We start from the raw sequence: 55,860 nt of genomic DNA on the forward strand, positions 1-55,860 counted from the left end.
ACCGTGCTGGCCACGGCCGAGGAGAGGCACGCGGGCACCGCCAGCGGCGTCAACAACGCCGTGGCCCGGACCGGGAGCCTGCTCGCCGTCGCCGCCGTCCCGCCGCTGGTCGGGCTGGTGGGCGACGCGTTCAAGAACCCGCCGGTGTTCAACGCCGGGTTCCATCTGGCGATGCTGATCAGCGCCGTGATGATGGTGGTGGCGGCGCTGATCACGTTCTTCTCCATCAGGACGAACGTCCTGGCGGTCAAGGACTAGTCAGAAGGCGAACGCCTGGCTGCGGACGCTGTTGTCGAAGTTCGACAGCAGCAGGTCGGGCTCGCCGACCGAGCGGAGGTCGGGCAGCCTGGTCAGCAGCTCGCGGAACATCGTACGCATCTCCTGCCTGGCCAGGTTGGCGCCGAGGCAGAAGTGCGGCCCTGGGCCGCCGAAGCCGACGTGCGGCTTGGTCTCGCGGGTGATGTCGAACGTGTCGGCGTCGGGGAAGACCGACTCGTCCCGGTTGGCCGACCCGTAGAAGAGGACGACCTTGTCGCCCTTCTTCAGCTCCAGCCCGCGCAGCGAGCAGTCCTCGGTGACCGTGCGCCGGAACTGCATGATCGGCGACACGTACCGGACCATCTCCTCGATCGCGCCGTTGATGTGCGTGTCGAAGTCGCCCGTCAGCAGCTCGCGCTGCGCCGGGTTGTCGGTGAGGAGCTTGACGCCGTGGGCCATCGTGTTGCGGGCCGTCTCGTTGCCCGCGACCAGCAGCAGCGAGAAGAACGAGCCGAGCTCCTTGTCGGTCAGCTTCTCCCCGTCGGGGTTGGCGTTGACCAGCAGGGAGACCAGGTCGCCCTTGGGGTCGGCGACGCGCTCGTGGCCGAGCTTGATGACCATGCGCTGCAGGGCGAGCAGGGCCAGCATGTTCTGGCCGGCCATCTGGACGCTGCGGGCCAGGCTGGGGCGCACGCCGGTGTAGGCGGTGGAGATGTCGACGTGCTGGTGGACCTTCTCGCGCAGCTCCTGCGGGATGTCCAGCATGTCGCAGATGACGTGGATGGGCAGCCGGGCGGCCACCTGGGTGACGAAGTCGCTCGGCCCGTCCCTGACGACGTCGTCCACGATGCGGGCGCAGGCGGCCTCGATGTCGCTCTGCAGGCCGGCCAGCATCTTCGGGCTGAACGAGCGGGTGACGATCCGGCGCAGGCGGGCGTGGCGCGGGTCGTCCATGTTGACCATCGACTCCCCGAACACCTGCTTCACCCAGCCCGGCGGCTCCGGGTTGGTGACGGCGGGCTCGCTGGAGAAGAGCTTGGCGTTGCGGCTGGCCTCGACCACGTCCGCGTGCCGTACGAGGGCGTAGAAACCCTTGCCCGAGCGGAGGAACGGCACCTTCTTCTCGGGGAAGAACACCGGATGCTCCAACTGCCGGAGCCGGGCGAACGCCTCATTACGCTCTTTTGGCGGCTTGCGCCAGAAATCCAGATCCGCGAGATCGATGTCCACGCGTCTATCCTGGCACGTTCCCACGATCTCGTGGATCGCCAAGCGATGTGCATCCGGCTCTCCTGGGCCGTTCTCGCGCTGTTCAGGCACGGTTCGACCTGTGTGGACATTACTTCCGTTATGAACCTTCTCCTCGCCGCCTGCCTGGTTCTCCCGCTCGCCTCCGGTACGACTCCCGCCGCGGCCCGGTCGTGCGGCGGGCACCCTCTCGACTTCGACGGCGACGGACGGCCCGACCTCGCCGTGGCCGCGCCCTACGACGACTCCCGGGCCGGGTCGGTGACCGTGATGTACGGGTCCGGGAAGAAGGTGAAGCTCACCCAGAACGGCGCCGAACCCGGTGACTCGTTCGGATCCGCGCTGGCCGTGGGCGACTTCAACGGGGACAAGTGCGCCGACCTGGCCGTCGGGGTGTCGGAGGAGTTCGTGGGGGCGCGGGTGCCGGGCGCGGACGGGAACGGGGTCGTCCAGATCTTCAACGGCTCGGTCGACGGGCTGGTCCCGGGCAAGGAGCTGGCACTGGCCAAGCCGTCGAGCGACCGGTTCGGGGCGGCACTGGCGGCCGGTGACCTCGACGGGGACGGCAAGGACGAGCTGGTCGTCGGCGCGCCCAGCCACCGGTCGGGCGGGGCGGTGACGGTGTACTGGATGAAGGGGCGCAAGCCGTACCAGATCACCCAGAAGACGTCATGGGTGCGGCAGGCGGCGAACGTCACCGACCAGTGGGGCGCCGCGCTGGCGACCGGCGACTTCGACGGGGACGGCAAGGACGAGCTGGTCATCGGCGCGCCCGCCGACAGCGTCAAGCTGGACGGGCAGGGCTCGGTGACCATCGTCGACGTACGGGCAAAGCGGGCGCGGCAGCTCACCCAGAGCAGCCCCGGCATCAAGGGGGCCTCCGAGAAGTGGGACTCGTTCGGGGCCTCGCTGGCCACGGGCGACTTCAACGGGGACGGACGGGCCGACCTGGCCATCGGGGTGCCGGGTGAGGGGCTCAGCGCGAACCAGCGGGCCATGGACTACGGCGACGGCACCGTGGACGTCCTGTACGGGACGCGGAGCGGGCTGACCACCCACAAGAGCGAGGCGTGGTCGCAGAACACGCTCAAGGGGGTGCCCCGGTACTACGACCGGTTCGGGGCGTCGCTGGCCGCCGGGGACTTCAACGGGGACGGGTACGACGAGCTGGCCATCGGCGTGCCCGGGGAGAAGGCGGTCCAGGTGCTGGCCGGGCGCAGCTCCGGCGGGCTCACCCGGGTGGGGAACCTGCTGATCAAGGGCGAGGGGCGGGACTTCGGCGCCGCCCTGGCCGCGCTGCCGCTGAACGAGCGCTACCGGGCGCTGGGGGCGCGGCGGCCGCTGTACGGGCTCGTGGTGGCGGCGCCGGACCAGGGGCTGGTCATGTACGCTCCCGGGTCCCGCAAGGCGGGGCTGAGGCTGGGCAAGGTCCGCCGGCTCAGCAAGGGCACGGGGCTGTACGGGTACACCTTCGGCTGAGCCGCTCCCCCGCCGCACTTCGGCTGAGGTCCTCTTGGGGAGCGGGGGAACGGTCGAGGCAGGCGGAAGGGCTGGGCAGGAGGCCGTCGGCGGGGTGCCGTGGTGGCGTGGATGCGCCGACGCGGTGCGACGAGGGGATGGTCAGGGGGTGGGTGGGTTGGTGGGGAGGATGATGCGGAAGAGGGCGCCCTTGCCGGGTGAGCCTTCCGCCATCACGATGCCCCCGTGCGCCTCCACCAGCGTGGCCGCGATCGACAGCCCCAGTCCCGAACCGCCCGCGCTCCGCGCCGGGTCCGCGCGGTAGAAGCGTTCGAAGACGCGTTCGGCGACCTCCGGAGGGAAGCCGGGCCCCTCGTCGGCCACCTCCACCACGGCCTGGTCACCCTCCATCCCAACCCGCACCTGGAAGGGCGTGCCAGGCGGCGTGTGGGTGAGGGCGTTCGTGACGAGGTTGTTGAGGACCTGCCCGAGCCGCGACTCGTCCCCCGTCACGATCACATCCCCCTCGCCGCCGAACAGCCGCACCAGCTCGATCCTGCGGTCCGGCGCCAGCGTCTGGGCGTCGATGACGGTGGTGGCGGCCAGGCTGAGCAGGTCCACGGGCCGCCGTGCCAGCGCCCGCCGCTGGTCGAGGCGGGCCAGCAGGAGCATGTCCTCCACCAGCAGTCCCATCCGGGCCGCCTGCCCCTCGATGCGGCTCAGCAGCCGTACGGCCTCCGCCAGGTCCTTCTCCTCCCCCAGCCGGAACAGCTCGGCGAACCCTCTGATCGACGTCAGCGGCGTGCGCAGTTCGTGGGAGGCGTCGGCCATGAACCTGCGCATCAGCTCCTCGGAGCGCCGGGCGGCCGTGGCGGACTGGCGGGCCGACTCGGCGGCCGCCTCGCGCTCGCGCGCCGCCGACTCGATCTGCGCGAGCATGCTGTTGAGCGAACGGCCCAGCTTGCCGACCTCGGTGGTGCCCGCCCACATGGGCACGCGGCGCGACAGGTCGCCGCCCGCGATGTCCCTGGCCGTACGGGCGATCTCGCGGAGCGGGCGCAGGCTGCGGCGTACCAGCCAGTAGCAGGCGAACCCGAGCCCCACCAGCGTGCCGCCGCCGGCGACCCCCACGATCAGGGCGAGCTGGGAGACCGTGGCGTCCACGTCGCCGAGGTTGACGGCGATCACCCGGGTCTCGCCGTCCCGGACCGGCACGGCGACGACGCGCCAGGTCGGCCCGCCGGCGGCGAGCGACTCGACGGTGAAGGGGTGGCCGTCGAGGGCGATGACCGTGCGGAGGTCGAGCCTGGGCAGGGCGGGTGTGTGGTCCTCGGTGGACTCGCTGATCGTCCTGATCGGGGCGCCGGTGGAGTCGAGGATCACCGCGTAGAACAGGCCGAAGAAGCGCTGCGGGCGCGTGCCGGAGCGGGGCGGCTCGGGCTGCTGCTCGGGCGGCGGGGGCGGCTCGCGCAGCGGGCGGCTGGCCGCGACCAGCTGCTGGTCCACGCGTTCGACGAGGTAGCCGCGCAGCAGCCGTACGGCGAACAGGCCCGTCAGGGTGATGGCGAGGGTGACCAGCAGGAGGGTCGCCGAGACCAGCCGCAGCCACAGCGGGGCCCTGGCCAGGTGTTTACGCGCCGCCGCGCCCTTGGCGCGGAGGTGGTGGGCAAGGGAGACGGCGTCGCTCATATGCGGGGCGGGCGCAGGATGTAGCCCACCCCGCGCAGCGTGTGCAGGTATTTGCGATCCCCCGTGTCCACCTTCCGCCGCAGGTAGGAGACGTACGACTCGACCAGCCCCACGTCGGTGCGCCAGTCGCCGTTCCAGACGTGGTCGAGGATCTGCGTCTTCGACAGCACCCGGCCCACGTTGAGCATGAAGTACCGCAGCAGCCTGAACTCCGTCGGCGACAGCTTCACCGGGATGCCGTCGCGCCACACCTCGTGGCTCTCCTCGTCCAGCTCCAGGTCGGCCACCCGCATCCGGTTCGGCGGCGGGACGCCGCGCCGGGTCCTGCGCAGGACCGCCCGGATCCTGGCGATGACCTCCTCCAGGCTGAACGGCTTGGTCACGTAGTCCTCGCCCAGGCCCAGCCCCGCGAGCCGGTCCTCCGGCGTGTCCTTGGCGGTCACGAACAGCACCGGAACCCGGCGGCCGCGGGACCGCAGCCTGCCCGCGACCGCCAGGCCGTCCAGGTCGGGCAGCATGACGTCGAGCATCACCAGGTCGGGTGAGCTCTCCTCCGCCACCCGCAACGCCTCCATGCCGTCGGCCGCGGTCAGCACCTCGAAGCCGGCCATGCGCAGGCTGGCCGAGAACAACTCCCTGATGTTGGGCTCGTCGTCGACCACCAGCAGCCGGGCTTCGGGCTCACGCGTCATCGCGGGCCTCCTCCGAGGTTCCCCTGCGTGATCGACGTGGCGGTCACCGAGCCGTCGCCGCCCTGCTGGCCGCGTACCACCACCGAGGTGCCGGCCTGGAGGTCGGCCACCTTCCCCGGCTTGGAGATCTGAACGGTGGTCCGGTCGTCGGTGGTGACCGTGACGGTGGAGCCGTCCATGGTCTTCACGTAGACCTTGCCCCCTTCGACCTTCTCCACGGTGCCGATGGTGCCTCCCCCGCCGCCCATCCGCTGGCCTCCACCGTAGCCGGGCGGCTGGCCGGATCCGCCGCGCTGCTGGCCGAACCCCCCTTGTTGCTGGCCGTACCCGCCGCCCATGGGACGCTGCTGCGCCCCGGCGGCGGGCCCGGCCGACGAGCCGAACAGGTTGGAGGCCTGAATGCCGATGAGGATACCGGCCACCAGCACGACGCCGGCGGCCAGCGCCAGCGTGAGCTTGGAGGTGCCCTTCCGCGGCTGGACGGCGAGCTCCTCCCCCAGGTCGTCGGGGTACGGCGAGGAGTCGAGCTGGGCCATGTCATTCTCCTTATTCGTGGCGCAAGGCCTGGATGGGCCTCAGCTTGGCCGCCCGGTTGGCGGGATAACTGCCGAAGAACAGCCCGATCCCCACCGACACGCCCAGGGCGAGCGCCACCGACGACGGCACCAGGACCGGCTCGATGCCGGCCACGGTGAACCTGGTCCCGATGAACGCCACCAGCACCCCGGACAGTCCGCCGACCAGGCTCAGCAACGTGGCCTCCAGCAGGAACTGGCCCAGGATCGCGCTCCTGGGCGCGCCGATCGCCTTGCGGATGCCGATCTCGCGGGTGCGTTCCGTGACGGTCACCAGCATGATGTTGGTGATGCCGATGCCGCCCACCAGCAGCGAGATCGCGGCCACGGCGCCCAGCAGCACGGTGAAGGTGCCGGTCGCCGCGCTGACGGTCTCCTGCAGCGTGGCCTGGTTGAGGATGCGGTAGTCGGCGTTGTCGTTCGTGATGCCGTGCCGCTGGTTGAGGATGGCCGTGACCTCGGCCTGCGCCGCCGTCGTGGTCTCCGCCCCGGACGCCTGCACGACGATCGAGTTGAGCGAGCCGAACCCGCTCAGGCTCTGCTGTACGGCGGGCAGCGGCGCGATGGCCACGTCGTCGGCGTCCTGCATGCCGGTGGACCCGGCCTCCTTCAGCACGCCGACGACCGTGAACGGCACGCCCGACACGCTGACCTGCTTGCCGATGGGATCGACAGTGCCGAACAGCTCCTCCACGACGGTCTGGCCGAGCACCACGACCTTCCTGGCCGCCAGCACGTCGTCGTTGAAGAAGTACGTGCCCTTCGCGACGGGCTTGTTGACGGCCTCGAAGTAGCTGGGGTAGGTGCCGACGAACTGCGAGATCGCGTGGCTGGCGGCCCCGTACGTGGCGGTCGAGGAGGAGGCGGTCACGACCGGCGAGACGCTGCTGACGGAGGGCGCCAGGGTCTTGTCGGTCAGCGCCTTGGCGTCGGCCAGGCTGAGCTGCCTGGCCTGGGTGCGCGGACCGGTGTTCGCGCCGCCGCCGGGTGCCCGCACGGCGCCCCCGCCACCTCCTCCGCCTCCGCCGCCTCCTCCCGAGAACTGCGGGGAGATGGTCAGGGTGTTGGCGCCGAGGCGCTGGATGTTGCGCGTGATGCTCTGCGAGGAGCCCTCGCCGACGGCGACCAGCATGATGACCGCGGCGACGCCGATGAGGATGCCGAGCGTGGTCAGCGAGCTGCGCATCTTGTTGGCCAGCAGGCCGCGCAGCGCGAAGCGGAGGATCTCGAGCTGGTTCACCTGGCCGCCGCCTTGCCCTTTTCCGAATCCTTCTCCGGCATCCGCGGGGGTGGGCCGTCGACCGGACCCTGGCGGCGGTCCTCCACGATCTCGCCGTCCACCAGCCTGATCACCCGCTTGGCGTGCGCGGCCACGTCGTTCTCGTGCGTGATGATCACGATCGTGCGGCCCGAGTCGCTGAGCCGGTCCAGGATCTCCAGGACGTCGCTCGTGGAGGCGGTGTCGAGGTTGCCGGTCGGCTCGTCGGCCAGCAGCAGCGCGGGCACGGTGACCAGGGCCCTGGCCACGGCCACGCGCTGCTGCTGGCCGCCGGAGAGCTGGTTCGGCTCGTGGTGCACGCGGTCGGTCAGCCCGACCTGGTCCAGCGCCGCCAGGGCCCGCCTGCGCCGCTCGGCCTGGCCGATGCCGCCGTACACCAGTGGCAGCTCGACGTTGGCCAGCGCGCTCATGCGCGGGATCAGGTTGAACGACTGGAACACGAACCCGACCCTGCGGTTGCGCAGGATGGCGAGCTGGTGCTCGTCCAGCTGTCCCACGTCGGCGCCGTCGATCAGGTACGTGCCGGCGGTGGGGACGTCGAGGCAGCCGAGGATGTTCATGAGCGTCGACTTGCCGGAGCCGGAGGCGCCCATGATGGCGACGTAGTCGCCGCGCTCGACGTCCAGGCTGATGCCGCGCAGGGCGCGGACCTTCGCGTCGCCCTCGCCGTACTCTTTGATCAGGTCCTTCACCTGCAGGACAGGCGGGACCTCCGGGGGCGTCATCGCCCGCCGCCCGGACCGCCGCCGCCACCGGGCACCCCGCCGCCGCCGGGGAAGCCGCCACCGCCGCCGAAGCGCAGGCCGCCGCCCGTGGTGCCGGTCGTCGTGGTCGCCGGGGGCACGATCTGGTCGCCCTCGGACACGCCCGACTTGATCTCGGTCAGCGTCGTGCCCTGCACGCCGACCTCCACCGGGGTCCTGGTCTGCGTGCCGTTCCTGAGGAGGGTGACCGTGGTCTGGCCGCCGCTGGTGGAGACCGCCGTCGAGGGGACGGTGACGACGTTCTCGGCCTGGCCGACCACGACCTCGACCGTGGCCGTCTGGCCCAGCCGCACCTGGCTCGGGACCTTCGTGAACGTCACCGTGACCGGATATTGCACGACATTGTTGCTGGTGGAGGCGACCGGATCGATCTGGGTGACCTTGCCGGTCGCGGTCACCCCCGGCAGGGCGTCGAACGTGACCGTGGCCTCCTGGCCCTTCTTGAGCTTGCCGACGTCGGACTCGGTGAAGGTGCCCACGAGCTGCAGCTTGCCGACGTCGGCCAGCTCGATGAAGCCGCCGGAGCCCTGGGCGGCGCCGGAGCCCGAGGACTGGCTCGCGCCCTGGCCGGAGCTCGAGTTCGAACCCGAGCTCGACCCCGAGCTCGACCCGGAGCTGCTGCCGCCGACCGAGCCGTTCACCGCCGTGATCGTGCCCTTGAACGGCGCCTTCAGCACGGTGGCCGCGACCGTGCGCTGGGCCTCCCGGTAGGCGTTGCGGGCCTTGATATAGGCGGCGTAGAGCTGGGCCGTCGAGGTCCCGTCGTCGACGGCCTCGTCGTACGTGGCCTTGGCCGCCGACAGGCTGTCCTGCGCGGCGTCGTCGTCGACCCTGGCCAGGATGTCGCCCTTGCTCACCTTGTCGCCGGCCTTGACATAGACCTTCTCGACCGTGCCCGTCGTACCGAACGACAGCGCCCGGGACTGGGCGCTCGCGACCGCGCCCGACGCGGACACCGAGGCCACCACGGAGCCGCGGCTCGCGGTCACGGTCCTGACGGCCGTCTGCCCGGCCGCCTGTCCCGTGCCAAGCTGGGCGTACGCGAACGCGGCCCCGCCCAGCAGGAGCACCACCAGCGCTCCGTTGGTCATCAGCGCTCTGCGCCTTCTCGACACCTTCACAGGCGGTGACCCTTGCACACCAGGCTGCGCCGGAGCCGCGAGCAAGCTGAACGTTCGCTGACAACCTGGACCTCTCCCAAGGCACACAGGTAACTCTTAGGCTGCTCGCAGCCTGGCGCGAGGCGGCTCCGCCAGGATGGGCCGCCATGAGACCGACTTTCGCGCTGGGCGGCCTCGCCCTCGCCGTGCTCGTGGCCGGGTCCGGCCTGGCACTGGCGCTGCGCGACGACACCCCGCCCGCCGTCCAGGTACGGCTCGCCTCCGCGCAGCGCGGCCAGGTCACGGCCACGGTCAGCGCGGCGGGCAACACCGTGGACGGCTCGCGCAGGGACCTGGCGTTCGGCTCTTCGGGGACGCTGACCAAGGTGTACGTCAAAGTCGGGACCAAGGTGAAGAAGGGCCAGGTGCTGGCCAGGATCGACGGGCGGACGGCGCGGGAGGCGTACACGGCGGCCAAGGCCGATCTCGCCGCGGCCGAGGAGTCGCTGGACGAGGCCCAGGACAAGGCCGCGTCCCCGACCGGAGCCACCTCCCCGACCAGAGCCACGCCCGCGACCTGCACACCGTCCGGGAACGGCGCCACACCGGCCGCGTCCCCCACCGGCTCGGCGACCCCCACCGGCAGGGGAACCCCCGCCGGCTCGGCGACGCCCACCGGAGGCGCGACGCCCACGCCCACGGGGTCGAGCGGCAACACGGTGAACGGCGACGCCGTGACCGGGAACGCTGTGACCGGGAACGCCGTGAACGGCAACGCGGTCGGCCGCAGCGGGACCGACGGCACCGGGACTGGTGGCACCGGGGCGAACGGCGCGCTCGGGCCGACGGCGCCCACCGCCCAGGGCGTTTCCGCGCACAACGTGAACCCGGCGACCGGCTCCACCCCGCGCCCCACCAGCACGCCGACCTCCGGGCCCACGGACCCCGGCCCCACCGACCCCGGGCCCGAGCCGCAGCCCACGGTCACAGTCACCGTGACCGCCACGGTGACGGCCACCGTGACGGCGACCGTCACCGCCACCCCGACCGGCGGCACCCCGGGCGGGGGCTCCGACCAGTCCGGGAGCCGCCCGACCTCGGACACCACCCCGTCCGCCACGAGCTCCGGCAAGCCGTCCACCGGCGCGAAGCCGTCGGCGAGCGGCCGCCCCACGGCCAGCGGCAAGCCGTCGGCGCGACCGAGCACAGGAGCGACCAACGGGGCCCGGCCGAACGCGCAGTCCTCCTGCAACCGCAGCACGGGCTCGACGGGCCAAAGCCAAGGTCAGAGCCAGGCTCAGAGCCAAGGCCAGGGTCAGGGCACCAGCGAGGAGCAGGCGTCCGCGAACGTCGACCGCGCGCAGGCCGCGCTCGAACAGGCAGCCGACGCCGTACGGGCCACCCGCATCGTGGCCCCGGCGGCGGGCACGGTCCTGTCGCTGGCGGGCGCGGCCGGTGACCAGGCGGGCACCGGCACCTTCGTCAGCCTCGGCGACCTCGACGAGCTGCAGGTCCAGGCCATGGTCACCGAGTCCGACGTGAACCGGCTCAAGCTCGGGCAGAAGGCCCGGATCACCCTGGCCACCCGGAACGGCGAAAAGTACGAGGGGACGGTCACGGCCATCGCGCCGACCGCGACAGTGAGCGGCCAGCTCGTCCGCTACTCGGTCACCCTCGCCTTCGACGAGCCGCCGACCGGGCTCATGCTCGGGCAGACCTCCTCGGTCACGGTCACCACGGACACGGCCGAGAACGCGATCTACGTGCCCGCCTCCGCGGTGCGCAGCAGGTCGGACGGGGCCCAGGTGGTCACGGTCCGGACGGATGGCCGTGACTCGGCGACGGTGGTGCGGACGGGCGTCCGCGGCGACCAGTACGTGGAGGTGACCTCAGGACTGCAGGAAAGCGACGAAGTGGTCATGTCAGGCGCCACGAACGGCGAGTTCCCGGACGGGAGCTGGCCCGGCGCGTGACCCCCTGGACCGGCCCGGCATCCTCCTCTCCCGCCGGGTCCCGGGCAGGGCCGCACGTGCGGCGTGCCGCCCCGGCCCGGCGCGCCCCCGGCAGGCGCCACCCAGCGCCTCCGGCGGGCGCGGCCCCCACCCCGCCACACACGGAGCGGCGCCGCCGGGCACGACCGCCGGGCACGGCGCGCTTGGTCGGCGCGGCGGGCGCGCCAGGCGGTGGGGAGCCGAGGCCCCTGGTGGGCGCGGCGGGGTGCCAGACGCGGGCGAGCCGAGGCCCCGGCGGGGTGCCGGGGTTGAGCGGATTTTCAGCGGGCTCCCAGCGAACGTTCAGCCAACGCGTGGTGCGCTCGCCCGGCCGGCGGCCGCCGCGCCGGTCGTCGCCGGGATGGTGAGGCGGTGGGCGGTCTTGGCCTTGGCGCCCCGACGCGAAATGTAGTCCAATGTCCGGAAATCGACGGAAAGCTCGTCCCGGGTCAGCCGCGCCATCAGATAGCCACGCCGCTGGTCGATGAAGGAGATGTGCGGGTTCTCCTGCAGCGCCTCCGCGATCCACGTCCGGTCCCGGTACCCGTCCCCGTCGCTGGCGATCGACGAGGCGATCAGCTCCCTGGCCACCACCGGTGAGTCCGGGTCGTCGAAGTCGGTCTTGAGCTCGGCCAGGTGGTGCATGTGCGCGTCCCCCGTCAGCACCACCGGGTTCTCGGTGCCCGCCAGCGATCCCAGCAGCCGGGTCCGCTCGGCGGCGTACCCGTCCCACGAGTCCAGGTTCACCTCACGCCCCGGCCCGACCTTGTAGTCGCGCTGCGCCATCATGATCTGCTGCCCCAGCAGGTTCCAGCGGGTGGTGGAGCCGTGCAGCCCGCTCTCCAGCCAGCGCCACTGGTCGGCCCCGAGCAGCGTCCGCCCCGACGCCAGCCGGTCGTCGCAGCCCGCCCGCACGCCGTCCAGGCACGCCTGGTCGTCGCGGAACTGCCGGGTGTCCAGCAGGTGGAAGCGGGCCAGCGTCCCCCAGGAGATCCGCCTGTTCACCCTGAGCACCGCCCCCTGGAGGCTGGCGCGGCGCAGCGGCATGTTCTCGTAGTACGCCCGGAACGCATGCGCCCTGCGACTGGCGAAATCGGGCGCCTCCGTGCTGGAGACGTCCCCGGCCCAGTTGTTCTCCACCTCGTGGTCGTCGAACGCCACCAGCCACGGCGCCACCGCGTGCGCGGCCTGCAGGTCGTGGTCGCTCTTGTACTGGGCGTGCCGCAGCCGGTAGTCGGCGAGCGTCTCGCACTTGCCGGGCGTGTGGGTGCGTACGCGGCCGGCCAGCGCCGTGTAGCCGCTGGGGCCGTACTCGTACATGTAGTCGCCGAGGAACACCACCAGCTCGGGCTCCTGCTCGGCCAGGCGGCGGTAGGCGGTGTAGTAGCCGTGCTCGTAGTGCGCGCACGCCGCGACGGCGAAGTTGAGCGGCGTCTCACCGGCGGGGGTCGTCCTGGTGCGGGCCGCCGGGGAGAGCCTGCCCTCGCTTCTGAAGCGGTAGAAGTACTCGCGCCCCGGATCCAGCCCGTCCAGCTCGACGTGCACGCTGTGGGCGTCGCGCGACCGGGCGGTGGCCGTACCGGAGCGAACGATCTTGGAGAAGCGCTCGTCGGTCGAGACCTGCCAGTCCACGTCCACGTCGCGGGCGGGCATGCCGCCGCGGCCGTCGCCGGCCAGCGGGTCGGCGGCCAGCCTGGTCCACAGGACGAAGCCGTCGACCGACGGGTCGCCGGAGGCCACGCCCAGCGTGAACGGGTCGGATTTGAGGGTTCTGGCCGCTGCCGCCGGAGTGGCGGTCTGCGGGAGGAGGAGTCCGGCTGTCGCCGCTGTCAGGAAGGCTCTGCGGTCCACGTTCACAGGTATGTCCGCCCGCGTTGACCCGGCCGTGACAGCCGAGTCAAGCGCGGGTGAACAGCATCAGTCGTCCTGTTCGCGAGGTTTCACCTCGGCTGTTGCCCTCACTGAGCGTTCATCCGATAGCTCCGTGAACGCCGGCCAGTGTTCCGCGGAGCGTGGATGCGTCGGTGAAATGCACGCCGGTCATGCCCGCGCGCTCGGCGCCCTCGATGTTCTCCTCGCGGTCGTCGATGAAGACGATCTCGGACGGGTCGGCGCCCAGCGCGCGGGCCATCTCGTCGTAGATCTCCCGGTCGGGTTTGACCAGGCCCATCCGGCCGCTGTAGAAGCGGCGGCCGATCTCGGCGATCCAGGGCAGCTCGTCCACGCCGTCGCCGACGCAGACGGGCGCGTTGGACAGCAGCGCCACGTCACGCCCCGCGCCGATCAGCTCGCCGAGCAGGGCGATCGTGCCCTCGTTCGGGTACGCCCAGCTCGCCACGTCCATGGCGACCAGGCGGGCGACCTCGACCTGGGTGACGGGCCGGTCCAGCACGGCCGCCCAGTAGTCGAGCGGGCTCAGGCTCCCCCGGTCGAACTCCAGGCGGTGCTCCCAGTAGCCCCGCCTGAACGCCTCCGGGTCCGCGTCGACCGCCCGCGCCATGGCCTCGTTGTCGGACTCGGGCTGGGGCAGGCACAGGACACCGCCGTAGTCGAACACAATCCACGTCATGCCAGGAATGGTCGCAGATGCGGGTCCAGCGCCGGGCAACCTAGGTACTTCTCGGCGGTGTGAAAGTCGATCCAGTCCAGGTTGACCAGCTCTTCGGCGTCGATGCCGGTGAAGCTGACGGCCAGGTTGGGCGGGATTGCGGCGATGTCGTCCTTGTCGGCGATGTTCACCCAGCGCCTGACGCCCGCGGGACGTTCGCCGCGGCCGTTGATGGGAGCGGGCAGGAGCCGCTCGAAGACGACGTTGCGCATGCCGAGCGGGCTGCCCAGGGTGATCAGGAGGTCGACGTGGAGGTCGGGGTTAGCCCAGAGCGTCTCGTACGTGACGACGCTGCCGAGCGAGTGGGCGATCACCACCTTCGGGCGGTTCCGCCTGATCGCGTCGGCCACGCTCTGCCGGCACTTCTCGCGCCTGCCCGCGTCCGTGAGGTACGCCGCCACCTCCGGCGCGAACAGCTTGGCGAACGCCGCCGACCGCCCGTCGAGCCGGTCCAGCAGCCAGCCGGTGAACGACTTGAGCGCCCCCGTCACGTGCTCGCCCACGCCCAGGTTCTTCGCCCAGTCGACGAGCACCTGCTGGACCTGGCCGTCCATCGCCGCGCCGGCCCTGGCCTCCTCGTCGCCGCCCTTGCCGCTGTGTAAGTGGTGCGAGAAGTAGGCGACCTCGCTGAAGTAGGGTCGCGCCTCGCCCCCGAGCGCCACGTGCAGATATCGGTCCCACTTGGCCCGCATGGCCTCGGCCGCCCCGGCCGCGGACCGGCCCGCTTCGAGGTAGTAGTTGTACTTGCCGATCCCGTGGACCCCGACGATCGCGGTCACTGCGCCTCCCCCACCCGGCGATCTTTACGCGCGATAGTGGCACACGGCGCTTGCAGTCCGCCATCGAGAGGGCGCTTTACGCACCTCGCCGCCACACGGCCGTGCCCTGCCCCGGGATGTGGAATCCCGCCTGCCGTCCGCGGCGTTCTGTCCATAGTGCCGGAAATGCCGTTGCGCCCGGCCCGTGTCGCCCATTTACTGTTGAGTCTGGAGAGAGAACAGGAGTCCCGCGCATGCCCGGCCCGCTGACCGTCAACGACTCGGTCGTCATTCCCGACGTCGAGCTCGTCTGGCGTTTCTCACGTTCGTCGGGCCCCGGCGGCCAGGGCGTCAACACCACCGACAGCCGCGTGGAGCTCGTCTTCGACGTGGCCGCCAGCACGGCGCTACCGCCCGCGCTGAAGGCCAGGGCGCTCGACCGGCTGGGCGCGCCGACGATCACGATCGCCGCCTCCGAGTACCGCTCCCAGCTCCGCAACCGGGAGGCCGCGGCGCAGCGCCTGGCCCAGCGCCTGCGCGAGGCCATCGCCCCGCCGCCGAAGCGCCGCCGCCCGACCAAGCCCAGCCGCGGCTCCGTCGAACGCCGCATCGCCGCGAAGAAGCAGCGCTCCGACCTGAAGCGCCTGCGCCGCGAACCCTAGCCGAGCTGAGTGCTCTGGCCGATCAGCCGGGGCAGGTCCGTGATGGTGTCCGACAGGTAGTCCGCCACCGGCTCGGGGACCAGGTGCCGGGACGTGATCTCCGAGCGGTCCAGCCGCACCCGCTCCACCTCGTACAGCCCCCGCGACGGATCCTCGAACTCGGGCCCGTGCCGCAGCCCCGGATCCATCGACACCAGGCGGCACCCGTAGACGTGCTGCGTCTTGAGCTCGCCCTGCCACGGGTATGACAGCGTGACCAGGGGCGTCACCGCCGAGACGGTCGCGCCCAGCTCCTCGAGCAGTTCCCGGTGCAAAGTGTGTTCCAGCGTGTCGTCACCCGGCTCGACATGCCCTCCGGGGATGCTCCAATAGACGTCACGCCCCGGAACCGTACGACGGAAGAGCACCAGCCGCTCGTCATGGTCGAGCAGGACACCGCGGACACTGGGTCGCATACGACCACCCTATTTGACCGGTATGTCCTTCCGGTAGCCTAACCTACGGTACCGTAACCTGAAGGAGAAGATCTTTTATGGCGATGACTCAGACGGAGCTGCTGCACGAGCTGGAGCCCGTGGTCGCCGGGGAGCTCGACCGCCACGAGAAGGTGGCCAAGGAGTGGTTCCCGCACGAGTACATCCCGTGGAGCGAGGGCCGCGACTTCGACGGCATCTACGGGGGCGAGGCCTGGCGGGAGGACGACTCCAAGATCCCCGAGGCGGCCCGCGTCTCGCTCATCGTCAACCTCCTGACCGAGGACAACCTCCCCAGCTACCACCACGAGATCGCCACCACCTTCGGCCGCGACGGCGCCTGGGGCACCTGGGTGCAGCGCTGGACGGCCGAGGAGGGCCGCCACGGCACCGCGATCCGCGACTACCTCACGGTCACCCGCGCCGTCGACCCCGTGGCGCTCGAGCGCGCGCGCATGCACCACATGGAGAACGGCTTCACCTCCGAGTACGGCACCATGCTCCAGCAGCTCGCGTACGTCTCCTTCCAGGAGCTGGCCACCCGCATCGCGCACCGCAACACCGGCAGGGCCTCCGGCGACGAGGGCTGCGAGCGCCTGCTCGCCAGGATCGCCGCCGACGAGAACCTGCACATGCTCTTCTACCGCAACCTGCTCAAGGCCGCCTTCGAGCTGGACCCCAGCCAGACCATGCGCGCGGTGACCGACGTCGTCACCACGTTCCAGATGCCGGGCACGGGCATCGACGGGTTCGCCCGCAAGGCCATGATCATCGCGAACGAGGGCATCTACGACCTGCGCCTCCACCTGGACGACGTGCTGATGCCGGTGCTGCGGCAGTGGTCGGTGTTCGACAAGACGGGGCTGGACGCCGAGGGCGAGCAGGCCCGCGAGCAGCTGGCCGCGTTCCTGGCCAAGACCGAGACCACAGCCGCCAGGTTCGTCGAGCGCCGCGACGAGCGCCGGGCGCGCGCCGCCGCACGCTGACGCACCCCGAGCGACCCGGCGGGCCACCGCACGCCGAAGCGCCCGCGAGCGGCCCGGCGTGCCGGCGCACGCCGACGCGACACGCGGCGAGGAGCGACGCCGTGGAATGATCCTGCCTCATGGATCTCCCCACCCAGCTGCTCCTCAGCGTCGTCACGTTTCTGACGATCATCGCCCTCGCCACGGCGGCGCAGCGCCTGCTGGGTGTCAGGTTCGGCAGGCTGCGCACGTTCCTGGCGGCGCTGGTCGCCTTCGGGCTGGCGCAGCCGATGCTGGAGCCGATCCTGTACTCGCTCGGCCCCGTCGACCGCGAGCAGCCGCCGGCCGCGGCGGCGATGGGGATCCTGCTGCTCATCGTCATGAGCGTGGTGCTGATCCCCATGGTGATCCTGGTGATCGCCGAGGCGCTGGTGCCCCCGGGCTCGATGCCCGGGCCGCTGGAGCTCATCAGGTCCGTACGCGGCCGCGTCTCGCGGACCAGGCGCTACTCGCAGATCACGAGGATCGCCATCAAGCACGGCCTCGGCCCGTACCTGCGCGGCCGGGGCGAGCGGCTCGACGACCGCCCGGGGAAGGCGCGCCTGGCCAGGTCGCTGCGCGAGGCCCTCGACGAGGGCGGCGCCACGTTCGTCAAGCTCGGCCAGGTGCTGTCCACCCGGCGCGACCTGCTGCCCGCCGAGTTCGTCGAGGAGCTGGGCCGGCTGCAGGACCAGGTCGCCCCGGCGCCGTGGCCGGAGATCGAGCCGCTGCTGGCCGCCGAGCTGGGCGGGCCGGTGGACGAGGTGTTCGCCGAGTTCGACCGGACGCCGCTGGCCGCCGCCTCCATCGGGCAGGTCCACGCCGCCCGCCTGCACTCCGGCGAGAGCGTCGTGGTCAAGGTGCTGCGGCCGGGCATCTGGCCGGTGGTCTCCAAGGACCTCGACATCGTCCGGCGGCTGGCGGCCACGCTGGAGTCCAGGACCCGCTGGGGCCGCTCGCTGGGCCTGCGCGACCTGGCCGAGGGGTTCGCGACGGCGATCCGCGAGGAGCTCGACTTCCGGGTGGAGGCGGCCAACATGGCGGCCGTCACGGCCTCCGGCGGCGGCGGTGTCACCTATCCCGCCCCGATCAGCGCCATGTGCACCGAACGCGTGCTCGTCATGCGGCGCCTGTCCGGCCGGCCCGTCACCGCCGCCGCCCCCGACCAGGGCCCGCGGCTGGCCCGCGACCTGCTCGACTGCCTGCTCAGGCAGATCCTGGTCGAGGGCGTCTTCCACGCCGACCCGCATCCCGGCAACCTCATGCTGCTCGACGACGGCACGCTCGGCCTGCTCGACTTCGGCGCGGTCGGGCGGCTCGACGACTCCGTGCGCTCGGCGCTGCGCCGCTTCCTGCTCGCCATGAACCGGCAGGACCCGCTGGGCGTCACCGACGCGCTGCTCGAGGTCGTGCCCAGGCCGGAGGACATCGACGAGGCCGCGCTGGAGCGGGCGCTCGGCCAGTTCATGGCCAGGCACGTGACGGCCGGCATGGACAGCGCGCAGATGTTCACCAACCTGTTCAGGATCGTCTCGGTGTACGGGCTGTCGATCCCGCCCGAGGTGGCCGCCGTCTTCCGCGCGCTGGCCACGCTGGAGGGCACGCTCGTGCGCCTCTCGCCCGGGTTCGACCTCATCGGCGAGGCGCGGTCGTTCGCCGGCCGCCACCTCGCCGAGCGCATCACCCCGGAGACGATCAAGGAGTCCGTCACGCAGGAGCTGGTCGCGCTGCTGCCGATGCTGCGCCGCCTGCCGCGCCGCGTGGAGCGCATCGCGAGCGCCGCGGAGCACGGCCGGTTCACCATGAACGTGCGGCTGCTGGCCGACGACCGCGACCGCCGCTACGTGACGGGCCTGCTCCACCAGGTGCTGCTGACGGTGCTGGGCGCCACGGCCGGGGTGATGGCGGTCATCCTCCTCGGGATGACCGGCGGCCCGCCGGCGCTGGCGAACACCTCGCTGTTCCAGCTCATCGGCTACAACCTGCTGGTGATCGCCGCCATCCTGGTGCTGCGCGTCCTGGCCCTGATCTTCCGCCGCCCGCGTGCCTCAGACGATCATCCAGCGCGGCGATAGGGCGCCCGGCGTGTCTTGACCCTGAGCTGGTCTTGGACATCCGAGGCATCGGGCAGGTTCCTGGAAACTTCGGAACCGCTCGGGAGCAGAGGGTGAAAATCATCGGGATAGCCGCCAGTCTGCTCGCAGGGTCATTTATCAACAAATTGCTGGACGCTGCGGGCGGGGAACTGCCCACGGGCGTCGACTTCGCGGTGTGGCCGGGGCTGGGCGAGATCCCGCCGTACGAGCACGGGCCGGGGCCGGTCATGGCGCGCGAGCTCATCGCGCTGACCGCCGCGTCCGACGCGGTGCTCCTGACCGCTCCCGAGCACTGCCTGCTGCCGGAGGAGCTGACGTACGCGCTGGACTGGATGTCGGCGCGGGACGGGCTGTCGGGCAAGCACGTGGCGGTGATGAGCGCGAGCGCGCGGGCGTGCGGCGCGATGTGGGCGCAGGCCGAGCTGTACAAGCACCTTCAGGCGGCGGGCGCGGTCGTGATGGGGACCGAGCTGGTGATCTCCCCGGCCTGGCCGCACTTCGACGAGGCCGGCCACCTCATCGACCACGCCCTGCGCGCCCAGGTGCGCGGGGTGATCCACCAGCTCTGCCCCTCCCAGGTCATGGAGCCCGTGCTCTCGCTCTGACCCGGCTCAGCGCGCGCCGGCCGTCCCGCGCTTGCGGGTCCGCTCCGCGCGGACGAGCTGGATCCGGTGGTCCTCGACCTCGCCGCTGTCGGCCCATCCCGTGGGCGAGGCCGTCTCCTGGGCGGCCAGGCGGAGCCGCATCCAGGTGAGGCCGGGGCGGAGCGTCTTCGGCAGGTTCCAGCGCAACTGCGCGGTGGTGGCGTCCTTGGCGACCTTCGCGGTGGCCCGCTCGTCCGCGTCGAAGCGGCCGTCGTGGTCGGCGTCGATCCAGCCGGTGACGTACGCCGGCGAGCCGGCCCGTACGGGCACCGTCAGCGCGCAGGCCCGGCCCCGGACGGCGACCCGCGCCGGCGAGCCGGTCACGGCGTCGTCCTCGTCGGCGCCGACCCCGCGGGGACTCACGCTCACCGCGTCCGGATGGTCGGCGGTCACCGATCGTCCCAGGAACGAGTCGGTGATCGCGTGGGAGGCCGCCCCGTACGAGGCGGGCGCGTCGGAGTCGTCCTCGGCCAGCGTGAGCTTGAACGCGGCCCAGAGCTGCGGGACCGGGCCCCCGCTCCCGTAGCGCACGTCACGGGCGCGCAGCCGGATCGTGAACGCGGTGACGGTGCCGTTCACCCTGGCGGTCCCGCAGGTGTAGACGACGCCGCACGTGGTGGACGCGACGGGGCCGACCGCCTCCGGCTCGATCGAATCCGCCGTGACCCGGTAGCCGGGGAAACCGGCCGCCGCCGAGAAGGCGGGCCTGGCTGGGGTCCCGCCGATCAGGTCGATGGCGGGCCAGTAGTCGTCGCGGTAGTTCCCAGGGGCGCGCGACACGCCGCCCGTGCCGAAGACGTGCAGGTGCGGGTCGCGTACCGGCCGGGAGAACGTGAACGTCAGCGTGACGACCCCGCTCCAGCGGCCGGGCGTGGCCGCGAAGTCCTCGTAGACGTCCATGAAACCCGCCGTCATCTTGGCGTTGGCGGGGACGAGGTACTCGTCGGCGGGCACCGACGCGGCGGCGGGCAGCACCTCGGCCGAGGCCACGCGCGTCCCTCCGATCATCGTCTTGCGCACGGTCACGGTCACGCCGGACGACGTCCGGCCCGAGGCCGTGGCCGGCGAGTTGGTGAAGGACGACGGCGCGTCGCCGGAGCCGGCCCCCGCGCCGCCGGCGAACATCACGCAGGCCAGAACCGTATGAAAAGCCATTCTCGCTCCCCTCAGAACCAAGCCCTTCGAGGTCCGCGCAGGCGGCTCACGAGGCCCCCGGTGACGCGGCGGGCGGCGAAGTCGCAGCCGCACACGAACCGCATGGCCGGTCCGAACGTCGCCGCCGCCGCGAGCCCGACCAGGTGCAGCCCCGCCACGGACGTCTCGAACGCGGGACCGAGCCGCGGCGCCGGGCCCCGCACCGCCACCGCGCGCCGCAGGTCGTCCTGGAGGATCCCGATCCTGGTCACGTCCACCCGGTAGCCGGTCGCCGCGATGACGTGCTCGGTCTCCAGCGTGGTGACCGCCCCGGCGGCGTCCCGCAGCCGCAGCCGGACTCCGTCGCGGTATTCGCCGGCCGTCAGCCGCGTCCCCAAGGTCACCGGCACGGCGCCGTCGAAACGCTCCTTCAGCCACCAGGATCCGGCCGGCCCGAGGGTGTTGCGCACGATGTGGCCGCGGGCCGCCCTCGGCAGGTACCTGACCGCGCCCGGCAGCCGCGACCAGGCCACGGAGGGCCAGCCGCTCCCGAGCGCGGAGCGGGGCGCCAGCACGCGCGAGAGGACCGGGCGCCGCGGGACGGGGACGTCGTTCCAGGCCAGGGCGCCGGTCCGGGCGACGAGCCGGACGGCCGCCCCCGCCTCGGCCAGCAGCGTCGCCGTCTCCAGCGCCGACTGCCCCGCTCCGAGCACGGTCACGTCCCGGCCCGCGAACCCGCTCAGATCGTGGTGGTCGGAGCTGTGCGTGACCGCCTCGGGCGGCAACGCCGCCAGGGCGCGCGGCCGGTGGGCGAACGGCAGGAACCCCAGGGCCAGCACGACGGTCCTGGCCAGCACGGACGCGCCCGACGACAGGGAGAGCGCGAACAGCCCGCCCTCGACGCCGACGGCGCTCACCTCCGTCTCCTCCAGCGCCCGGCCGACCGCGCGCTCGCGGAACCACCTGCCGTAGGCGACGAACCTCTCCACCGGCACCGGCTCCCCGTAGGAGTGCGGGTGGAAGGCGTCGAGGCCGTGCCTGCGGCCCGGGTCGCCGAGATGCGACGCGTCGGGCTCGGATTTCAGCAGCATTCCCGCGGGCATGTGGCGTTCCCACGCCCACATCGGCCTGCCGAACACCCGCGTGTCCAGCCCGGCCGCCAAGGCGTGCGCCGCCACGGAGAGCCCGTACGGGCCGGCGCCCACGATCGCCACGTCGATGACCGGAGTCTCCACCTTTTCCTCCATTCGCCGTCCTATGTCCGTGTCCGGGCCAGCCGGGTGAATCCGCGTTTCACGGCCTGCCCGGCCATGGCCACGAAGGGCCGGGGGTCGTCGGCCGAGAGCCAGGCCAGCTCGTCGGCCGCGCACAGGGCGGGCAGGCTCTTCGGGCCGGCGGTGAGGAGGTCGTAGTTCTCCACCACGTAGGTCCGGCCGTGGCCGGCCCGTCCCCGTACCGCGTGGCGGCCGGACAGGTGCAGGTGCGCGGCCCGTACCAGGTCCAGGCCGCTGCTGTCGCTGAACAGCCGGAACTGGGCGCCGAGCCGGGGGTTGAAGTCCAGCAGGTGGTAGGCGTCCCTGCCGGCGTCGTGGCGGAAGTCGATGTCCAGCACGCCGCGGTAGCCGAGCCGGGCCGCCAGCTCGCGGGCCGTGCCCTCCACGACGGGGTTGGGCAGCCACCGGCCGTAGGTGGTGAGCCCGGCGCCCCTCGGATAGGCGCGCTCCTTGCGTCCGGCTCCGCCGTACAGGCAGCGGGAGTTCTCGTCGAAGTAGCCGTGGAAGAACCAGTCCGAGTGCGGCCCGCCGGGCACGAACCGCTGGAACAGCAGGTCGCGGCCCTCCACGTGCTGGAGCAGCGGGGTGACCTGGCTGGGCCGGCGCACCAGGCTGGTGTTGCGCAGCCCGGTGCCGGCGGGCAGGAGCCACGGCTGCGCCCATTTGGCGACCAGCGGCAGCCCGAAGTCGGTGACGGCCGCCGCGGCGTCGTGCTCGCCGGTGATCAGCCGGGTCTCCGGCTGGACGATCCCGAGCCCGGAGCACAGCTGGGCGAGCAGGCGCTTGTCGGCGAGGGTGCGCGGCAGGCCGGGCACCTGGTCGGGGATGAGGTAGTGCGCGCGCAGCTCGGCCGCGTGCTCCGCGACGGCGATGGCGCCCGCGTCGTCCAGCGCCAGCAGCACGGCCGGGCGGCCGATGCGCTGGGCGACCTGGGTGAGCGCCCGCACGACATCCGGGCCGCCCGGCCATGGATGCCCGCGCGCCAGGTACTTGGAGCGGAAGGTCGGCGAGCCCGTGCCCCCGATGAGCCCGTGCACCTCCACGCCGGCCCTGCCGAGGGAGCGAATGGCGGCCAGGGTCCCGTGGTGAAAGTTATTGACGTCCAGCCGCAGGACAAGTGCTGGGACGGTGCAATCGAGCATGTTCCTTCTCCCTTCGCAAAAAAGCTATAAATCAGGCAAATCGCGAGTGGGATATCCGAATTGCCGAAACATGGGGTATGGAGAAGGAAGGAGAGGCAAGAATCGGGGATGTGCGTTCGTGACAGGAAAGAGCTGTCTGCACTGTTCGCTCGCGATAATCACGGGGTCGGTGGTGTTGGCGTCGATCGGCCTGAGCAGGCCGGCGGCCCCCGCCGCGCCCGCCGCGCTGGGCGTCTTCCTCGCCTCCGACGCGCGCGGTCCCGAGCTCCTGCCCGGCTTCGAGTCGTGGCTGGGGCTCAAGGCGACGGTCGGGCGCACCTATCTCCCCGGCCTGCGCTGGAGGTCCGTCCAGGGCTCCGACGAGGAGATCCTCAACCCCTGGATCCGCTGGCGGGCCGCCCAGCCGGGCCGGATCCTGGCGGTGAACGTACCGATGATCGCTCCGAACGAGTCCGGGATGTCCGACCGCGCCGTGTCGCGGCGGCTGGCCAAAGGAGCGCACGGCGCCTACGACGACCGCTTCAGGAAGCTCGCCGGCAAGCTGGTCTCCTCCGGCGCCGGCGACACGATCATCGTGCTCGGCTGGGAGATGAACGGCATCACCTACTCCAGCCGGTGCGGGCCGAACCCCGAGGCGTGGAAGCGGTACTGGCGGCGCATCGTGACGACCATGCGAGAGACGCCCGGCCAGCGCTTCCGCTTCGACTTCGCCCCCAGCCGCGGGCGCGACGCGATCCCCTGGACGCGCTGCTACCCGGGTGACGACGTGGTGGACATCGTCGGCATGGACAGCTACGACCAGGAGCCCGGGCGCGAGTTCGCCGACTACGTCGAGCAGCCGTACGGGCTGCGGGCGCACGCCGACTTCGCCGCGCGGCACGGCAAGCCCATCTCGTTCCCCGAGTGGGGGCTGTTCCGCAACGGCGACCGCCCCGGCTACGTGGAGGGGATGCTCGACTGGATCAGTACTCACAACGTCGTCTATCACTCGATCTCCGATTACTGTCCCCACGGCGTCTGGCAGTGTTCGTCGAATCCCCGCTCGTCGGGGGTCTTCCGCAGACGGCTGCTGGAGCACGCCTCCCCGGCGCCCGTTCCCACCCCGGCCACCACGCCCAGCGTGTGCCCGGCGAGCCCGTCCAGCGCGCCGTCCACGCCGAACCCATCGGCCAGCGCGGCGGCGGCCACCCCCTCGGCGGCGGCCAGCGCCGGCTGCCCGAGCCTGACCAGCAGTGCCTCGGCCAGCCCCGCGCCGTCCCCGGGCGGGACGAGCGCGCCCACTCCCCCGGTCACGAGTTCGGTGAGCCCGGACACGGCGCAGGCGACCACGGGCCGGCCCGTGGCCATGGCCTCCAGCGCGGTGAGCGGCAGTCCTTCCCAGCGGGAGGGCAGCACCACCACGTCGGCGGCGGCGTACCAGGAGCGGACGTCGGCCACGGCGCCGGCGAAGTGAACGCCGGGCACCGCCCGCGACCGCAGCGCGCGCAGCAGCGGGCCGTCGCCGACGACGGCCAGCCGGGCCCGCCCGTCGCGGGCGGCGACGCGCTCCCAGGCCGCCAGCAGCAGGTCCTGGCCCTTCTGGCGGGTGACCCGGCCCACGCAGACCGCCAACGGGGTGTCCTCGGCGATGCCGTGGCGGGCGCGCGCCTCAGCCCGTTCCCGGGGCCCGGCGGGCCGGAAGCGGCGCAGGTCCACGCCGTTGCGCACCACCACGAGGTCGCCGGGCACGCCGTGCCGCCTGGCCAGCGCCGCTTCGCCCGCGCCCACGCAGATCACCCGGTCGGCCCAGCGCGCGGCCAGCCGTTCCCAGGCCAGCGCCGCGGCGGCGGCGACGCCCCGGGCGGCCAGCCAGGACCAGCCGTGCGGCTGGAAGAGCGTGGGCACCCGGCCCCTGAGCGCGGCCCGGCCCGCCAGCCCGGCCTTGGACGAGTGCAGGTGCACCACGTCGGGGCCGAACTCGCCGACGATCCGCCGCAACCGCGCCGCCTGCACGGCGTCGGAGAGCCCGGGAGCGCGTCTGGCCGTCCAGTCCAGCCGGTGCACGCCCAGCCGGTCCAGCTCCGCCGCCAGCGGGCCCGTCCCGGGGCAGGCGACCGCGACCCGCCAGCCCCGCCGTGCCTGGTCGGCGGCGGCCATGGCCACGTACGCGCCCACACCGCCGTCCACCGGCTGCGTGACGTGCAGGACGCCCGGCGTCAGCGCCATGCCGCGACCCTCTCGGCCAGGCGCGGGCAGCGCCTCTTCAGCAGCTCCCCGCCCGCCCTGCGCACGCCCGCCATCGCGGCATAGGCGGCGGAACGGCTGCCGCGCCCGAGCAGGACCCGCTGGTTGACCAGCGCCTCGCCCTCCCATTTCGCCTTGTGCGGTTCGTCGCCCCGCAGCAGGCTGAGCACGGGCCTGCCCAGCCGGTGCGTCATCGCCAGATTGGTACGTAGCAGCATCGTGATCAGGTCGACCCGGGCCCGCAGCTCCGGGTGGGCCCCGTACAGGTAGCCGCCCACGAAGTCCTTGCCGATCACCGTGAAGTCGCAGGCCAGCAGCCGCCCGTCCACCCGGTACTCCCACAGCGCCGCGTGCTTCTCGGCCACCAGCGCCCGCGCGGCCCCCGCCAGGTGCTCCATGAAGCTCGGCTGCGTGTGCTGGGTGTTGATCGCCCGGCTCTCCCACTGCATGGCGTGCAGCCGCAGCAGCTCGGCCGTCGACGCCCTGACCCGGTCCGGCTCGACCTCCGCCACCGACACGTCCACCGCGTCGAGCTTGCGCAGCGAGGCCCGAACCTTGCGGGCCCGGCGGCTGTTCAGCCCGTCGAGGAACTGCTCGATGGGGCGGCCGGGCAGCTGGAGGCAGGTGGAGGCGGGCAGGGTCCAGGCCCGGCCGTCCCAGGTCTCCGCCAGGCGGCGGATCGCCGCGCCGGGCCGCGCCTCGGGCAGGTCGATGACGTCCCAGCCGGGCTGGGCGAGCAGCCCGGCGCGCAGGTCGCGCAGGCCCGCGTCGCCCTCGGCGTCGTCCACCACGATGTCCGTGAAGTCGGACTGCCCGCCCCCGACCGGGGTCAGCACCCGGCAGCCGAGCCGGTGCTCCAGCCGGAGCGGCGCGGCGGCGACCAGGCGCCCGTCCCGGTACGCCAGGAACACCCGCAGCCGTCCCGGGCTCCCGTAGACCCGCCACCAGGAGCTGAGCCAGCCGTACGACTGGAACGGCGTGGCCGCCGAGCTGCGCGCGTACAGGTCCGCCCACTCGGCCGACAGCGCGGCCAGGCCCGTGCTCTCCGTGACGACCCGCAGCGTGAGCCCCGCGCGCGAGGTCCCCGGGCGGGCGGCCCTCACGCCTGCGCTCCGGTCAGCGCCGCCGGCTCCCGGCGCGGCGAGAGGTGGGCCCACGGCGCGGCCAGCCGGACCAGGCCGGCCACCAGGGCCGCCGCGCAGGCGCCGACGGCCACGCTGAGCAGCGGCATCGGGGACGAGGGACGGAGCGGCGGCGCCGCGGAGGCGAGGGAGACCAGGCGGACGCGGGTGTCGGCGGCATGGCCGTTGGCGTAGGCGATCAGCGCGGCGGCCGCCCGGTTGACGCTGTCGGCGGCCTCCCGCGCGCCGGTCGCCACGGAGGTCAGGCGCACCAGCGGCGCGTCGGGCGAGGCCGCCGCCCACAGGCTGTCCGGCCCGTCCGCGCCGCCGGTGAGGAACCCGGGATGGCTGGAGATCCGCGCGTACGCGGCGGCGAAACCGGCCGCCTGCGCCGGGTCGCCGCCCGCCACCACCACATAGGCCTCGGCGGCGTAGACGGCGTCGCGGGCCAGCGTGTAGACGGCGCCGCCGAGCGCCCCGACCCCCAGGGACAGCGGCAGCCACCATCGCACGATCAGGCCCGTGATGCGGACCCAGGTCCATGTCATCGTCACTCCTCCGTGGGTGCGGCGCCCAGCAGGCGCAGGTAGAGCCGGTCCAGCTGGTCCGCCTGGCGGCGGACGTCGTAGAGCCGGACGGCTTCGGGCGGGGGCATCCTGCGGGGCGGGCCGGCCAGCTCGGCCAGCTCGGCCAGCTCGGCGGCGAGCCGGTGCGGCGCGACGCGCCGGGCTCCCGGGGCCGAGCCGGGCGGCAGATCCTCGACGGCCGGGCAGGTGTCGTACAGGACGGGCAGGCCGGAGGCCAGCGCCTCGACGACGGCCACCCCGAACGTCTCCTCCACCGAGGGCGCGGCCAGCACGTCCATCGCCGACATCAGGGCCCCCACCTCGGGGGACTCCCCCGCGAAGATCACCCTGCGCTCGGCCCCCGTCGCGCGGGCCAGCTCCCGCAGCCGCGACTCGCAGGAGCCGGAGCCGACCAGGAGCAGGACCACGTGTTCGAACGGCGGCAGCGCCCTGATCAGCTCGTCGAAGCGCTTGCTCGGCTCCAGGCGGCCGACGCCGCCGATCACGAACGCGCCGTCGGGCAGGCCGAGCCGCTCCCGGGTGCGCCGGCGCAGGGCGGCGTCGAAGCCGAACGCCGCGCCGTCGACGCCGTTAGGGACCACCACGATGCGCGAGCGGGGGACGCCCCACCTCGACAGCCGGTCGGCCACGGTCGGCGAGACGGCCACGGTGAGGTGCCCGAGCAGCTCGCTCGCCAGGTACAGCGCCCTGATCGGGCGGGTGAGGCGGCGTCCCTCGACGTGCTCGCGCCCGATCGAGTGCTCGGTCGCCACGATCGCCGGGACGTTCGCCAGCCGCGCCGCCAACCGGCCGTACACGCAGGCGCGGTAGAGGTGGGTGTGCACCACGTCGTAGCGGCGCCGGCGCATGAGCCGAGCCAGCCGGCCGACGGCGCGCAGGTCCCGGTTGCCGCGCATGCCGACGTGGTGGACGGGCACGCCGGAGCGCTCGATCGCGTCCGCGACCACGCCGTGCCCGGTGAGCACGGCCACCTCGCACCGGGCCCGCAGGTACGGCAGCAGGGACCGCAGTTGCTGCTCCGCGCCGCCCGCGGCCAGGCCGGTGATGACGTGCAGGACCTTCACCAGCCCCACCGGACCCGGTGGCGGGCCCGCTTGGCCTGCAGCCGCAGCGCGCCGTCCCGGTCGCCCACGTACGTGCGCGGCAGCGCGTACGTCCCCGTGAGCTCGGACTTCCAGATGGCGCAGGCGTAGGAGTAGCCCGCCTGGCTGACGGCGGCCACCTCCCGGGCGTTGACGTGCCCGTACGGGTAGCAGAACCCGTTCACGTGCCCGCCCAGCAGCTCCTCCAGCTCCTCCTTGCTGCCGGCCACCTCCTGGCGCAGCTCCTCGTCGTTCAGCCCGGACAGCGAGTAGTGCCTGGCCGAGTGCGAGCCGACCTCCATGCCCTGGCGCGCGGCCCAGCGCAGGCCCTCGGCGTCCATGAGCCGCTTGCACGGGGAGCCGGCGTCCCAGGCGTTGTGCTCGCCGATCAGGCCGGTGACCGTGAAGACCGTCGCCGTGAACCCGTACCTGCGCAGCACGGGCACGACCTCGCTGAGGAAGTCGCCGTACCCGTCGTCGAAGGTGAGCCCGACCAGGCCGCGCGTGCTGCGGGCGCGCATGAGCTCGAGCATCGAGACGCCGGTCAGGCCGCGCCGGGCGAGCCAGCGCATCTGCCGGGCGAAGCGGTCGGGCGTGACCGTGACGTGCAGCGGGTCGCTGTCGTATTTGTCCACTGAGTGGTACATGAGCACCAACGGCATGGCGGTCATGAGCGACCTCGCATCCTGATCAAATGGGTGATCTTGGTGGTGTCGGTGAGCGTGGCCGTGGCACCCGAGAGGGCCGCCACGACGCAGAAGACGACGGCGATCGCGGCGCCGGTCGAGGCCAGGGCGATCGGCGGCGGCAGGCCCGCCAGCAGCGTCCGCGTGCCCCATCCCGCCCCCGCGGCGAGCGTGGCGGCCGCCAGCAGGCCGCCGAGCGGGGCCAGAGCCGTGCGGAGCGGCAGGGCGACGGCCCGCCGCCGCAGCCCCGCGAGCAGCAGCGCGGCGGCCAGCGTGATCCCCGCCGCGTTCGCCGCGGCGATCCCCGTCACCCCCCACGACGGGCGGGCCAGGACGACCGTCGCGGCCAGCCCGGCGCCCATCGCGAGGACCGGGTACCAGGACGCGCGGGGGCCGCAGAAGTAGACGCGGCACACGACCCCGACCACGGCCTGGCCGAGCAGCCCCAGCGCGTACACACGCATGATCCACGCGGTGGCGGCGGTGTCGGCCTCGGTGAACGCTCCGTGCTGCAGCAGCAGGGCCACGACGTCCGGGGCGCAGACGAGCAGCGCCGCGCCGGCGAGCAGCACGATCGCCGAGGCGGTGACCAGGTCGTCGGCGATCCTGCGCCGCGCCCGCGCGGTCTCGCCCGCGGCCAGGGCGCGGGCGAGCTGCGGGAAGCTCACAGTCGCCACGATCAGCGACAGGACCATCGGCACCTGGGCGATCTTCTGCGCGTAGTTGAGGTGCGAGATCGAGCCCTCGGCCAGCTTCGAGCCGACGAACCGCTCGACGAAGACCTGGCTCTGGCGGGCCAGCGTGAAGACCGCGACCGGCAGGAAGACGCTCATCGGCAGCGGCACGCCGCGCGCGGGCCGGCGGGGCGGCCAGCAGCGCCGGGCGAACGCCGGGGCCTGGACCAGCACCATGCCCGCCCCGCCCGCGGCCACCCCGACCGCCGCCGCGTACGGGCCCTGGTCGCGCAGGGCCCACACGCAGGTGACGATCCCCACGTTGTAGGCCGCGTAGATGGCCGCCGGCGGCGCGAACGCCTGATGGGCGCGCAGCGCCGCGCTCAGGTACCCGGCCAGCCCGAACGTCAGGATCGTCACCGACGCCACGCGCATGCACTCCGCGGCGAGGTCGGCCCGCCGGATGCCGGGGGCGAGCAGGCCGACCAGCCACGGCGCGGCGACGGCGACCAGCGCGGTCAGCGCCAGCAGCGCGAGACACAGGTACGGCAGCGTCGCCGGCACCAGGCCCCTCAGGTCCTCGCCCGCCTCCATCGCCCGGCTGAACAGCGGGACCAGCACGAACGCCATCGCCCCCTCGATCAGCAGAGGCGCGGCGGTCTCCGGGATCGTCCAGGCGACGAGGAACGCGTCCGTGCCGGCGTCGGCGCCGAAGAACCTGCCCAGCAGCAGGTCACGGACGAAGCCGAGCAACGAGCCCAGCCCGGTCAGCAGGACGGTGACGCCGACCGCCCGCACCATGGGTGAGGTGGCCGTCGTCATCGCGCCACGCCCAGGCCGGCCCGCCGCCTGCCCGACCGCCAAAGCGGTGCCTCCTCGGTGACCGGCCGGGCCACGAGCGCCAGGACCAGCCCCAGGACGACGGACGTGACCACGGTCGAAGGGCCGCCGACGTCGCCGTAGAGGAAGTCGATGCCCTGCCAGGCCAGCAGCCCGGCCGCCGCCGGCACGGCCGCGCGCACCGCCCACCAGGCCATGGCCCCGAGGAACGCGCACAGCGCGGCCAGCCCGAGCAGGCCCTGCTCGCTGAGCGTCAGCAGGTACATGTTGTGCGGGGAGAGCAGCGGCAGGCGCCGGAAGCCGTTCACCGGGTCGTCGGCGTCGCTGCCGGACGACAGCTCGATCGGCGCGTAGGCGTCGCGCAGCTCCGCGAACCGGCGCGGCCCGGCCCCGGTCAGCGGGTGGTCCAGCCAGATCCTCGTGGCGGTGAGCCACAGGCTGTAGCGGTCGCTCACGGACTGGTCGGGCTGCGAGACGGCGGAGGTGATGGAGGCCAGCCGCCGTCCCAGCAGGTCCGAGCCTGAGCCCGCGCCCGGGCCGAGGGCCAGCAGGGCCGCCGCCGCCGCGCCGACGAGGATCACCCTGGCCGCCAGCACCCGGCTGTGCACGAAGAGCACGACCAGCGCCGCGCCCAGCAGCGCGAGCCAGGCGCCACGGCTGAGCGACAGGGCGAGTGGCACGCAGAGCAGGGCGGCGCCGCCGAGCGCGGCGGCGCGGCGCCCGCCCCGCCAGGCTAGGCCGGCCGCCAGCAGGATGACCGTCCCGTAGCTGACCACGCTCGCCATGCCCATGACGTCGAGCGCGCCGAACGTGCCGACGGCGCGCACCCGCTCCCCCGCGTACGACGCGCCGGTGCCGGTGAGCGCCTGGACGCAGCCGACCAGGCCCTGCAGGGCGGCCGTTCCGACGATCGATCCGCCCACGATCAGGGTGTCGGTACGGTCCCGGACCGTCACCAGAACGGCCAGCGGGATCAGCACGAACACCTGGAGATACCTGACGTATCCCGGCAGGCTCACCAGGACGTCGGGAGAGCCCAGCACCGCGAGCCCGGCCGCGCCCACGACGGGAACCAGCACCACGGCCCGGACGGGCACCAGGGCACGTGTCGGGTGGCTGGCGAGCGCGACGATGCCCGCGACGGCGACCAGCAGGAGCGAGGCCACGTCGGCGGCGGTCACCTGGACGCCGGAGGACAGGTCCTGGCGGCCCACCGGAAGGCAGGTCAGGAGCACGGTGGCGGCGGCCGCCAGGCTGGGCCGCCGGCAGAGGGCGCGCACGGCTAGCTCCCGCCCGGCCGGAACAGGGACCAGGCCGTCTGCAGCATGATCTTGAGGTCCGCTCGAAGGGTCCACCCGTCGATGTAGTGGTTGTCGAACCGGACGCGGTCCTCGATCGAGGTGTCGCCGCGCAGCCCGTGGATCTGGGCCCAGCCGGTGATGCCGACCGGCATCCGGTGGCGCAGCCCGTAGCCCGGGATCGTCCGGGAGAACTTCTTGACGAAGTGCGGGCGCTCCGGCCTCGGGCCGACGATGCTCATGTCGCCTTTGAGAACGTTCCAGAGCTGAGGAAGCTCGTCGAAGGAGGCCCGGCGCAGCAGCCTGCCCACCGGCCCGATCCGGCTGTCGTGGGCGATGCTCCACAGGGTCTCGGACTCGTGCGCGTCCGCGGGTTTCAGCGTGCGGAGTTTGACCAGTTCGAGCGGCTCGCCCCGGTAGCCCACGCGCCGCTGCCGGAACAGCACCCCGGGGCCGGTCTCCATCCGGACCAGCGCCGCGCAGACCGCGAGGATCGGCGCGCTGACGACGAGGCCGGTCAGCGCGACCGCGATGTCCAGTGCCCGCTTCAGCAGCCAGGACAGGCCGCGCTGCGCTTCTGGGCGCATCCGTACGAGCGGGAAGCCGCGTACGTGCTCGCGCAGCGTCACGAAGTCGATGATGAGCTCGCCCAGGTCGGGCGCGAGGTAGACGTCGCAGCCCAGCGACCTGGCCGCTCTCGCGGTCGACTGCTGGCCCTGCCCCGCGATGACCACCGCGCGCACCCCGTGGGCCTGGACGACGTGGACGACGTCGCCGGGCCCGCCGAGCACGGGGACGCACGCGTCCTCACCGGCCGTCTCGTCCAGGAAGCCCAGCGGGAGCAGGCCGCATTCGGGGTAGGCGAGCAGGTTCCTCGCCAGCTGGTGGCCGTGCGCCCCCGCGCCGACCACCAGGGCGGGCACGGCCTTTCCACGCCGGCGCGCCCTGCGGACCAGAAAATGAAGGACGCTTCTGCCGCACACGGCGAGAAAGGTGAACAGCACCGCGACCAGGGCGACCACGACGAACGGCGCCGTCTCCCTGAAAGCGGCGAGCGCCGCCACGAGCCCCGACCCGGCGAGCCAGAAGCCGCGGTCCAGGCTGGAGGGCAGGACGCGCGGCGCGTAAACCTGGCCGATGCCGTTGACCGCGACGACCAGGATTCCCGCGAGCACGATTCGCGGTATGGCCTGGCCGGCGTTGGCCGCGGCGAACGCCATGCACATGAGATCGATGCAGACCAGGCCAAGTGGTTGGACAGCCTTCCAGAGCCTCGGCCTCCGCTGCCCTCCCCACCGCCCGACCCAGCGGTGGCCCCCAACACTAACAGCCACTACTTCTCCGGAAATAATCTAGTTTGACCGGACCGACGCTGAAATAGCCGACCTAATTCCCCCAAAAAGCCAATAGTCTTCCTTCGGGCAATTTGCCACCCCATAGTTGCGTAGCGAGGTTTTTCCTACGGAATACGCGAACAATCGCCCAACGAAGCCTTGATCGTAGTCGCGCGCCCCGCGGAAATCGAGAACGTGACGGGCTGGAATTCCTCGTGGTCACGCAAGATTTCATTGAGCGAGTGTTGGTGATATGGAGGTGGTTACCGGGTTTAGGGTCGGATTTAGGGAGAGAGTCAGGATTGAGAGGGATGTGCAGGGTGGGTGTCCGGATCCGGGGAGCTCGTTCGTCATGGTGATGACAGCACGACACGAGGAGCGAGATCGATGAAGTACATGATGTTCGTCTGCACCGACGCCGACCCGGACCAGGACTCCACCGGCAGCGAGGACATCGAGACGTGGGTGGCCGACAACGACGCCCGCGGCCGGCGGCTGGACGGCGACGAGCTGGGGCCGGTGTCGGCCGCCACGACGGTCCGCGTCCGGGGCGGCGAACTGCTGGTCTCCGACGGGCCGTTCGCCGAGACCCGGGAGGTGATCGTGGGCTACGACATCCTCGAATGCGCCCATCTCGACGAGGCGATCGAGGTGGCGCGGGCGCACCCGATGGCCCGGCACGGGCGGCTGGAGCTGCGGCCGTTCGCCGGCCGGTGACGAAGGAACGCGCGACCCGGCCCCCCGCGACGGCAGAGCCCGTCGCGGGGGCTGTGGCCGCGGCCGGGGCTGACGCCTACACCCGGATCGTCGCCACCCTGATCCGCGTCACCGGCGACTGGACGCTCGCCGAGGACAGCGCTCAGGAGGCGCTCGCGCAGGCCCTGGAGAGGTGGCCGCGGGACGGCGTGCCGGACAACCCCGGCGGCTGGCTCATGACCGTGGCCCGCAACCGCGCCACCGACGCGCTGCGCCGCGCGTCCGTCGAGCGCCGCAAGCTGCACGAGCTGGCGGAGCTCACCCTCACCGCGCCCACCCTCACCGCACCCACCCTCAGCGACCCGGCCACGGACGACCCCGAGGAGCACGTCGTGGACGACCGCCTGCGGCTGATCTTCACCTGCTGCCACCCCGCGCTGACCCTGGAGTCACGCGTGGCGCTCACACTGCGCACCGTCTGCGGGGTGCCGACCGCCGACATCGCGCGGGCCCTCCTCGTCCCCCACACGACCATGACGCGGCGGCTCACCCGCGCCAAAACGAAGATCGCGGACGCGCGGATCCCGTACCTCGTCCCGAGCGGCCCGGCGCTGGCCGAGCGCCTGCCCGGCGTGCTGGCGGTCCTGTACGTGCTCTTCACCCGCGGCTACGACCCCGACGGCGAGCCGGGCCTCGCCGACGAGGCGGTCCGGCTGGCCCGTCTGCTCCACGAGCTGCTGCCGGACCAGTCCGAGGTCGCCGGCCTGCTGGCGCTGTTCCTGTTCCAGCACTCCCGGCGCGACGCCCGCCGCGACGGCCAGGGCAACCTGCTCACGCTCGACAAGCAGGACCGCGCCCGCTGGGACCGGGCGGCGATCCAGGAGGGGCTGGAGACGCTGGCGGCGGCACCCACCGACGGCCCGTACGTGCTGCAGGCGCGCATCGCCGCCTGCCACGCGACCGCGCCGGACGCCGACGCGACGGACTGGCGGGCCATCGCCCGCTGGTACGACGGCCTCGCGGAGCTCCACCCCTCGCCGGTGATCGCCCTCAACCGCGCCGTGGCCCACGGCTACGCGCACGGCCCGGCGGCGGGGCTGGCGCTGATCGACCAGGTGCTGGCCACCGGCGCGCTGAAGGACTATCCGCTCGCCATCGCCGCCCAGGCCGACCTCACGGCCCGCCTCGGCCACCGCGCCCACGCCGCCGCGCTGTTCCGCCAGGCGGCCGGACTCCTCGGCCCCGGAGCCGAGCGGCGCGCCCTCCTGGAACGCGCCGACGCGCTCGCCTAGCGAACCGCCGGAGAGATGGGACGGCTCACATGAAGTCCTTCTTCAGCAGGCGATCGAGCTTGATGCCCAGGTCGAGCAGCTCCGACCGGATGGCGTTGAACTCCCGCGCGATCTCGGCCCGCACGCTCGCGAACTCGTCGGCGATCTGCGTCGGGATGTGGTCCTCGGCGGGCGCCGCCACGAGGCGGGCGCTGACCTCCCGCCGGATGGCCGCGACCTCGAGATCGACCGCCGCGAACTGCTCGATCGTCTCGGTGCGGGCCGCCGCCGCCTCGGACCGCACGGCCGCGAGCTGCGTCTCCAGCCGCTTGGCGCGGTCGTTGATCTCCTGGAGGAGGTCCTGCTCCCCGCCACCCCCCGGCGTGGCGTCGCCGAGCCGTTCGCACGCCTCGAGCCCGTCGACACGGAGCTTCAAGTCGCGAATCTCCGCCTGTACGTCCACGCGTTTTACCTTTGCGGTCGCTGATGGTGCGACCGCCCCTCGACGACCGCGTTTGGTCACCACATGGTCGCAGCAGGTGAGCGATTTTGGCCAGACCTCGACGAAATAAGGTCCGATTCTTTGCCGGGGCTCCGTAGGCCGGGGCGCTACCGGCGGTCCTCGATCTCCCAGAGGTGGTCGATGACGTGCCAGGCGATGCGGCGCAGCGCGTAGCGGGGCGGCCAGCCGGTCGTCTGGGGCGGCTCCCAGGCGCGGGACAGCACCTCGGCCAGCTCCGCCCGCATCGCGTCCCGGTCTCCGGGCTCCTTGTACGGCCTGTGCCGCACGTCCACCTTCCTGGCGAAGGCGCGCTCGGCTTCCAGCACGTGCCTGACGACCCCCGACAGGTCGCGGCCTCCTCCGCGCGGACCCTTGCGCAGGTCCTCGGGCGAGGCGGCGGCGGTCTCGTCGAACATGTCCCAGGCCGCCCGCAGCAGCGCCACCCCGCGGACCGCCTCAGCGGCCGGCAAGGGCTCCTGGTCCAGGTCAGGAACGGAGTACGGGGCCCCGAAGTCCGTGATGTCGCTGCCCGGCACGCGGGCCACGACCACCGGGTCGCCCGGGGAGAAGTCCAGCCCGGCCCGCGCGGCCACCAGGCCGTAGCGGGGGACGTACTCCATGAGCAGGTCGAGCGCCGCCTCCTCGCCCTTGGCCACCCGGCACCAGCCGGGCCAGTCGAGCGAGCAGGCGAACACCTTCTTCGGGCCGGTCTCCAGGTAAACGCGGGTCATGACATCCAAGAGTGGCACCCGTACCTGTCAGAACAGGTCAGGTTCAGATGAGGTCGATGAGGTCGGCGACCGAGTCGACCACCAGCGAGGGGCGGTAGGGGAAACGGTCGACCTCGTCACGCTGGGTCACGCCCGTGAGGACCAGGATCGTGAACAGGCCCGCCTCCATGCCCGAGACGATGTCGGTGTCCATGCGGTCGCCGATCATGGCGGTCGTCTCGCTGTGGCCCTCGATCTCGTTGAGGGCGCTGCGCATCATGCGGGGGTTGGGCTTGCCGACGAAGTAGGGGGCGACGCCGGTGGCCTTGGTGATGAGGGCGGCCACGGCGCCGCAGGCCGGCAGGGAGCCCTCGGTGGAGGGGCCGATGGGGTCGGGGTTGGTGGCGATGAAGCGGGCGCCGGCCTCGATGAGGCGGATGGCCCGGGTGATCTGCGTGAAGCTGTAGGTGCGGGTCTCACCGAGCACCACATAGTCGGGGTCGAGGTCGGTGAGCACGTAGCCGACCTCGTGCAGCGCCGTCGTCAGGCCCGCCTCGCCGATGACGTACGCCGAGCCGCCCGCGCGCTGGTCGTCGAGGAACTGGGCGGTGGCCAGCGCGGAGGTCCAGATGGACTCGGGGGGCACCACGAGGCCGGCCCCGGCCAGCCGCGCCGACAGGTCGCGCTGGGTGTAGATCGAGTTGTTCGTCAGCACCCTGAACTTCTTGTCCGACTCGCTGAGCCGCTTGATGAATTCGTCCGCACCGGGGACCGGACGCCCCTCGTGGACGAGCACACCGTCCATGTCGGACAACCAGGAGTCGATCCGTTTACGCTGAGTCACCCGGACATCGTACCGAGCGCGCCTTATCGACTTCCTGCCCGGTGGATGAACAATGTTCTTCATGTCCTTCACTGAATCCGCCCGTGACATGCGGGACGAGCTCATCCAGCTCAGGCACTCGTTGCACACCACTCCGGAGCTCGGCCTGCACCTGCCGCGCACGCAGGAGAAGGTTCTGGCCGCGCTGGACGGGCTGCCGCTGGAGGTGAAGACGGGCGCCTCGCTCAGCTCCGTCACCGCCGTGCTGAGGGGCGGCAGGCCGGGCCCGGCCGTGCTGCTGCGCGGGGACATGGACGCGCTGCCCGTGGCCGAGAAGAACGACCTGCCGTACGTCTCCCAGCTCCCCGGCCAGATGCACGCGTGCGGCCACGACCTGCACACCGCGATGCTGGCGGGGGCGGCGCGGCTGCTGAGCGCGCGGCGGGAGGAGCTCGCCGGTGACGTCATCTTCATGTTCCAGCCGGGTGAGGAGGGCCACGACGGCGCCAAGCACATGATCACCGAGGGGGTGCTGGACGCGGCGGGCGCGCGGCCCGTGGCGGCGTACGGGATGCACGTGGTGTCGGCGATGTTGCCGCCGGGGCTGTTCGCGTCGCGGCCGGGGCCGATCATGGCGGCGGCGGACACGTTCCTCGTGACGGTCAAGGGGCGCGGCGGGCACGGCTCCAGCCCGCACCGGTCGCTGGACCCGATCGCGGCGGGCTGCGAGATGGTGACGGCGCTGCAGACCATGGTGACCAGGGGGTTCGACGTGTTCGACCCGGTCGTGGTGACGGTGGGCAGCTTCCACGGCGGGTCCGCCGACAACGTGATCCCTGACGAGGCCAGGTTCGAGGCCACGGTGCGCACCTTCAGCAAGGACAACCGGACGAAGGTCAGGCGCAGGCTGGTGGAGGTCGTGCAGGGCATCGCGGCGGCGCACGGGCTGGAGGTCGAGGCGTCGTTCGGGATGGGCTATCCGGTGACGGTGAACGACGACACCGAGGCCGGGTTCGTGGCCAGGACGGCCGACGAGCTGTTCGGCCCGGGGCGCTATTTCGTGTCGCCGCAGCCCGTGATGGGCTCCGAGGACTTCTCGTACGTGCTGGAGGAGGTGCCGGGCGCGTTCGTGTTCCTGGGAGCGTGCCCGCCGGACCGCGACCCGGCCACGGCGCCCTACAACCACTCCCCCGAGGCGATCTTCGACGACGCCGTCCTGCCCGACGGCGCCGCGCTCTACGCCTCGCTCGCCCACGCCAGGCTGTCGTGACCATGCGGGCGTGGGTCGTGGCCGAGCCGGGGCCGATGGCGACGCGGCCGCTGGAGCTCGTCGAGCGGGACGTGCCCGAGCCGGGCCCTGGCGAGGTGCTGGTACGGGTCGAGGCGTGCGGCGTGTGCCGTACCGACCTGCACCTGGCGGAGGGCGACCTCCTGCCGCGCCGGCCGCGTACCACGCCCGGTCACCAGGTGGTGGGGCGCGTCGAGGGCACGGGCGAGCGGGTGGGCGTGGCCTGGCTGCGCTCCACCTGCGGCACGTGCAGATACTGCCTGCGGGGCGCGGAGAACCTCTGCCCCTCCTCCACCTACACGGGGTGGGACGCCGACGGCGGGTACGCCGAATACCTCACGGCGCCCCGCGACTACGTCTATCCCCTGCCCGACGACGTGCCCGCCGAGCGGCTGGCGCCGCTGCTGTGCGCCGGGATCATCGGCTACCGGGCGCTGTTGCGCTGCGATCTGCCGCCGGGCGGGCGGCTGGGGATCTACGGTTTCGGCGCCTCGGCCCACCTGACCGCGCAGGCCGCCATCGCCCAGGGCGCGGTCGTGCACGCGGTGACCAGATCGGCGGCCTCCAGGGCGCTCGCGCTGGAGCTGGGAGCCGCCTCCGCCGGGGACGAACCCCCGGAGCGGCTTGACTCGGCCATCCTATTTGCACCCGTAGGTACCCTGGTCCCATCAGCGCTCGAAGCGCTCGACCGGGGCGGCACGCTGGCCATCGCAGGGATCCACCTGACCGACGTGCCCGTCCTGAACTACGAAAGGCACCTTTTCCAGGAGCGCACGCTCCGCAGCGTCACGGCCAACACCAGGGCTGACGGGCGTGCCTATCTGGAGCTGGCGCTGGCGCATCCGCCACGCGTGACGACGAGCCTCCATCCGTTCGGAGAGGCCGCCAAGGCGCTCACCGATCTGGCGAATGACCAGGTCAGAGGGGCTGCCGTCTTGGTAATGGAATGACGTTTTACTTGACGGCGCTTAGCTCCACTCCGCACACTGATGAAGGAAAGTTACATTAACCTCACAACCTCTGGAGATTATTGACGCGAGTGAGGCACGATCGTAGTGTCCGGTCAATCCCTACAGAGATCTTCGACAGGTCCGAACACTCCCCGGAGCGGCAAATGAAACGACTGGCAGCGGTAGTCGCGTTGCTGGGCCTTGCCACCGCGACAGCGGCGTGCAGCGGTGGTTCCACCAACAGTTCCGGCGGCTCGGGCGGCGGGGGCGGGCTCTTCACCACGGTCGACGTGCTCAAGCCCGGCCTCGACGCGAGCGGCCCGGCCAACCCATGGGCGCCCAAGGGCAACTCTTTCCTGGGCTACAACGCGATGAAGCTGGGCTGGATCAAGAACCACCTGACCGACCCCAACCAGTTCTACCCTGGCATCGCGGCCAGTTGGGAGATCGCTCCCGACAACTCCTCGATCACCCTCCACATCCAGCCGAACGCCAAGTGGTCCGACGGCACCCCGGTGACGGCCGACGACGTCAAGCTCTCGCTCGGCCTGGCCTCCACCACCGGCAGCACCGCGTTCGCGGTCACGCCGGGCGCGGCGGGCGTGGCGTCCGACGTCCAGGTGGTCGACCAGAAGACCGTCAAGGTCTCCCAGGACATGAAGAACCCGAGCATGAAGTTCGCCCGCGGCATCATGGACAACTGGGTCGTGCCCGCGCACGTCTGGAACAGCCTGCTGCCGGCCGACTTCTGGGACAAGCTGAAGGCCGCCAGGGAAACCGGCGCCGACGCCGACAAGGCCCGCGAGGAGATCCTCGCCATCGGCCAGAAGGTGCTCGCCTTCGCGCCGCCGAAGGACGTCTCCGCCGGCCCGTTCACGCTTGAGCGGGTGAACCCGGGCGAGGCCCTGCTGGTCAAGAACAAGAACTTCTACAACGCCGCGAACGTCGCGCCGGCGCAGGTGAAGCTGCTCAACTACAACGGCAACGAGCAGATCTGGAACTACCTGAGCGCCGGCAAGCTCGACCAGGCAGGCTTCACCGCCATGCCCACCGACGTCATGAACCGGATCAAGCAGGCGCCCGGCTCCAGCGTCATCAGGGGCTTCTCCCCGGTGGCCGTCGGCATGGGCTTCAACCAGTCGAAGAAGCCGTACGACAACGTGCACGTGCGGCGCGGCCTGGCCTACCTGATCGACCGCGACCAGGTGACCAAGGTGGCCTCGCCCGAGGGCGGCACGCCGGCCGTGACGACCTCCGGCATCCACCAGAAGCCCGCCCAGGAGTGGATCGGCTCCGAGCTCGCGAGCCTGGACCCGTACAAGCACGACGTGGCCAAGGCGGAGGCCGAGTTCAAGGAGGCCGGTCTGAAGAAGACGGGCGGCAAGTGGACGCTGGCCGACGGCTCGCCGTGGAAGGTCAGCATGCGCGCGCCCGCGCCGTTCTCCGACTGGATCTCCGCCGAGGAGAACATCAAGAGCCAGCTCATCGCCGGCGGCGTGGACGCCGAGGTCGTGACCGTCGCCGACTACCCCGTCTACCTGGAGGAGCTCGCGGCGGGCAAGTACGACGTCGGCCTGTGGCTGATGGCGCTCGGCCCCGCGCCGTACGACATCTTCCAGCGCCTGTACGGCGTCTCCAACGGCTGGTCCAACGTCGCCGGCAAGGTCGCGCACAGCGCGCCCGGCAAGGGCGGCAACTGGATGGGCAGCGCGGAGGAGATCGACGTCCAGGGCGTCGGCAAGATCAACCCGGGCGAGCTCACGGCCAAGCTCAACGCGGCCACGCCCGAGCAGGCCAAGCCGATCATGGCGCAGCTCGCCAAGACGGCCAACCAGGACCTGCCGGCCATCCAGCTGTGGGACTACGTGAACACGCAGTTCACCAACACCAGCCGCTTCACCGGCTGGCCGGAGCAGGACAGTGACCTGCTGCGCCTGAACGCCGGCGTCTGGATGCAGCTGGGCCTCATCAAGGCGAAGCAGTAGAGAAAGAGCCTATGGTAGTCATCGCACGGCGACTCGCGGGCCACCTGGCCCGCGGGGTCGTCATGATCCTCGTCGTAGCCACGATCAGCTTCTTCATCGTCAGGAGCATTCCCGGCGATCCGGTGGCCGCGAACGTCCAGAAGCTGATCCAGCAGGGCATGGATCCGCAGGCAGCCGAGCAGGCGACGCGCGTGCTGTACGGGTTCCAGCCCAGGGGCACGATGTGGGAGCAGTACACCCAGTACATGTCGGGCCTGCTCCGGTTCGACCTGGGCCAGTCGATCACCCACGCCGGCGCGCCGGTCACCCAGGTGCTGGGCGAGGCGGCCAAGTGGACCGTTCTACCGGTGCTGGCGGGAACGCTGCTCAGCTTCCTGGTCGGCATCCTGCTGGGCGTCTACGCGGCCATCAAGCGCTCGGGCAAGCTCGGCGACGTCCTGGCCATCTCGGGGTCGCTGCTGCACGGCGTCCCGCAGTACGTGCTGGGGCTGCTGCTCAGCGCCGTCTTCGCGACGCTGATCCCGATCCTGCCGGCCGACGGGCCCGTGGACATCCTGTTCGAGCCCGGGTTCAACGCCGCCTACATCGGCTCGCTGGCCCAGCACGCGGTGCTGCCGGTGCTGACGTACGCGCTGGCGTCCTACGGCGGATGGATCCTGGCGATGAAGTCGAGCGTGGTGACGGTGCTCGGCGACGACTTCATCCTGGCGGCGGAGCTGCGCGGGATGAAGCGGTCGATCATCTTCAGGTACATCGCGCGCAACGCGATCCTGCCGCTGTTCACGATCCTCGCGCTGTCGCTCGGGCTGCTGCTCGGCGGCGCGGTGTTCATCGAGCGGATCTTCAACTATCCGGGGCTCGGGCTGTTGCTGCTCGACAGCATCACCATGCGTGACTACGCGCTGATGGGCGGGGCGTTCCTGCTCATCACGGTGTCCATCATCGTGGCGAACATCGTCGCCGACCTGTTCTACTCCGCGATCGACCCGCGGGTCCGCAGTGGGGAGGAGGTGTCGTCATGACCGTTCTGCTGGAGAGCTCCTCGACGAGCGCCGCCATGCGCCGCAACTTCTGGGCGGGCGTCTGGCGGGTGATGAAGCGCAAGCCCAGCCGCATGGTGGGCGTGGTGCTCGTGCTCGGGTTCGTCTTCATGGGCGTGTTCGGGCCGATGTTCTACCCCGCCCAGCTGCCCCTCGACCCGGCCCAGATCACCCGGCCGCCGAGCTGGGAGCACTGGCTCGGCACCGACGACCAGGGCCGTGACGTGGTCGCCCTGGTGGTCACCGGGTCGCGGTACGTGCTGCTGGCCGCGCTGGTGACCGCGGTCATCACCGTGGTCGTGGGCACCGCCATCGGGCTGTTCTCCGGCTTCAAGCGGGGCCGCTGGGACAACGTGCTCATGCGCCTCACCGACATGAAACTGACCATCCCCGGCCTGCCGCTGCTGCTGGTGCTGTCCACGGTGTGGAAGTTCAGCAGCGCGATCCAGATGGGCCTGGTGCTGGGGCTGCTCGGCTGGGGCGGCGTGGCGCGGGCGGTGCGCTCGCAGACGCTGTCGCTGCGCGAGCGGGGGTTCATCGAGGCGGCGCGCGGGCTCGGCCTGCCCACCACCCACATCGTGGGCAAGGAGCTGCTGCCGAGCATGGCGCCGTACATCGCGATGAACATGCTCATCGCGGTCACCGGCGGCGTCTACGCGCAGGTCGGCCTGTTCTTCCTGGGCGTGCTGCCGTACGAGTCGAACAACTGGGGGCAGATGCTCAACACGGCCGTGTTCCGTTCCGGCGCGCTCCAGGTGCCGAGCGCGCTGGGCTTCCTCATCGGGCCGCTGCTGGCGATCCTGTTGCTGACGCTGGCCATCGTGCTCGTGGTGGACGCCATGGACGAGATCTTCAACCCCCGGCTGCGGGAGGAGTAGCAATTGACTCGGAACGCGCCGGGAGTGCGCATCGACGGCCTCACGGTCGTCTACAAGACCCCCGCGGGCGAGCTGCCCGCCGTCAGGGACATCACCCTGACCCTGGAGCCGGGCACGATCACCGGCATCGTCGGCGAGTCCGGCTCGGGCAAGTCGACGATGGCCCTGTCGCTGCTCAACGCCGTCCAGCCGCCCGGCAGGATCGCGGCGGGCAGCGTCGAGATCGACGGGCTCGGCGACGTGGTCGGCCTGAAGGGCGAGCACCTGCGCAAGGCCAGGGGCAAGCACATCGGGTACGTCTTCCAGGCCGCCCAGAACTCCCTGAACCCCCTCAAGACGGTCGGCAAGCAGCTGCTCGACCTGGGCCGCTCGCACGGCGTCGACGACCTTCGCGGCCTCGTGCGCGAGGCCCAGGAGCTGCTGGCCCGGATGGGCCTCGACGGGGCCAGGGTGCTCGACTCGCACCAGCACGAGCTGTCCGGCGGCATGCGCCAGCGGGTCGGCATCATGCTGGCGCTGGTACTCAACGCCCACCTGGTGGTGCTGGACGAGCCGACGACCGCGCTCGACATGATCACGCAGGCGAACATCCTGAAGATCATCCGTGAGGTGCACGCGGAACGCGGCCTCACCACCCTGGTCATCACGCACGACATCGGCGTGGTGGCCGAGGTCGCCGACCGGCTGGCCGTCATGTACGGCGGGCGGCTGGTCGAGCAGGGCCCCACCAGGGAGGTGCTCGGCTCGCCCCGCCACCCGTACACCAAGGGCCTGATCCGGGCCATCCCCCGGCTCGTCGGCGACATCGACGAGGCCAGGGCGCTGCCGGGCCGGCCGCCGACGCTGGCGACCGTGCCCAAGGAGGGGTGCGTGTTCAGGGAGCGCTGCGCGCTGCGCATGGACGTGTGCGACACCGTCGACCCCCTGCCCCGCGTCGATCAAGGCGCCGACGGGTCGAGGGTCGTGGCCTGCCACGCCGTGACCGCGAACGTGAAGGAGCCCGCATGATCACCGGGAACGGCGTCGTCAAGACGTTCAAGCAGCGGGGCAAGATGCTCGGCGCCCGCGAGGTGCGCGCGCTGCGCGGGGTGGACTTCGCGATCCCCAGAGGGGGCGCGGCCTCGTTCATCGGCGAGTCCGGGTGCGGCAAGACCACGCTGGGCCGGATCATCGCCGGGCTGGAGACGTACGACGAGGGCGAGATCCTGATCGACGGCGTCTCCATGTCGCCGCTCAAGCCGAAGCAGCGCCAGCCGCACTTCCGCAAGATCCAGATGATCCACCAGGACCCGTACTCGGCCCTGAACCCGACCAGGACCATCCACCAGACCCTGTACGCCCCGCTGTCCCTGCGGGCCAAGCAGACCGGCCGGTCTCAGTCGTGGATCGAGGAGCGGGCCGGCGAGGTGCTGTCGCTGGTGGGCCTCGACCCGGGCACGGTGCTGGCGCGCTACCCGCACCAGCTGTCCGGCGGCATGCGGCAGCGCGTGGTCATCGCCCGCGCGCTGACCGTCGACCCGGAGATGCTCGTCGCGGACGAGGCCGTCTCGATGATCGACGTGTCGCTGCGGCTGGGCATCCTGGCGCTGCTGAAGGACCTGCGCGAGCGGCTCGGCGTGAGCGTGCTGTTCATCACCCACGACGTGGCCACGGCCCGCTACATCGGCGACGACGGCGAGCTGTACGTCATCTACCGCGGCCAGGTCATCGAGCGCGGGCCGGTGGACACGGTCATCGCCGACCCGGTGCACCCGTACACGCAGTCGCTGCTGTCGGCGATCCCGGTGCTGCACGGGCTGGAGCAGCCCGGCGAGCAGCCGGTGGCGCCGCTGGAGTCGCTGGACGAGAGCCAGTCCGACGAGGGCTGCCTGTTCGCCCGCCGCTGCCCGTTCAGGGGCGAGCGGTGCACGAGCGAGCGCCCGCTGCTGCACGTGTTCTCGCCTCGCGAGAACACCGATAAGCACAGCACCATGGGTTTGAAGGCCGACGAAGTCGGACTCCAAACCGAGGGGGTGCCGCAGGAGCACGCGTGCTTCTACCCCGAGCGCCGCAGCGTGATCGCCCGCCCGCTGAGCGAGGTGTGATGTCCCACGCCGTGCGGACCTTCATGTCCGCCGCAGGGTCAGCGGCCGGATCCGCCGTCGGGTCCGCCGTCGGGTCCGCTGTCGGGTCCGCCGGGCTCGCGGAGGCGGCCGAGGTCGCCGCCGCCGCGCTGACGCTGGACGCCGGCGACGCCGCCGGCCTGGTCGGCTTCCTGTCGCGCCCGCCCGCGGACCGGCGCTGGACCGCGCTGGCCACCGACGGCGGCGTGGTGATGGCGTCCATCTCGGCCACGGACCCGCACGCCGGGCACATCGACCTGCTGGCCGTGCACCCCTCCGCGCAGGGGCAGGGGCGCGGGCGCGCCCTGGTGGGGGCCGCCGAGGACTGGCTGCGCGGCCAGGGCGCGCGGCAGGCGCTCTTCGCCGGCAACCCGCCGTGCTACCTCTGGCCGGGCATCGACGTACGCTACACCGCGGCCGCCTGCCTGGCCGAGAGCCTCGGCTACCACCGGTACGACGTCGCCTGGAACATGACGGCCGACCTGAGCACCGACCTGTCCGTGGAGGACGACCTGCTGCGGCTGGAGCGGTCCGGCGTGCGCGTGCACGCAGCCGGCGCCCCAGTGGGCAACGGTGCGGGTGACGGTGCAGGCGACGGCCCGGGCCGCGAGCACGTCACCGCGTTCGTCCTGGACCACTGGAACGAGCGCTGGGCCTGGGAGGCGGCCCACGCGACCGGCCTGCACTACGCCGAGCGCGACGGTCACGTCCTGGGCTTCGCCGCCTGGGGCGCCCGGCCCGGCTGGTTCGGCCCCATGGGGACCTCGCCGGACGCCCGCGGGCTGGGCGTCGGCCGCGTACTGCTGCGCAGGTGCCTGGCGGACCAGCGGGCCGCCGGGCAGACCAGCGCCCAGATCGGCTGGGTCGGGCCGCTGCGGTTCTACTCGCACGCCGTGGGCGCGCGAGCGGAACGCGTCTTCTGGCTATACCGGCGCGAACTGGCGTGATGTCACTCGTAGGCGCTGTTCCGGCTGCCTGCGGTGTGCCGCTCGACGCGGTCACCGTAGATGAGTCGTCCTTCCGGCCTTCCCGGCGGCGGGCACAGGCCCCGGGGGTCCTCCCCGGCGTCCAGGCAGCGGGTCAGGCTGTCGGAGCCCCACAGATGGTCCATGAACAGGTCGGGGCCCCACCAGCGCAGGTCGTCCGGGTAGAGGGTGCGGGCCACGTGCAGCATGGACAGGCCCGTCAGGACGGGCCTGAACGCCTCGCGGTCGTGCACGTGGAGCTGGACGCCGCGCACGGCGACGCCCGCGTGCTTGTGGAAGGTGGGCGTGAACCACGTCTCCCTGAACCGCACGCCCGGCAGGTCCAGCGCGGCCAGCGCCGGGGCGAACCGCGCGTCCGCGTACGGGGCGCCGACCAGCTCGAACGGCCTGGTCGTGCCGCGGCCCTCGGAGAAGTTCGTCCCCTCGAAGAGGCCCGTGCCGGGGTAGACCAGCGCGGTGTCCGGGGTCGGCATGTTGACCGACGGCATCACCCAGGGCAGGCCCGTCTCGGCGAACGTCATCTCGCGCCGCCAGCCCTCCATCTCGACCACGCGCAGGTCCACGTCGAACCCGAACAGCGTGGCCAGCTCCCCGGCCGTCCTGCCGTGCCGTACCGGCAGCGGGAAACGGCCCACGAAGCTCGCGAACGCCGGGTCGAGCAGCGGTCCTTCCTGGACGGTCCCGCCGAGCGGGTTGGGCCGGTCCAGGACCACGAACCTCAGCCCCAGCCGGGCGGCCGACGCCAGCAGGTCGTACATCGTCCAGACGTAGGTGTAGAACCGCGTGCCCACGTCGGCGATGTCGAACACCAGCGTGTCCACGCCCGACCCCGCGATCGTCCGATCGAGCTCCCGGCCCTCGAGCTTGTGGGTGTTGAAGACCGGCAGGCCGGTCCTCTCGTCCACGGTGTCGGCCTCGCTGCCGTCCGCCTGGGCGGTGCCGCGCATGCCGTGCTCGGGGCCGAACAGGGCCGTCAGGTTCACTCCTGCGGCCAGCAGCGCGTCCGCGGTGGGGGTGAGATCGGGCAGGACTCCGGTGGGGTTCGTGATCAGGCCGAGCCGGGTTCCGCCCGCGAGGGCGGTATCCACGGCCAGCCGTTCGGCTCCAGTGCGTACGTGTGGCATGAAAGCCATTGTCTGAAAGATATTTACAAGTGTGAAGGAGAGGGTGGAAATTAGCGTCATGATTGATCCGCTACCCGAGCTGTCCACCGAGCAGAGCGATCCCCGCTACAGCCAGATCGACCGGCTGCCTACCGAGCAGATCGCCCGGCTCATGAACCAGGCCGACGCCGCCGTGCCCGCCGCCGTCGCGGTGGCCATCCCGGCGATCTCGGCCGCCATCGACGCGATCTCCGCCAGGATGGTGGAGGGCGGCCGGCTGCTGTACGTCGGCGCCGGCACGTCGGGGCGGCTGGCCGTGCTCGACGCCAGCGAGTGCCCGCCCACGTTCGGCACCGATCCGTCGCTGGTGCAGGGCATCATCGCCGGCGGGCCCGAGGCGCTCACCCGTTCGGTCGAGGGAGCGGAGGACGACGCCGAGGCGGGCGCGGCCGCGTTGAAGGACCTGGAGGTGGGACCGCTCGACTCGGTGGTGGGCGTGTCCGCCAGCGGCCGGGCTCCCTTCGTCCTGGGCGCGCTGGCTGAGGCGGCCTCCCGGGGCGCGCTCACCGTCGGCCTGTCGTGCAACGACGGCGCGCCGCTGTCGGCCGCCGCCGAGCACGCGATCGAGGTGGTCGTGGGACCCGAGGTGGTGACCGGCTCGACCAGGCTCAAGGCGGGCACGGCCCAGAAGCTCGTGCTCAACATGATCTCGACGATCTCGATGGTCAAGCTCGGCCGTACCTACGGCAACAAGATGATCGAGATGTCGGCGATGAACAACAAGCTGGCCGGGCGCGCGCTGCGCATGGTCAGCGACATCACCGGCGCCGACCTCGAGACGGCCGAGACCGCGCTGGACGCGGCCGGCGGGCAGGCGAAGATCGCCGTGCTGATGATCCAGCACGGGCTCGACGCGGAGGGGGCACGGGCACTGCTGGAGTCACACGGGGAGCGCCTCAGCGACGCGCTGAGCGGCTGAGGGGAACGGCATGACCGACCGGCTGGGAGCGGTCCTGGCGGGCGCTGTGCCGCGCGTGTGCCCGGCCGCGGTCGCGCTGATCGCCGTGGACGGCTCCGTGGCCGCCGCGGCCGCCACCGGCGAGCTCGTACGCTACGCCGACGCCGAGGGGACGCTCGCCGCGGAGCGTCCGCCCGCCGGCCTCGACTCGATCTTCGACCTGGCCTCGATCAGCAAGCTCTTCACCACGGCCGTGCTGCTCTCGCTGGCCGAGGAGGGCGCGATCGGGCTGGACGAGCCGGTGGCCGCCTGGATCCCGGGCCATGACCCGAGGATCACGCCGCGCCGCCTGCTCACGCACACGGCGGGCCTGCCTCCGACCCGGCGCATCGACCTGGAGCTGCCGGGCTCGGACGCCTCCGAGCGCATGGAGGCGATGCTGGGCACGCCGATCGCCCACCCGGTCGGCGGGCCGTACCTCTACAGCGACGTCGGCCTGGTCATCGCCGGCCGGGTCGCCGAGCTGGCCGGCGGCGCGCCGCTCGACGCGCTGGTCCGCGCCCGGGTCACGGACGTGCTCGGCCTGGCCGACACCGGCTACCGGCCCGCCGCGCCGTCGCGGGCGCCCGCTCAGGTCCCTTTGCCCGCTCAGGTCCCAGCACCCGCTCGGGCCCCTGTGCCCACTCGGGTCCCCGTCCTCTCTCGGGTCGCGGCCACCGAGTGGAAGCCGGAGCGGCCCGGACCCGGCTGCGTGCGCGGCGAGGTCCACGACGAGACGGCGTACGCGCTGGGCGGCGTGGCGGGGCACGCGGGGCTGTTCGCCACGGCCGGGGACCTGCTGGCCTTCGGCGAGGCACTGCGACTGGCCGCGCTCGGGCACGGGGGCGGCGTGCTGCGCCCGGAGAGCGTGGCCGAGATGGTGCGCGACCAGGGCGCCGAGGGTGCCGCCTTCCGGCACGGGCTGGGCGTGCGGATCGGCGACCCGGCCATCGTGGGGCCGCTGAGCGGTGCCTTCGGGCATTCCGGCTTCACCGGCACCTCGCTGGTGGTCGATCCCGCCCGCGGGCTGACCGTGGTGCTGCTGACGAACGCCGTCCACCCCGTACGGGGCCGCGACGGCATCCGCGAGCTGCGTCACGCGGTGGCCGGGGAGGCGCTGCGACTGCGCGGCCTCGCCGCCCTGACATAGCCTGCAAGTATGTCCGTCCAGCTGAACCACACCATCGTGCAGGCGAAGGACAGAGACGCGACCGCCGCGTTCCTCGTGGACGTCCTCGGCCTGGAGCCCGCGCCCGTGTACGGGCCGTTCCGCGTCGTCACGCTCGGCAACGGCGTCTCGCTCGACGTCGTCCAGGTCGGCGAGGCGGTGCTGCCGCAGCATTACGCGTTCCTGGTCAGCGAGGAGGAGTTCGACCAGATCTGGGATCGGATCAAGGGCCACGGCCTGACCTACTGGGCCGATCCGCACCACTCCGAGCCGGAGCGGATCAACACCCACGACGGCGGCCGCGGCCTCTACTGGTCCGACCCCAACGGCCACAACCTGGAGATCATCACGGTCCCCTACGGCGGCTGGGGCTAGGGGGCCAGCGCCTCCAGCGCCTCCTCGGCCCGGCGCATCGCCTCCTTGGCGTCGAGCGTGACGAACTCGCGGTCGAAGTTGAGGTCGTGGAAGACGTCCGTCACGCCGCCGGCGGCCAGCGCGTCCACGTCGGCCCTGATCTTGTCGTACGTGCCCGTCATGGGCCGGTCGTCGGCCGCCCCGACCCGCGTGACGCCGCGGCACACGAAGCGGAACCCGGTCGCGTCGCGCCCCGACTCCGCCAGCGCCGCCTTGATCAGCTCCACGCGTCCGGCGATCGCGGACAGGTCCTCCCTGCTGGAGCTCACCCACCCGTCGGCCAGCCGGGCGGCGCGGCGCAGCGCGACCTCGGCGGTGCCGCCCAGCAGGATCGGCGGCGGCCCCGGCACGGGCTTGGGGTCCATGTGAGACGGCGACACCCGGTAGAACTCGCCATGGTGCTCGATCACGTCGTCGGCCCACGCCTTGCGCAGCACCTCGACGAACTCCTCGCCCCTGCGCCCGCGCCGCTCCATGCCGACGCCCGCCGCCTCGAACTCCTCCGGCACCCAGCCCAGCCCGAGCCCGGCCGTGAGCCGCCCGCCGGACACGGTCTGCAGCGTGGCCAGCTGCTTGGCCAGCACGACCGGCTGCACGTACGCGTTGATCACGGCCACGCCCAGCCGGATCCGCTCCGTCACGCCCGCCAGGTGGGCCAGCGTGATCAGCGGGTCGTGCACGCTGCGGTACGTCGGCCCCATCGGGTGCCCGACCGGGTACAGCAGCCGCTGGAACGTCCACAGCTCGTGGTAGCCGAGCTCCTCCGCCCGCCGGGCGACGCGGCGCATGTTCTCCGGGGTCGCCCATGGGCCTGACTGGGGCACTGCGAAACCGACTCTCACCGAACCTCCTTGAGCGTGGAGAGTCATTCAACCTCAGAGAAGAACCCTCAGGAAAGAACGTGGTGCACAGCCGCTGACTCTGCGTTACCGTGCGGTCGCCCGGCTGGCGGGATGCGAAGCCTGTGGAGGCTGCGATGGCGGAGAGCCGTCGGCAACTCGCCGCGTCCAGCCATGACCCGCAGACGGCCGCGCAATCGCCCGGCGAGCCGTTCGGGCAGGCCACGCCGGGACCAGCGCAGGAAGAACGCGTACACGGCCTCATGCCGCTGGAAGTCCACCGGCAGAGCCCGCCGCTCGATCCCGTACCGGGCCAGATAGGTGACCGCGTCGAACACAGCTCGCAGATCATGCACCATCGGCCTGCCGGTGGCTGCGACCAGCTCGGCCATCACCGCCCATTCGGCATCGGTCAGGTCCGACGGATATGACGGTTTCCGGCCGCGACACCGGCACCCCGGCGAGGCGCAATCGCCGGCGTTCAGGCATATCCAGTCCATCGCCTATACCAGGTCGAACCCTGACCTGCGCAGCCGCAGCGCGGCTTCGAAGTGAGGGCCGGCGGGGTGGGTGAGGTCGCGAGCGCCAACGGCCGGTAGGGATCCGGCCGCGCCGAAGGCTCCTCGGTCATCGGGTGGTGAAGTTGGCCATCATGGCCATGTCTTCGTGTTCCAGATTGTGGCAATGGAAGACGTACTTGCCGGGATAACCGTCGAATCTGATCGCGATTGCCGCTTCTTCCGAGGCCCGCAGGTCGATGGTGTCCTTCCATCCGGCGTCGAATGCCTCGGGGCCTCCGATCCCTCGGGAGAGCACCTGGAAGGGGTTGAGGTGGAGGTGCACGGGGTGATGGAAGTCCGCGATGAGCCGCCAGACCTCGACGGTGCCGAGCTTCGGCGCGGCGGCGATGTCGTCGGGGCTGAATGGCCGCCCGTCGATGAGCCAGCCCTTCATGTGGTTGACGTCTCCCGACTGAAAGCGGAAGGTGCGGGTCGTGACGGCCTGGGCCGCGGTGAGCGATTCGACCGTGGAGAGTTTGTCGGGAACGGTGAACGGCTCGCCGGCTTTCTCGCCGACGATGAAGCGCATGACCTGGGACATGTTCCCGTCACCGAAGTCGTTGAGCAGCGTCACCGCGGTTCCGGGTTTGTAGCTGGAGAAGTCGATGATGACGTCGAGACGTTGCGCGGGTGCGAGCTCGACATGCTCATGACGAATTGGCGCGGCAAGGAGTCCGCCGTCGGTGCCGATCTGTGTCAGGAGGCCATCGGGTCGCGGGTCGAGACGCAGGTCGAGGCGTCTGGCATTGCAGGCGTTGATGATGCGCAGGCGGTATGTGGCGCCGTCGACTCTCGCAACCGGCCAGGGGGTGCCGTTGACGAGCATGACGTCTCCAAGGACGCCGGCGACGAACGAGCCGGTGACGCCAGGTGTCCTCATCAGGCTCCCGTCGATGCTCGGGTAGGACAGAGAGCCGTCCGCGGCGAAGCTGCGATCGGTGATCATGACAGGGAGCTCGCGGGGGCCGGAGGGCAGGCCCAGAGCGTCTTCTTCGTCGTCTCGCACGAAGTGGAGGCCGGCGAGTCCGCGCCATACGCTCGGGCCGGTGAAGTCCATCCGGTGGTCGTGGTACCAGAGCATCGCCGCGCGCTGGTCGAGTGGATAGGTGTAGGAGCGGTGGCCTTCGGTGGTGTCTCCGACCATCGAGCCGCCCATGTTCATGTGCTCCATGTTCGTGGAGGACCTGGCGACGGGGTGGACGAAGTCGATCGGGTATCCGTCGCTGTCGGGCGGGGTACGGCCGCCGTGCAGGTGCACGACCGTGGGAACGGGAAGGTTGTTGGTGTGCCTCACCACGGTCGTGCGGGCACGCCGGCTGACGATGGTGGGGCCGGGGAAGATCCCGTTGTAGCCCCAGATCGCCGTCTTCACCCCCGGCAGGATCGAGGCCGCCGCCGCGGTCTGAGTGATCTCGTAGTAGTCGGTGTCGGCGTCGCTGCGTACCGGCTTCAGTACGGGCGGGGTCTGGAAGGGCATCGTGAACGGCCGCGGAATCGGCAATCGGCTGCGGAGCAGATTGCCGGTTGAGGTGAGCCCGGCCGCGCCGTGGGAGAACGGGATCCCCACTCCCAGGCCGATGCCGGCGACGAGTCCGGCGCCGATGAACGCCCGGCGGCTCAACGTGATCCGGTGGTTCTTCTCGGTCATCGGCGTCGCCAGGCCCAGACAGCGAGAGCGGTGGCGAGGAGGATGATCGCCACACCGAGCGGGATATGCAGGGTGATCGCTCGCGAGAACCCGAGAAGGATCTGTAGCCCGATCAGGCCGAAGAGGCCGAGGCAGGCCAGGATGGGCCACCAGGGTCCGCGTCCGGGCCACCGCTGAAGTACGGCCGCGACGGCGGAGATGAGGACCGAGATGCCGGCGAAGGTCGCGTTCTCGCGATGAACGTGCAGTGAGTCGTAGCCGCCGGAGAGGAACTGACCGGCGAAGACCGCCTGGTCGAACAGCATGATCGCCGCGGCTGTGCTCGTGATTCGGAACACCCAGCACGGCCAGCGCGGCGTGAGCCTGCGTGCCACAGCGGCATCCCCCGATGATTGTGTCGTCGTCACGCGCCGTCCTCGTATCGCCAAATAGATTCACTTGAATCCGATCCAGATGAATCTAACATAGGATGGGATCATGTCGAAGCCGCGAGTCGACCTCCAGCTGGGCCTGTTGCTGCGCCAGTCGCACCAACGAGCCGCCGGGGCGCTGAACAACGCCCTCTCCTCACTGGGCCTGACCGGCCGCCACTTCGGCGTGATGATGCTCCTGCGCCGCGACGGCGTCTCGACCCAGCGCGACCTGATCCGACAGACCGGCAGCGACAAGGCGGGCATGGTCCGTACCGTCGAAGACCTCGAAACCCTCGGATACCTCTCCCGGGCCCGGTCCACCACCGACAAACGGGTGGCCAATCTCAGCCTGACCGACAAGGGCATCGACGCTTTCGACACCGCCCAGCGCCTCGCGGCTGACGCCGCGGAAGACCTGTTCGGATCATTCACCGACGCCGAGCTCGAAACCCTCCAGGCTCTCCTGACCAGGTTCGTCGCCCCGGCAGAACGCGACGCATGACTCGCCTGACACGGGCGAGCACGGGCCCGGGCTCGCCCAAGACGAACTGACCGCGCCCGCCTGGCCCAGCCTCTACGCCACGCGGCCCGCGGCCCCAAGGCTTCGGCCCGCATCCTTGATCGCCGACGCCCGCAGGGGCGGCGGCCTCGTGGTCTTGCTTGGGCCCATCTCAAAGATGGCCTCGGCCAAGGCATGCGTCGTCCCCGGCTCAGCGACCAACCCCTTTGTCAGCAGGCTCTTGATAGCGCGCCGGAATGGGGATGCCGGTTCCTTGCCGTCACTCAGCTCTGCGCGGCACACAGCAGACACTTCGAAAGTCCGCTAAATGGCCGGTTATTGCCCTGTTTGCAACGCCTTCGCAGGTGCAGCGTGAGGAACAGCGCGTCCAGGAACATGTCGGGAAAGGGGTTCCATGAGAAAGCTGCTCCCCACCGTGGCGTTATGCGCCGCAGTCACGCTGGTCACCGCGCTGATGCCTGCCGGGTCTGCGACGGCCTCGCGCACGTCGTCGTCCGCGTGCGATCACATCGGTGACAAGAACGCCGCCATCCGCGATTTCGTTGAAGGCATCAAGAAGGATTGGGACCTCGACGTCAAGGCCCGCGACTACGAGATTCAGGCGCACGGCGGCGAATGCGTCATCCAGCCCAAGGGAGCTCGCCCCGTCACCGGTGAGGCCGAGGCGCGATCCGATAGTTCGGCGACGACGAGCATGACCACGGTCGAGACAATGCCGGCTTCGGCAACGCCCACGGACGGCGACGCGACGATCCAGCAGGAGGTGGCCTGGCAAGCCCCTAGTTGCTATGAATGGGAGGACGCGGAGCATATCGGTTGGATGAGAGCTTGCGGGCAGTGGGGCCGCATGGACTACGCGGCGGCAACGCACAACAACTACGCCTATCGCATGTACGCGTCATGCCATGCGCTGTCGGGTCACGCCTTCGATCAGCTCAGCGAGTGTTACGTGGCCGCGGAGCCCTTCGGGAACGATCCGAACATCGTGTGGAATGACTGGGATCCCAAGGCCACCCTGGAATTCAATCCCTGTGGATCCATTCCCATCGGCATCTCTGTGGGCCCGTTCTCGACGTCCTATACGATCAACAGCTGCGAGAAGATCGTCCCGTCGGAGAGCCCGAACCCGGGGGTTCCTGACTGGCGAGCAACCTGGGTGGGCAAGTCGTACTACGAAGAGGACGTGCGACAGACAGCGGCCATCGTCGCCTTCGTCGTTCCCAAGTCCTACCAGTCGTCACCGAGTCTCTACTTCAAGCGGGGATTCACTACCGAGGAATGCGTCTGGCCGCCGACTCCCTCCCCCTACTATCCCTGGTGCGCCATTTGATCGAGGCCTTCCCATGGGGGACGGCATCAACCATGTACAGGCGGTGGGATGGGAGACACTCATCGCCCCGATGGGACATGAGGCCTCCGGTGCGGTGTGGATTCGACGCCCGCACCACACCGAAGGCCCTCTGCCGACCACGCTCGTGGTCGATACGCCTGGTTGTGATGTCTCAGGACGTTGGTTCCACGAAGTACTCATCAAGAGTGGACTGGAGCGGTAGGAGGAGGTTCACTCGTTCCAGCCTCCGCTCGATGGAGATCCGGAAGTCACTGCCCCGGGTGCGATCGATCGGATCGCAAGCCGCTTAGCTGGATGACGCAGATCAGCCCAGCGGGCAGCACCGGTTGTTGAGGCGGCGCGGTCACACGGACCCACGCCTACAGCAGCGGCGTGATCGGCAGTGCCACGTCGGATTCGAGCGTGGTGACCAGGAAGCCGCCGCTGATACGGGCTGCGGTGTCGGCCTCATGCGCCTGACCTGCGATCCGCCGTTTGACCTTCGTCACCGTGGCAGCCCCGCCCATCTCGGCCACGATGGCGAGCAGCCTGCGGCGCGCGGGCCGGACGGTTGGCGCTGACGCTCTCTCGTTGGCCGGTCCGACAGGCCGCGCCTTGGCAGCGGTGATCGGGAATGCGGTCTCGGCCGTGAGAACGGGAACGACGCGGCACCCGCCACAGAGTGTCCTTGTCACGGAGCACTGCGTCGGTTTCAAGTCCCGACGCCGCGAGCGCCGCGCTGATCAGGGTGGAGCCGGCCGGGTCGGCGTTGTTCACCCGCCAGCAGAACTCGGCGGTGCGACCCCGGCCCTGCGCTGCCCCTCAACAGCGGGGATCGGGGGCGCACCAGGTGCTCGACGCGCGTACGGGGAAGTCGCGCGGAGCGACGCACCTCCGGACGGCCAGGCCGCCACAACCGGCCGCAGGTTAGGGGGTGCGCGTC

At 71.6% G+C, this 55,860-nt stretch carries 53 protein-coding genes and 1 pseudogene (1 of these 54 only partly in view); 23 read left to right on the plus strand and 31 right to left on the minus strand.

Features of this window, described 5'->3' with window-relative positions:
- Positions 1 to 258, plus strand: partial view of an MFS transporter gene (locus ABZS69_RS00500; RefSeq protein WP_355364027.1) — the final stretch only. The gene continues 1,164 nt to the left of window position 1, outside the view; 258 of the gene's 1,422 nt are visible here — the last part of the coding sequence; its start codon lies off the left edge, out of view; the stop codon is at positions 256 to 258.
- On the opposite strand, the gene ABZS69_RS00505 is transcribed toward ABZS69_RS00500, so the two are convergent.
- The gene (locus ABZS69_RS00505) at positions 259 to 1,488 is read right to left on the minus strand and encodes a cytochrome P450 (protein WP_355364030.1); all 1,230 of its coding nucleotides are present in this window, start codon (positions 1,486 to 1,488) and stop codon (positions 259 to 261) included.
- Between the two features lie 120 nt (positions 1,489 to 1,608).
- On the opposite strand from ABZS69_RS00505, the gene ABZS69_RS00510 reads away from it, so the two are divergent.
- On the plus strand, positions 1,609 to 2,985 hold the full coding sequence (locus ABZS69_RS00510; protein ID WP_355364033.1) for an FG-GAP and VCBS repeat-containing protein: 1,377 nt from the start codon (positions 1,609 to 1,611) through the stop codon (positions 2,983 to 2,985).
- Positions 2,986 to 3,126: 141 nt separating this feature from the next.
- On the opposite strand, the gene ABZS69_RS00515 is transcribed toward ABZS69_RS00510, so the two are convergent.
- From ABZS69_RS00515 to ABZS69_RS00540, 6 genes are read right to left on the minus strand one after another with little or no spacing between them, the layout of a single operon-like run.
- Positions 3,127 to 4,653: a HAMP domain-containing sensor histidine kinase gene (locus tag ABZS69_RS00515; RefSeq protein WP_355364036.1), complete on the minus strand. Its 1,527-nt coding sequence runs from the start codon at positions 4,651 to 4,653 to the stop codon at positions 3,127 to 3,129.
- Positions 4,650 to 5,345, minus strand: a complete 696-nt coding sequence (locus ABZS69_RS00520; RefSeq protein ID WP_355364039.1) for a response regulator transcription factor — start codon at positions 5,343 to 5,345, stop codon at positions 4,650 to 4,652. The genes ABZS69_RS00515 and ABZS69_RS00520 overlap by 4 nt, the downstream gene beginning before the upstream one ends.
- Entirely contained in the window at positions 5,342 to 5,881 is a 540-nt protein-coding gene (locus tag ABZS69_RS00525; RefSeq protein ID WP_355364042.1) for a hypothetical protein, read from the minus strand. The genes ABZS69_RS00520 and ABZS69_RS00525 overlap by 4 nt, the downstream gene beginning before the upstream one ends.
- A 10-nt stretch (positions 5,882 to 5,891) precedes the next feature.
- Positions 5,892 to 7,160 (minus strand): ABC transporter permease, encoded by a 1,269-nt coding sequence (locus ABZS69_RS00530; RefSeq protein ID WP_355364045.1) that lies wholly within the window; start codon positions 7,158 to 7,160, stop codon positions 5,892 to 5,894.
- Positions 7,157 to 7,924, minus strand: a complete 768-nt coding sequence (locus ABZS69_RS00535) for an ABC transporter ATP-binding protein (RefSeq protein WP_355364048.1) — start codon at positions 7,922 to 7,924, stop codon at positions 7,157 to 7,159. The genes ABZS69_RS00530 and ABZS69_RS00535 overlap by 4 nt, the downstream gene beginning before the upstream one ends.
- The gene (locus ABZS69_RS00540; protein ID WP_355364050.1) at positions 7,921 to 9,054 is read right to left on the minus strand and encodes a biotin/lipoyl-binding protein; all 1,134 of its coding nucleotides are present in this window, start codon (positions 9,052 to 9,054) and stop codon (positions 7,921 to 7,923) included. The genes ABZS69_RS00535 and ABZS69_RS00540 overlap by 4 nt, the downstream gene beginning before the upstream one ends.
- 176 nt (positions 9,055 to 9,230) lie before the next feature.
- On the opposite strand from ABZS69_RS00540, the gene ABZS69_RS00545 reads away from it, so the two are divergent.
- A complete protein-coding gene (locus tag ABZS69_RS00545) occupies positions 9,231 to 11,036 on the plus strand; it encodes an efflux RND transporter periplasmic adaptor subunit (RefSeq protein ID WP_355364053.1) in 1,806 nt (601 codons plus the stop codon).
- A 321-nt stretch (positions 11,037 to 11,357) separates the two neighbouring features.
- On the opposite strand, the gene ABZS69_RS00550 is transcribed toward ABZS69_RS00545, so the two are convergent.
- The 3 genes from ABZS69_RS00550 to ABZS69_RS00560 all read right to left on the minus strand — a co-directional run bounded on the left by ABZS69_RS00550 (position 11,358) and on the right by ABZS69_RS00560 (position 14,441).
- A complete protein-coding gene (locus ABZS69_RS00550; protein ID WP_355364056.1) occupies positions 11,358 to 12,905 on the minus strand; it encodes an alkaline phosphatase D family protein in 1,548 nt (515 codons plus the stop codon).
- Between the two features lie 118 nt (positions 12,906 to 13,023).
- Positions 13,024 to 13,623, minus strand: coding sequence for an HAD family phosphatase (locus tag ABZS69_RS00555; protein ID WP_355364059.1), 600 nt, complete (start codon positions 13,621 to 13,623; stop codon positions 13,024 to 13,026).
- Positions 13,620 to 14,441, minus strand: coding sequence for a hypothetical protein (locus tag ABZS69_RS00560; protein WP_355364062.1), 822 nt, complete (start codon positions 14,439 to 14,441; stop codon positions 13,620 to 13,622). The genes ABZS69_RS00555 and ABZS69_RS00560 overlap by 4 nt, the downstream gene beginning before the upstream one ends.
- A 233-nt stretch (positions 14,442 to 14,674) precedes the next feature.
- Between ABZS69_RS00560 and arfB the strand changes: the two genes are divergently transcribed.
- Positions 14,675 to 15,082 carry an alternative ribosome rescue aminoacyl-tRNA hydrolase ArfB gene (gene arfB / locus ABZS69_RS00565; RefSeq protein WP_355364065.1) on the plus strand — a complete coding sequence of 136 codons (408 nt, stop codon included), beginning with the start codon at positions 14,675 to 14,677 and terminating at the stop codon, positions 15,080 to 15,082.
- Here arfB and ABZS69_RS00570 read toward each other — a convergent pair.
- Positions 15,079 to 15,537, minus strand: coding sequence for an NUDIX hydrolase (locus ABZS69_RS00570; protein ID WP_355364068.1), 459 nt, complete (start codon positions 15,535 to 15,537; stop codon positions 15,079 to 15,081). The genes arfB and ABZS69_RS00570 overlap by 4 nt on opposite strands.
- Before the next feature lie 77 nt (positions 15,538 to 15,614).
- Between ABZS69_RS00570 and ABZS69_RS00575 the strand changes: the two genes are divergently transcribed.
- From ABZS69_RS00575 to ABZS69_RS00585, 3 genes are all read left to right on the plus strand, one after another.
- Positions 15,615 to 16,541: an acyl-ACP desaturase gene (locus ABZS69_RS00575; RefSeq protein WP_355364071.1), complete on the plus strand. Its 927-nt coding sequence runs from the start codon at positions 15,615 to 15,617 to the stop codon at positions 16,539 to 16,541.
- A gap of 119 nt (positions 16,542 to 16,660) precedes the next feature.
- Entirely contained in the window at positions 16,661 to 18,634 is a 1,974-nt protein-coding gene (locus ABZS69_RS00580; protein WP_355364074.1) for an AarF/UbiB family protein, read from the plus strand.
- A 92-nt stretch (positions 18,635 to 18,726) separates the two neighbouring features.
- Entirely contained in the window at positions 18,727 to 19,260 is a 534-nt protein-coding gene (locus ABZS69_RS00585) for an NAD(P)H-dependent oxidoreductase (RefSeq protein WP_355364077.1), read from the plus strand.
- A 6-nt stretch (positions 19,261 to 19,266) separates the two neighbouring features.
- Here ABZS69_RS00585 and ABZS69_RS00590 read toward each other — a convergent pair whose 3' ends face one another.
- From ABZS69_RS00590 to ABZS69_RS00600, 3 genes are read right to left on the minus strand one after another with little or no spacing between them, the layout of a single operon-like run.
- On the minus strand, positions 19,267 to 20,454 hold the full coding sequence (locus ABZS69_RS00590; RefSeq protein WP_355364080.1) for a GEVED domain-containing protein: 1,188 nt from the start codon (positions 20,452 to 20,454) through the stop codon (positions 19,267 to 19,269).
- An 11-nt stretch (positions 20,455 to 20,465) separates the two neighbouring features.
- A complete protein-coding gene (locus ABZS69_RS00595; protein WP_355364083.1) occupies positions 20,466 to 21,668 on the minus strand; it encodes an NAD(P)-binding domain-containing protein in 1,203 nt (400 codons plus the stop codon).
- Positions 21,669 to 21,688: 20 nt separating this feature from the next.
- Positions 21,689 to 22,849 (minus strand): ATP-grasp domain-containing protein, encoded by a 1,161-nt coding sequence (locus tag ABZS69_RS00600; protein ID WP_355364086.1) that lies wholly within the window; start codon positions 22,847 to 22,849, stop codon positions 21,689 to 21,691.
- A gap of 589 nt (positions 22,850 to 23,438) precedes the next feature.
- Here ABZS69_RS00600 and ABZS69_RS00605 point away from each other — a divergent pair.
- Positions 23,439 to 23,642, plus strand: a pseudogene (locus ABZS69_RS00605) (glycosyl hydrolase); the annotation flags it as partial.
- Between the two features lie 206 nt (positions 23,643 to 23,848).
- On the opposite strand, the gene ABZS69_RS00610 reads toward ABZS69_RS00605, so the two are convergent.
- From ABZS69_RS00610 to ABZS69_RS00645, 8 genes are read right to left on the minus strand one after another with little or no spacing between them, the layout of a single operon-like run.
- Positions 23,849 to 25,054: a glycosyltransferase family 4 protein gene (locus tag ABZS69_RS00610; protein ID WP_355364089.1), complete on the minus strand. Its 1,206-nt coding sequence runs from the start codon at positions 25,052 to 25,054 to the stop codon at positions 23,849 to 23,851.
- Complete coding sequence (locus ABZS69_RS00615; protein ID WP_355364092.1) at positions 25,045 to 26,175, minus strand: GNAT family N-acetyltransferase; 1,131 nt, start codon at positions 26,173 to 26,175, stop codon at positions 25,045 to 25,047. The genes ABZS69_RS00610 and ABZS69_RS00615 overlap by 10 nt, the downstream gene beginning before the upstream one ends.
- A complete protein-coding gene (locus tag ABZS69_RS00620; protein ID WP_355364095.1) occupies positions 26,172 to 26,741 on the minus strand; it encodes a hypothetical protein in 570 nt (189 codons plus the stop codon). The genes ABZS69_RS00615 and ABZS69_RS00620 overlap by 4 nt, the downstream gene beginning before the upstream one ends.
- A gap of 2 nt (positions 26,742 to 26,743) precedes the next feature.
- Positions 26,744 to 27,844, minus strand: coding sequence for a glycosyltransferase (locus ABZS69_RS00625; protein ID WP_355364098.1), 1,101 nt, complete (start codon positions 27,842 to 27,844; stop codon positions 26,744 to 26,746).
- Positions 27,841 to 28,533: a polysaccharide deacetylase family protein gene (locus ABZS69_RS00630; protein WP_355364101.1), complete on the minus strand. Its 693-nt coding sequence runs from the start codon at positions 28,531 to 28,533 to the stop codon at positions 27,841 to 27,843. The genes ABZS69_RS00625 and ABZS69_RS00630 overlap by 4 nt, the downstream gene beginning before the upstream one ends.
- Entirely contained in the window at positions 28,530 to 30,044 is a 1,515-nt protein-coding gene (locus ABZS69_RS00635; protein WP_355364104.1) for a lipid II flippase MurJ, read from the minus strand. Before ABZS69_RS00635 ends, ABZS69_RS00630 begins: the two co-directional genes overlap by 4 nt.
- The gene (locus ABZS69_RS00640; RefSeq protein ID WP_355364107.1) at positions 30,041 to 31,342 is read right to left on the minus strand and encodes an O-antigen ligase family protein; all 1,302 of its coding nucleotides are present in this window, start codon (positions 31,340 to 31,342) and stop codon (positions 30,041 to 30,043) included. The genes ABZS69_RS00635 and ABZS69_RS00640 overlap by 4 nt, the downstream gene beginning before the upstream one ends.
- 2 nt (positions 31,343 to 31,344) lie before the next feature.
- Positions 31,345 to 32,580, minus strand: coding sequence for a sugar transferase (locus tag ABZS69_RS00645; protein WP_355364110.1), 1,236 nt, complete (start codon positions 32,578 to 32,580; stop codon positions 31,345 to 31,347).
- 501 nt (positions 32,581 to 33,081) lie between these two features.
- Between ABZS69_RS00645 and ABZS69_RS00650 the strand changes: the two genes are divergently transcribed.
- Entirely contained in the window at positions 33,082 to 33,411 is a 330-nt protein-coding gene (locus tag ABZS69_RS00650; protein WP_355364113.1) for a YciI family protein, read from the plus strand.
- Positions 33,408 to 34,682 carry a sigma-70 family RNA polymerase sigma factor gene (locus ABZS69_RS00655; RefSeq protein WP_355364116.1) on the plus strand — a complete coding sequence of 425 codons (1,275 nt, stop codon included), beginning with the start codon at positions 33,408 to 33,410 and terminating at the stop codon, positions 34,680 to 34,682. The genes ABZS69_RS00650 and ABZS69_RS00655 overlap by 4 nt, the downstream gene beginning before the upstream one ends.
- A gap of 25 nt (positions 34,683 to 34,707) precedes the next feature.
- On the opposite strand, the gene ABZS69_RS00660 is transcribed toward ABZS69_RS00655, so the two are convergent.
- The 3 genes from ABZS69_RS00660 to ABZS69_RS00670 form a co-directional block, all read right to left on the minus strand.
- Positions 34,708 to 35,097, minus strand: coding sequence for a hypothetical protein (locus tag ABZS69_RS00660; protein WP_355364119.1), 390 nt, complete (start codon positions 35,095 to 35,097; stop codon positions 34,708 to 34,710).
- A 173-nt stretch (positions 35,098 to 35,270) separates the two neighbouring features.
- Positions 35,271 to 35,894 (minus strand): hypothetical protein, encoded by a 624-nt coding sequence (locus ABZS69_RS00665; protein WP_355364122.1) that lies wholly within the window; start codon positions 35,892 to 35,894, stop codon positions 35,271 to 35,273.
- A 43-nt stretch (positions 35,895 to 35,937) separates the two neighbouring features.
- Complete coding sequence (locus tag ABZS69_RS00670) at positions 35,938 to 36,678, minus strand: HAD-IIA family hydrolase (RefSeq protein WP_355365284.1); 741 nt, start codon at positions 36,676 to 36,678, stop codon at positions 35,938 to 35,940.
- A 100-nt stretch (positions 36,679 to 36,778) separates the two neighbouring features.
- On the opposite strand from ABZS69_RS00670, the gene ABZS69_RS00675 reads away from it, so the two are divergent.
- The 8 genes from ABZS69_RS00675 to ABZS69_RS00710 all read left to right on the plus strand — a co-directional run bounded on the left by ABZS69_RS00675 (position 36,779) and on the right by ABZS69_RS00710 (position 45,886).
- Positions 36,779 to 37,966, plus strand: coding sequence for a M20 family metallopeptidase (locus ABZS69_RS00675; protein ID WP_355364125.1), 1,188 nt, complete (start codon positions 36,779 to 36,781; stop codon positions 37,964 to 37,966).
- 2 nt (positions 37,967 to 37,968) lie between these two features.
- A complete protein-coding gene (locus tag ABZS69_RS00680) occupies positions 37,969 to 38,934 on the plus strand; it encodes a zinc-dependent alcohol dehydrogenase family protein (protein WP_355365287.1) in 966 nt (321 codons plus the stop codon).
- Between the two features lie 164 nt (positions 38,935 to 39,098).
- A complete protein-coding gene (locus tag ABZS69_RS00685; RefSeq protein ID WP_355364128.1) occupies positions 39,099 to 40,919 on the plus strand; it encodes an ABC transporter substrate-binding protein in 1,821 nt (606 codons plus the stop codon).
- An 11-nt stretch (positions 40,920 to 40,930) separates the two neighbouring features.
- Positions 40,931 to 41,941, plus strand: coding sequence for an ABC transporter permease (locus ABZS69_RS00690; RefSeq protein WP_355364131.1), 1,011 nt, complete (start codon positions 40,931 to 40,933; stop codon positions 41,939 to 41,941).
- Positions 41,938 to 42,837 carry an ABC transporter permease gene (locus ABZS69_RS00695; protein ID WP_355364134.1) on the plus strand — a complete coding sequence of 300 codons (900 nt, stop codon included), beginning with the start codon at positions 41,938 to 41,940 and terminating at the stop codon, positions 42,835 to 42,837. Before ABZS69_RS00690 ends, ABZS69_RS00695 begins: the two co-directional genes overlap by 4 nt.
- 3 nt (positions 42,838 to 42,840) lie before the next feature.
- Positions 42,841 to 43,845, plus strand: a complete 1,005-nt coding sequence (locus tag ABZS69_RS00700) for an ABC transporter ATP-binding protein (RefSeq protein ID WP_355364137.1) — start codon at positions 42,841 to 42,843, stop codon at positions 43,843 to 43,845.
- Positions 43,842 to 44,921 carry an ABC transporter ATP-binding protein gene (locus tag ABZS69_RS00705; RefSeq protein WP_355364140.1) on the plus strand — a complete coding sequence of 360 codons (1,080 nt, stop codon included), beginning with the start codon at positions 43,842 to 43,844 and terminating at the stop codon, positions 44,919 to 44,921. Before ABZS69_RS00700 ends, ABZS69_RS00705 begins: the two co-directional genes overlap by 4 nt.
- On the plus strand, positions 44,921 to 45,886 hold the full coding sequence (locus tag ABZS69_RS00710; RefSeq protein WP_355364143.1) for a GNAT family N-acetyltransferase: 966 nt from the start codon (positions 44,921 to 44,923) through the stop codon (positions 45,884 to 45,886). The genes ABZS69_RS00705 and ABZS69_RS00710 overlap by 1 nt, the downstream gene beginning before the upstream one ends.
- Positions 45,887 to 45,888: 2 nt before the next feature.
- On the opposite strand, the gene ABZS69_RS00715 is transcribed toward ABZS69_RS00710, so the two are convergent.
- Entirely contained in the window at positions 45,889 to 47,058 is a 1,170-nt protein-coding gene (locus tag ABZS69_RS00715; protein ID WP_355364146.1) for a DUF1343 domain-containing protein, read from the minus strand.
- A gap of 49 nt (positions 47,059 to 47,107) precedes the next feature.
- Between ABZS69_RS00715 and murQ the strand changes: the two genes are divergently transcribed.
- The 3 genes from murQ to ABZS69_RS00730 are packed head-to-tail and all read left to right on the plus strand — an operon-like array spanning position 47,108 to position 49,568.
- The gene (gene murQ / locus ABZS69_RS00720) at positions 47,108 to 48,007 is read left to right on the plus strand and encodes an N-acetylmuramic acid 6-phosphate etherase (protein ID WP_355364149.1); all 900 of its coding nucleotides are present in this window, start codon (positions 47,108 to 47,110) and stop codon (positions 48,005 to 48,007) included.
- 10 nt (positions 48,008 to 48,017) lie between these two features.
- Positions 48,018 to 49,175, plus strand: a complete 1,158-nt coding sequence (locus ABZS69_RS00725; RefSeq protein ID WP_355364152.1) for a serine hydrolase domain-containing protein — start codon at positions 48,018 to 48,020, stop codon at positions 49,173 to 49,175.
- Positions 49,176 to 49,184: 9 nt separating this feature from the next.
- Entirely contained in the window at positions 49,185 to 49,568 is a 384-nt protein-coding gene (locus ABZS69_RS00730; RefSeq protein WP_355364155.1) for a VOC family protein, read from the plus strand.
- Here ABZS69_RS00730 and ABZS69_RS00735 read toward each other — a convergent pair.
- The 4 genes from ABZS69_RS00735 to ABZS69_RS00750 all read right to left on the minus strand — a co-directional run bounded on the left by ABZS69_RS00735 (position 49,565) and on the right by ABZS69_RS00750 (position 52,959).
- Positions 49,565 to 50,449 carry a TIGR03619 family F420-dependent LLM class oxidoreductase gene (locus ABZS69_RS00735; RefSeq protein WP_355364158.1) on the minus strand — a complete coding sequence of 295 codons (885 nt, stop codon included), beginning with the start codon at positions 50,447 to 50,449 and terminating at the stop codon, positions 49,565 to 49,567. The genes ABZS69_RS00730 and ABZS69_RS00735 overlap by 4 nt on opposite strands.
- 47 nt (positions 50,450 to 50,496) lie before the next feature.
- On the minus strand, positions 50,497 to 50,946 hold the full coding sequence (locus ABZS69_RS00740) for a transposase (RefSeq protein ID WP_355364161.1): 450 nt from the start codon (positions 50,944 to 50,946) through the stop codon (positions 50,497 to 50,499).
- Positions 50,947 to 51,073: 127 nt separating this feature from the next.
- On the minus strand, positions 51,074 to 52,654 hold the full coding sequence (locus ABZS69_RS00745) for a multicopper oxidase domain-containing protein (protein WP_355364164.1): 1,581 nt from the start codon (positions 52,652 to 52,654) through the stop codon (positions 51,074 to 51,076).
- Entirely contained in the window at positions 52,651 to 52,959 is a 309-nt protein-coding gene (locus ABZS69_RS00750) for a hypothetical protein (protein WP_355364167.1), read from the minus strand. Before ABZS69_RS00750 ends, ABZS69_RS00745 begins: the two co-directional genes overlap by 4 nt.
- A 172-nt stretch (positions 52,960 to 53,131) precedes the next feature.
- Here ABZS69_RS00750 and ABZS69_RS00755 point away from each other — a divergent pair, with 172 nt between their 5' ends.
- Together ABZS69_RS00755 and ABZS69_RS00760 are read left to right on the plus strand one after the other, a co-directional pair.
- Positions 53,132 to 53,569: a MarR family transcriptional regulator gene (locus ABZS69_RS00755; protein WP_355364170.1), complete on the plus strand. Its 438-nt coding sequence runs from the start codon at positions 53,132 to 53,134 to the stop codon at positions 53,567 to 53,569.
- 412 nt (positions 53,570 to 53,981) lie between these two features.
- The gene (locus ABZS69_RS00760) at positions 53,982 to 54,917 is read left to right on the plus strand and encodes a hypothetical protein (RefSeq protein ID WP_355364173.1); all 936 of its coding nucleotides are present in this window, start codon (positions 53,982 to 53,984) and stop codon (positions 54,915 to 54,917) included.
- 380 nt (positions 54,918 to 55,297) lie between these two features.
- Here the strand turns inward: ABZS69_RS00760 and ABZS69_RS00765 are convergent, their stop codons facing one another.
- A complete protein-coding gene (locus tag ABZS69_RS00765; protein ID WP_355364176.1) occupies positions 55,298 to 55,453 on the minus strand; it encodes a hypothetical protein in 156 nt (51 codons plus the stop codon).
- Positions 55,454 to 55,860: the final 407 nt, after the last annotated feature.

The sequence above is a fragment of the Nonomuraea sp. NPDC005650 genome, from assembly GCF_040605375.1.
Lineage (GTDB): Bacteria > Actinomycetota > Actinomycetes > Streptosporangiales > Streptosporangiaceae > Nonomuraea.

Coding starts and splice junctions, on each gene's coding strand:
- ABZS69_RS00580 (WP_355364074.1), top strand. CDS start 16,661: ATGGATCTCCCCACCCAGCTGCTCCTCAGCGTCGTCACGTTTCTGACG.
- ABZS69_RS00755 (WP_355364170.1), top strand. CDS start 53,132: ATGTCGAAGCCGCGAGTCGACCTCCAGCTGGGCCTGTTGCTGCGCCAG.
- murQ (WP_355364149.1), top strand. CDS start 47,108: ATGATTGATCCGCTACCCGAGCTGTCCACCGAGCAGAGCGATCCCCGC.
- arfB (WP_355364065.1), top strand. CDS start 14,675: ATGCCCGGCCCGCTGACCGTCAACGACTCGGTCGTCATTCCCGACGTC.
- ABZS69_RS00630 (WP_355364101.1), bottom strand. CDS start 28,533: ATGACCGCCATGCCGTTGGTGCTCATGTACCACTCAGTGGACAAATAC.
- ABZS69_RS00665 (WP_355364122.1), bottom strand. CDS start 35,894: ATGACCCGCGTTTACCTGGAGACCGGCCCGAAGAAGGTGTTCGCCTGC.
- ABZS69_RS00620 (WP_355364095.1), bottom strand. CDS start 26,741: ATGACATGGACCTGGGTCCGCATCACGGGCCTGATCGTGCGATGGTGG.
- ABZS69_RS00570 (WP_355364068.1), bottom strand. CDS start 15,537: ATGCGACCCAGTGTCCGCGGTGTCCTGCTCGACCATGACGAGCGGCTG.
- ABZS69_RS00610 (WP_355364089.1), bottom strand. CDS start 25,054: ATGGCGCTGACGCCGGGCGTCCTGCACGTCACGCAGCCGGTGGACGGC.
- ABZS69_RS00515 (WP_355364036.1), bottom strand. CDS start 4,653: ATGAGCGACGCCGTCTCCCTTGCCCACCACCTCCGCGCCAAGGGCGCG.
- ABZS69_RS00600 (WP_355364086.1), bottom strand. CDS start 22,849: ATGCTCGATTGCACCGTCCCAGCACTTGTCCTGCGGCTGGACGTCAAT.
- ABZS69_RS00740 (WP_355364161.1), bottom strand. CDS start 50,946: ATGGACTGGATATGCCTGAACGCCGGCGATTGCGCCTCGCCGGGGTGC.
- ABZS69_RS00520 (WP_355364039.1), bottom strand. CDS start 5,345: ATGACGCGTGAGCCCGAAGCCCGGCTGCTGGTGGTCGACGACGAGCCC.
- ABZS69_RS00575 (WP_355364071.1), top strand. CDS start 15,615: ATGGCGATGACTCAGACGGAGCTGCTGCACGAGCTGGAGCCCGTGGTC.
- ABZS69_RS00635 (WP_355364104.1), bottom strand. CDS start 30,044: ATGACGACGGCCACCTCACCCATGGTGCGGGCGGTCGGCGTCACCGTC.
- ABZS69_RS00680 (WP_355365287.1), top strand. CDS start 37,969: ATGCGGGCGTGGGTCGTGGCCGAGCCGGGGCCGATGGCGACGCGGCCG.
- ABZS69_RS00705 (WP_355364140.1), top strand. CDS start 43,842: ATGATCACCGGGAACGGCGTCGTCAAGACGTTCAAGCAGCGGGGCAAG.
- ABZS69_RS00685 (WP_355364128.1), top strand. CDS start 39,099: ATGAAACGACTGGCAGCGGTAGTCGCGTTGCTGGGCCTTGCCACCGCG.
- ABZS69_RS00590 (WP_355364080.1), bottom strand. CDS start 20,454: ATGGCTTTTCATACGGTTCTGGCCTGCGTGATGTTCGCCGGCGGCGCG.
- ABZS69_RS00710 (WP_355364143.1), top strand. CDS start 44,921: ATGTCCCACGCCGTGCGGACCTTCATGTCCGCCGCAGGGTCAGCGGCC.
- ABZS69_RS00510 (WP_355364033.1), top strand. CDS start 1,609: ATGAACCTTCTCCTCGCCGCCTGCCTGGTTCTCCCGCTCGCCTCCGGT.
- ABZS69_RS00750 (WP_355364167.1), bottom strand. CDS start 52,959: ATGCTGTTCGACCAGGCGGTCTTCGCCGGTCAGTTCCTCTCCGGCGGC.
- ABZS69_RS00555 (WP_355364059.1), bottom strand. CDS start 13,623: ATGACGTGGATTGTGTTCGACTACGGCGGTGTCCTGTGCCTGCCCCAG.
- ABZS69_RS00525 (WP_355364042.1), bottom strand. CDS start 5,881: ATGGCCCAGCTCGACTCCTCGCCGTACCCCGACGACCTGGGGGAGGAG.
- ABZS69_RS00725 (WP_355364152.1), top strand. CDS start 48,018: ATGACCGACCGGCTGGGAGCGGTCCTGGCGGGCGCTGTGCCGCGCGTG.
- ABZS69_RS00540 (WP_355364050.1), bottom strand. CDS start 9,054: ATGACCAACGGAGCGCTGGTGGTGCTCCTGCTGGGCGGGGCCGCGTTC.
- ABZS69_RS00670 (WP_355365284.1), bottom strand. CDS start 36,678: ATGGACGGTGTGCTCGTCCACGAGGGGCGTCCGGTCCCCGGTGCGGAC.
- ABZS69_RS00715 (WP_355364146.1), bottom strand. CDS start 47,058: ATGGCTTTCATGCCACACGTACGCACTGGAGCCGAACGGCTGGCCGTG.
- ABZS69_RS00745 (WP_355364164.1), bottom strand. CDS start 52,654: ATGACCGAGAAGAACCACCGGATCACGTTGAGCCGCCGGGCGTTCATC.
- ABZS69_RS00650 (WP_355364113.1), top strand. CDS start 33,082: ATGAAGTACATGATGTTCGTCTGCACCGACGCCGACCCGGACCAGGAC.
- ABZS69_RS00675 (WP_355364125.1), top strand. CDS start 36,779: ATGTCCTTCACTGAATCCGCCCGTGACATGCGGGACGAGCTCATCCAG.
- ABZS69_RS00545 (WP_355364053.1), top strand. CDS start 9,231: ATGAGACCGACTTTCGCGCTGGGCGGCCTCGCCCTCGCCGTGCTCGTG.
- ABZS69_RS00690 (WP_355364131.1), top strand. CDS start 40,931: ATGGTAGTCATCGCACGGCGACTCGCGGGCCACCTGGCCCGCGGGGTC.
- ABZS69_RS00645 (WP_355364110.1), bottom strand. CDS start 32,580: ATGGCGTTCGCCGCGGCCAACGCCGGCCAGGCCATACCGCGAATCGTG.
- ABZS69_RS00760 (WP_355364173.1), top strand. CDS start 53,982: ATGAGAAAGCTGCTCCCCACCGTGGCGTTATGCGCCGCAGTCACGCTG.
- ABZS69_RS00535 (WP_355364048.1), bottom strand. CDS start 7,924: ATGACGCCCCCGGAGGTCCCGCCTGTCCTGCAGGTGAAGGACCTGATC.
- ABZS69_RS00730 (WP_355364155.1), top strand. CDS start 49,185: ATGTCCGTCCAGCTGAACCACACCATCGTGCAGGCGAAGGACAGAGAC.
- ABZS69_RS00695 (WP_355364134.1), top strand. CDS start 41,938: ATGACCGTTCTGCTGGAGAGCTCCTCGACGAGCGCCGCCATGCGCCGC.